Here is a 56,297-nt window from a genome sequence, read left to right on the forward strand (position 1 = left end):
TGATTCCTGATTCTCGCCCTACGTCAAACGGCGGACTTGCTGTTAGCTACTGGCCTCACCCAACCCTGGCACGTAGGGCCAGCGTACATTTCTTAAACCCCGCAGAAACCCTGCATTAACCCCGCAGATTGAAATTCACATGGGGGTCAGAATGTGATCACCGATCCAGTGTTTTACTGGGATCAGTGGCTGTGTTAGGCCCATGTGACCCCGCTGAGCCTGGTTCACGATAATCGTGGTGTCGCGGGTTCAATTCCCGCTCCCGCTACACGGTACTCACTAGATGGCGAGTAGCCCTTGAAGGTAGCGCTAGTCCAGGCACCCGGTGTGTAACCTCGGGACATCGTGAACAGTGGATCTCAGCACATCGTGGACGCTGGGTCTCACGGCTTCGTGTGTCCTGTCTCAACGCATCGTGGACACACGATCTCATGACATCGTGGACACGATGTCTCACAGCATCGGAGACATTTACGGCGTTGATAGTTAGGGAATGACGAATTCTCTTTCACCCCAGACTCGCGCCGCGATTGTGAATTACGACCCGACCCAGCCTCACGCGCTGTCGACTATCGGGTTCTGCCGCTCTTTGAAGATCTCTCGGAGCGTGTTCTACAAGATCCGCGGGCGAGCTGTCCACGAGGCTGCTGCTGCGCTGCACCCGCGCTCCCGCGCCCCGACGGTCCCGGCCCGGCGTTACGGGCAGGTCGTCGTGAACGAGGTGGTCAAGATCCGCAAACAGCTCAAGACTGATGGCTGGGATTATGGTCCCCGCTCGATCTACTACGAAGCGGCCTTGTCCAGCGGGTTTCCCGGAGGGAAGGTCCCGTCGGTGGCGACGATCGCACGTCTTCTGGCCAGCGTCGGGCAGGTGGACGCGTCGCCGAGGAAGCGACCGAAGTCGTCCTACATCCCGTTCGTGCGCGCGACGGCGATGTCGCTGTGGCAACTGGACGCGTTCGAGTATCGGCTGGCGAACGGGCAGGTCGTCACGGTGTATCAACTGCTCGATGACGCAAGCCGATACGACGTGGGCACCGACGCGTATTCGCGTCATGAGAACAGTGCTGATGCCAAGGACATGCTCGAACGGGCAATCGGCGCATGCGGGGCACCGAAGGAAGTTTTATCGGACAACTCCCTGGCGTTCAACCAGCTGCGCGCAGGCAGGATCGGCTCCGTAGAGATCTTTCTGGCATCGAAAGGAACCATGCCCATCAGCGGGCTGCCGGGCAAGCCCACCACACAGGGCAAGAACGAGCGCTCCCACCAGACGTTGATCCGTTTCCTCGACGCCGACCGGCCAGCCACTCTCGAGCATCTCGGTGGCCGGATCCAGCGTTTCCGGGAGCACTACAACAATCGCTGGCCGCATCAAGCCCTCGAACAAGCCACGCCGCGGGCAGCGTGGGACTTGCTTGAGCACACGCCAGCGACCGAGCCGATCCCGCTGTCGGTGCTGGAAGCAAAAGCCTCGGAGTACCGGCGGGCCCGCTCGCGACGACAGTCAGACCTTCACCGGGCGCCGTTAACGATCTCCAAGACCGGGCAGGTCATGCCCGACGACGACGCGCGGCCGCAAACAGCGGATCAGTCACTGGTGGAGATCACCAAAGCCAACCGGCGGGTCTACTTTCAGGGCTACCAGGTCTCCCTGCCGACTACCTACGCCGACCGCACGTTCTACCGGACGATCACCGACGACGCTTTCTTGCTCACCGATCCCGTCACCGCTGAGATCGTGTTCTCATTCCCGCTGCCGATGGTCGCGCTGAACGTCCGAGGCCGATACGTTGCCTCGTACTCCATCCAGGGCGTTGACGTGACCCACCCGACGAAGCCCTGGGAACGCAAAAACGCGGAATACCAAACCCAGTTCGCCCAGCATCAAACTGATCTGCCCGCAGTACTCGGTGAGCCAGGTCGGTAGCTGTGCACGAAGCCGTGAGACCCAGCGTCCACGAAGTGATGAGATCCACTGTTCACGATGTCCCGAGGTTACACACCGGGTGCCTGGACTAGCGCTACCTTCAAGGGCTACTCGCCACTAGAATCGCCCCGGACTTCTGCGGAAGTCCGGGGCGATTTTTTGTCGATTTTGAGCCAACCCCGCGGAAACCTCGCAGATTGAAATCGTGTGTACTCGACTTCTCATCCTGTCAACGGCCCCTTTACGGCTGATTTTTCGCCTTTCTGGCGGCCATCGAGAGGGTGAAATTGGCCCGCGCCGCGGTGTCAGATGTTCACTTCATCGATCCGGCATAGACCCCGCAGATTTAAACCGGTGACAGCAGGGAATTCATCGTTTCAGCCGCACGGATACCGCCTGTGTTCTTGGCCATGTAGACGTCCTGGGTTAGGGATGGGTTTGCGTGCCCGAGGTATTCCGCAACACCGTGCACTTTCAGTGTCTGATTTCGCACCACAGCGACGTGGTGCGTCTGAATGGCGCCACTCAAGAGGCCATAAACGAGGCGAGACACCTCGCTCGCATTAACCCGGCCTTACACGCCCCGTGTGCCGCGCACCCGAAAGCGCGGACCCTGCACGTCGGCCCTCCGCTCGACAACCACCAGCTCCTCTCCAGCGAGGCGGCAGCAATGCGAGGCTCAGGCCTGGCTTGACATGTCTCCTGTGGCCCACGGCACTTCTCGTGGTATTTCCCAGCGGATCGGATCAGTGAAATCTGGTATTCCTGGATCAGCACCGGTCACTTCCTTGAAATCGACGCTGCCGCCGGTGAAGTGGGCACGTCTGAACTCGACGGTCCATGGTGTGAAACCGAACCGACAACATTCAACGGGTCCGTGTCAGGACTCTGTGATGCTCCCCGTCCACGCGCTGAGATTCGTGACGATAGCCGGAATATTTGTGTTCAGCCATTGCATTCCCGTTTCGGGGGTCGCCGCGACGAGGACCGCCTCGATGACAAGCCCATTCGTGTACCAGGCAACCTGCGCGACGGAGTAAGCGTCGCCGCCCTCCGGTGTCACAGTTCTGGTCGTTACGACCGCCTTCCCGTTATGCATGCTTGCGGCGTCAGACATGTCTGGCCATTGAAAGGAACCGTCACGGTTGACGAGGTACGACTCGACGTCGACCTGCCCGTCCGGCACGTAGGCTATGACCCGCATCGCCCCGTCTCGGCATTCGAATGACGGCCAGGTGAGGTCTTTCTTGCCAGTCTTCTGAAATCCGTAAAGGGCGTTCCATTTCAACGACTGGTACGACGTCGTAGTGAGCCCGCCATATAGGTCCGCTGACTCGACAGCAAAGGGGCATGTCGAGATCCCAATGTTGAGCGCGTCGGTGCTCTTCTGAACAGCCGCTGCTGCGCTTGAGGTCACAGTCGCCGCGGCGTCGATGGTTTGCTGATCCAAGGTGGTGACGCCGGTTCCGGTGTTCGGCGGTACACAACCGAGGTTTGGGTTCGACACCCAGAACACGGGACGGTGGCTTGTGGTCCCGTAGGTATAGTCGGTCAGGCAGGGGCTCTTTTCTGCCGGACCGTAAAGCCCGAGGACCCAAGTCGCAGGCCCGTTGGTGAGGTCCGCGACGACTCCGGGCGCCGCATCCTCACCGATGTTGAAGGTGAGGTCAAGGCTGCTAGTGCCTGACACTGGCGTCCCAGATATAAACTCGCCACTGAAGCCGTCGGAGAAGATTGTTGTGATCGTGCAATAGTTCGTTCCTTCGAATGCCCAAACCTTCGGTTTTGTAGGACCAAGGAACCAGTCAGTGTCCAGCTGACAGACTGGGGACTCCTCCGGCCAATACCCTTCAAGCCAGAAGTGGAGAAGCTGCGACTCAGGGGCGTTTCGTGACGGCGTCGTATTCGTCAACACCTTCGTTATCGGGGCTGACCATGTGAGATCGGTCGTCCCCGGCTTCGCGTTAGTCACTGAAGTTGTCGGCGCGGCAGAACCGATACTAATCAGTGCATCGAATGTATAGCCATCTGAAGTGGTGAGCCCTTTTACCTTTCCGGATGGCGACGATGCAGCATCCGCGATCGTAACGGCGCCGGTGTGGACGACCTCAGCAAGTTCTCTGGCTTTGTTTGGCTGAGGCGCAGCCTCACGATCGGCGACACTGCTCGAGCATCCGGCCAGCAACGCAACGATTGCGACTGCCGCCGTCACATGCGTAAGTCTCATCTGTATCCCTCTCGTTTGACCGCCCATCGGCAATCTCCCGCTCAGGCTAGTGGGTGCCCGCATCCAGCAACAAGCCTCCATTACCTTGGGCAGTGTGCCTATGGCCCGATTACGGTCTCCGTTTACAGACGGCCCCATGGGGCGGCTAATCGGCGTACAGTCGGGAATCGCGAGCACTACCGACTGAGCTGCGATCGGACGTTATGTTGACCTTTATTGTTGGCATTTTTTGTCTGTGCGGGTCTTGCGCTATCGACGCGTTCGGGGATCCTCGAGGCGCGAGCCGGAGGCGATCGACAAATTTCGCTATGGAGAAACGATCAAAGTTAGCGACGGCTGCTGGGCGGCCGGCTTGTGCAAGCAGCGGCGGGACTCCTCGTCAGAATTGGGGCCGCCTTGGTTTCCGCTCCCGAGCACGTGCGCAGCAGGTTTCGCGCATTGACGAGCGCGCAACTCATCCCGGCGTTGGAGCATTCCCGTCCAATGGGAAACCTCGCGGACCCTGACACCGCGACGGCCCTCACTGTGAAGAAACTCGCCGCCCGATACCGATTTCTCGAGCGGGAGATTCTTGACACCGATGCAGGGCTGGCAGAGATTCTCCGAGACTGCGCGCCGCTGTTGCGGGACGTCCCCGGCGTTGGAATCGAAGTAGCCAGCCAACTCCTCGTCACCGTAGGCGACAACCCCGAACGCAGCGCCACGGAAGCGCAGTTCGCGGCCCTTGTCGGCGTCGCCCCGATACCCGCGTCATCCGGCAAGACGAGCCGGCACAGGCTCAGCCGCGGCGGCGACAGAGCCGCCAACGCGGCAATCCACCACGTCGTCGTCTCACGCCTCGCCACCGACTCCCGGACGAGAGAATATGCAGCCCGACGAACGGCTCAAGGCAAGACCAAGAAGGAAAACATGCGCTGCCTAAAACGATACGTCGCCCGGGAGCTCTACCGTCAGCTCACCAACCCGCAAGCGGCGCCCTCGATCACCGATCTTCGCACCTCCCGCGAGGAACTCCACATCACCCTCCGAGAGGCGGGAGAACACCTCAACACCTGGCCTGGCACCCTCTCACGAATCGAACGAGGACTCAGCCGAGACGACAACCTCGCTAGCCAACTCCGAGATTGGCTCCACGAGCAAAAGGAAGCCCAAAAAATCCATTGACAACTATAGGAGCATCACGTAGGGAGAGGGGTGGAATGACATGAGTGAGAATAGCGTGCGTACCGAGATGGTTCGGAAAGTTTTGGCGGGGGCCTCGTTGTGCGTACCGGTGTTGGTCGTGATCATCTCGTGGCGGGTCTGGCGTGGCGACCTTCCCACTGAGCTCGCCTCGCACTGGTCAGGTTCAGGGCCGGCCGACGATGCGATGGCTGTGGGAACGCTGCTCGCCCTAAACCTCGGAATGACAGGCGTGCCGGCCGTCGCTGGAGTCGCGATAAGTGTCTGGCCCGGAATGAGCGCGCGCGCCAAGCGAGGCGCTTATTTCTTCCTCGGCGTGTTCGGCGGAATGGGTGCCGCTATATGGCTGCTCTCCGCTGGCCTGACGATGCAGGTCGGCGACCCGTATGAAGTTGTGCTCGGAGCATGGGTCATCGTTTCATTCGTCGCCGCCGGCTATGGGATCATTCCCTTCCTAATCGCACCAAGGCCCCGGCTGGAGGCGACGGATGTCCAGAGGCGAATCGAATTCGCGCCCAGTGCCATTGGTGCTTGGTCCCAAACGATCTCGGGAAACCTGTTCCTGTGGGTGGCGATTGGACTGATCATTCTCGGTTCCGTCATCTATGGGCCAGCGGTCGTCGCCGGGCGGGCCTCGGACCAAATCGTTGGCATCGCCGTGATCGCTGTCACCATTGTGTTAGTTGCCTCGTTCGTTCGGTTGCGCGTGACGGCAGATTGGCGGGGTCTGCGGGTGGTCTCGGCCATATTTCGGATTCCATTGAGGCGCATCCACCTAGAAGCCATTGCTGTCGTCGAGGCCGCCGAACTTCGACCCGCTGAGTGGGGCGGGTGGGGATACCGAATCATGCCCGGACGATCCGCTGTCATTTTGAGGAAGGGGCCCGGGCTGATTGTGACGACAAAAAACGAGAAGCAGTTCGCGATCAGTCTCGACGATCCCGAAACGCCGGCAGCCCTGCTGGCAACGCTTCGAGACGACAATGCTGCAGCCCCGGAGATGCCGAGGGAAAGCAAGCGATGACGGGGATGCCCGGCGCCGGGGCCTCCCTCAGACGGCGCTGGTGAGAGGCTTGAGCTGGTGCAGGTGAATACGTTCGGACCTGTCGACGGTTCGCCGGTACTTCTTTGCGCCGTTCGGATGTCGTGTTGGCTGTCAGGAACGTTGTCGGCCGAATCGATACGGCGTGCCAATAGGATCACTGCGGTGGGGGCGTCGTGGCTGCTCGCCGGCGGAAGGTGCGGGTCTTTTCTCAGCCTGGGCCGAGGGCCTTTGGTATTCTGGATAAATAATGGACCCTGATAAACCCTCGCCCCTTTCATCGCTTTCTCGCACAATGTCCCCGATTTTGAGGGGGCCACATGCTGTTTGAGTGGGCGATGGTGGGGGTAGGCCTGCTCCTGACCGTGGGCACGGGTATCTTCGTGGCGGCCGAGTTCTCCCTCGTCACGTTGAATCGTAACGATCTCGAGGCCCGTCAGGAACGTGGTGAAAAGGGTCTCGGACCGACCATCAAGGCGCTGAAAATCACGTCGACGCACTTGTCGAGCGCGCAACTGGGCATCACCCTGACAACACTGCTGACCGGGTTCACGTTCGAGCCCGCAATTACATCTCTGCTGACCGAGCCATTGGCAGGCGTCGGCGTACCAGACGGCCTGATCCCCGTGCTCGGCTCCATCATCGCGATTTCAGTAGCGACGCTGTTCTCCATGGTGATTGGCGAGCTCGTGCCGAAAAACTTTGCCTTGGCCGTACCGTTGGCCACGGCCAAAATCGTCGTGCCCCCGCAAGCACTGTTCACCGCGATCTTCAAACCGATCATCTTGCTGTTCAACAACACTGCCAACGCCCTGATCCGAATGGTGGGCATCGAGCCCAAGGAAGAACTATCGGGCGCGCGCACCGCGGAAGAACTTAGCTTCCTGGTGCGGCGGTCGGCCCTGGAGGGCGTGCTCGACACCGATCATGCGGCAATGCTGCACCGCACGCTCCGGTTCGCCGATCACACGGTCGCCGACGTCATGACACCTCGGGTGCGGATGGCCTCGGTCCAGGTCGCTGATACAGCCGAGAGCATCGTGCGGCTGTCCACAGCCACCGGCTACTCGCGGTTTCCCGTCATTGATAAGAACTCCGACGACATTGTCGGGGTCCTACACGTTAAGCAGGCTTTCGCAGTCGAACTTGACCGCCGCGACCAGATCACTGCCAACGAACTCAAGGTGGACGCGCTGCGTGTACCCGAGTCGATGGCCGTGGACACTCTCCTCGCTCTGCTGCGTAAGCAGGGCTTCCAGATCGCGGTCGTCGCTGATGAATACGGCGGAACGGCGGGCATAGTCACGCTGGAGGACCTCGTCGAAGAACTCGTGGGCGAGCTGGAAGACGAGCATGATCGGGCGAAAGCTGGCGTCATCCGCTCGGGGCGCTCCCTGGTGTTCGACGCCAGCTGGCGGCCGGACGAACTGCTCGATCGTGCCGGTGTAACCGTTCCCGACGACGGCGACTACGAAACCGTTGCCGGGTTCATCGCCGATCAGCTCGACCGGATTCCCGAGGTGGGCGACGAGGTCCCGGTCGACGGAGGGGTCTTGCGGATCGACAGGGTGGATGGCGTTCAGGTTCAACGCGTGCGCTACACGCCCTCTGACCCGGAACATGACCCGAGTCTGGCTTCCAGACACGACCGAATCGTCAACCAAATTCAGAAGGACCTGACCCATGAGTGAGTACTGGCCGGGCCTGATCTGGCTCGTCGTGCTGTTGATTATCAACGCATTCTTCGTCGGCGCCGAGTTCGCCGTGATCTCGGCCCGCCGGTCGCAGATCGAACCCCTCGCCGAACGCGGCAGTAAGGCAGCGAAGACCACCCTGTGGGCGATGGAGCACGCGACCCTGATGCTGGCCACCAGCCAACTCGGCATCACCGTGTGCTCGCTGCTGATCCTGAACGTTTCCGAGCCGGCCATTCACGGTCTGTTGGAGTACCCACTCGCCGTGACCGGACTTTCCGACGCCGCGATCAGCGTGATCGCTTTTGGTATCGCTTTGGCGCTGGTGACCTTCCTGCACGTCGTGTTTGGCGAAATGATTCCCAAGAATATTTCCTTCTCCGTTCCCGACCGCGCTGCGCTCATCCTGGCGCCGCCGCTCGTGCTCGTCGCCCGCATCTTCCGCCCCGTTATTGGCAGCTTGAACTGGTTGGCGAACGGGGTGCTGCGCCTGTTCAAGGTGCAGCCCAAGAATGAGGCGACCAGCGCGTTCACCCTCGACGAGGTCGCCGGCATCGTGGAAGAGTCCACGCGCGAAGGAATGCTGCAGGATGCCTCGGGCACCCTCTCGGCTGCGTTCGAGTTCACCTCGAAACGCGTCTCCGATGTGGAAGTCCCCATCTCGTCCATGGTTCACCTTCCGGCTTTGGCGTCGCCGTCCGACATTCAACGGGCCGTCGCCCAACACGGATACTCCCGCTACATTCTCACCGACGAGGACGGGCATCCCACCGGATACCTGCACCTCAAGGACGTCATGGACCTCACCGACGCAGACGCGTTCACCCGGCCCGTGCCCGGCAAACGCATCCGTCGCCTGGCGTCCGTCTTCCGGGACAGCGAGCTGGAAGATGCCCTGGCAGCCATGCGTCGCCTGGGAGCGCACGTCGCCACGTCCTTCGACGCGGACGGTGTCGCCACCGGAGTCTTGTTCCTCGAAGACATCATTGAAGAACTCATCGGAGAGATCGAAGACGCCACTAGCATTTAGCTGCGCGTAACCAGTTGCAGCGGATGCGTGCTCCGGCCAGTCACGACGCTAATCGGCTACTGTTTTACGTCGCTCCTGATCTGAACACTGCGGATACCGGCGCTTCCACGTGCTACGAGAGAGAAGGTGCGGCCTTGCTGGGCCGAACGAAGCAGGCGACGGTGACCACGGCGAGAAGCGGCCCTGGGCCCCGATCAGTGACCGAACCACCCCCACCGCCACGACCGAGCACGCCCCTTGCCGTCGCGCTAGACCCAGCGGATCGCTTTCGTCGTCGAGCTGCGGCGCACGGACGAGGGCCCTCTCGAAGCGCATGCTGGGTCTATCCACAAGTGCGCGATCAATGTGGTCAGCGCGCCGAGTACCCGCCATCGACGAGGTGGTAGCTGCCGGTGATGAAACTCGCGTTATCTGACAGCAGGAATATGACCAGGTCGGCGACCTCATCCGCCGTGCCCAACCGGCCGATTGGGTGCAGGCCAACGAGCCCGTCATACGTTTCCTTCGGCAGGGTGCTGAGCAGTGGAGTGTCGATGTAACCGGGGCCAACGGCGTTGATGCGAATGCCTTTGGCCGCATATTCGAGGGCGGCCGCCTTCGTCAGTCCGACGACGGCATGTTTTGCTGCGACGTACGATGAGGCGTTGAGTTCACCGTTGGTGCCGAGGACGGACGACACGTTCACGATAGATCCACCGCCCGATTTTTCGATGGCGGGGATTTCGTAGCGAAGGCTGTAGAGGACGCCGTTCAAGTTGACGTTTATGACCTTGTCCCAATCGGAAAGGTCAAGTTCACCGACGGGGGCCGGGGCCGGGGCGATTCCCGCGTTGTTCACCGCGAGGTGGAGTGCGCCGTAGGTGTCGATCGCGAACTGTACGGCAGTATCCGCTTGCGCCGGAACGGTCGTGTTCTGCTCGACTGCGGCGGCGGAGTGCCCGGCGGCCGTGATGTCCTCGGCTACCTTCAGCGCGGCGTCGAGCTTGAGGTCACTGACCACGACCGATGCGCCTGCTGCGGCCAGCTTTCGTGAAATGGCCGCGCCAATGCCGGAACCGCCGCCCGTAACGAGTGCCACTTTTCCCTGAAAATCAGTCATCGATTTATCTCCCTCGTTGCTTGCCTGAGCCTTCCACTCGCCACCCTACTCGGGGCCAGGTCACCGAGGCTTACCGAAAGGTGCGGTTTAACGAATCGATGCCATAGTGGCGATGCGGTCGGGCCGGCGGCGTTCTTGATCAGCATCGTCCTCTGGTCGTAAGCAAGCTCCCCTGCAGGGTTTGCGAAGGAGAACGGGGTGTCTCAAACCGTCTGCCCACGACGCTGGCATTCAACGGGTTCTCTTGATTTCAGCTGACGAGTCCACTAGTCTCAAGAAAAATTCGAACAGTTCTCACATAGGAACATTGGGGTTCTTTTGCGTAAACTTCGGTCAAGTGCAGCCATGATCATAGTCGCTATCACGCTGGGTATTCTCGGCCCCGCACTCCCCGCAAGCGCCATGACCTATTGGGGGCTACGAACGGATACCTGCGGATACCCGAAAGTCGTTCAGATCAATTGGACAAGCACGGGCGAAGTCCGACTCTGGACATATCAAGGAAATACCACTTGGCAGGGAACTTTGTCCGCAAATCCCACCAAGTCTGGCCGTCACTCCTACAACAGCGGAAAATCGAGTCTGAATTGGCAATTTGGAACAGCGCCGGGAAACGTGTCAAGTTGGTACAAATCGTGCGTTAGCTATTTCTGATTGACTGCGCCGAAGAGTCCCGGCACTTCGGCGATGAATCGAAGGGCTAACCATGAAAATGTCATCCGTGGGCGCACCGGTCGAGCGGCGAACGAGACGACTCCATGGCGTCGAACGCTGCAGGATGACGCTTTGGTCAACCTCAAGGTTTCTGCCACGATAACACCAGGTCACGTTGGTGACTTCTCTACGTCGTCGGCATCGGCCAGTGTGTCCTGCAGGGCGGCCCCAGATGGTTTAGGAGCGAATCTTCGCACGCTTGGAACCAACACTCCGAACGCCACGAGAATGGCACCGATGGCTCCCACGACATACATCGTAGGAACGATGGCGCGCCCATTGACTGGAAAGCGTTTGAAGCAACCTGGATCGCCAACCACTCGTACGAAGAGGATTACAGTCCCAATGCCACCGACGGTTACAGGGAGATCGAATCCGTCACCAAGGACGAAACAGACAAGTAGGCGGTCGTCACATTCAAGGGTGAATTCGCCATTGACTGACCTAACTGACGCTGGCCAGTCCATGCTTGTTGTCGTCCCGCACACCTTCCGGTTGGCGGGACGCCCGTACGTGCTACGAGGTCAGCACCAGCCGCGGTGAGATGCTGGTTCGGTGGAACTAAACAAGAGCAGCGCTATGCAGGCCGTCGCCATCCGTCCCTACGGTCAGGCGGATGCCGCCGACACCTTGGCAATATTCCTTGCTGCGGTGACCGAGACCGCTGCCGCCGACTACTCAGCGGAGCAGATTCAGGCGTGGGCTCGGCCAGAAGAGCGAGATCTGCCCACCTGGAATGCGTCGATGCAGGAGCGGAACAGTTACGTGGCAACCGTGGATGGTGCACCAGCAGGCTTCTCCGATGTGAACTCTGTGGGGTATATCGACATGCTGTTCGTCGCGCCCCGATACCAGCGACGGGGGGTTGCACGACAACTGATCGCCAGAGTGGAGACCCACGCGCGCACAGCGCAGCTGATAGAACTGACAGCCGACGCCAGCGTCACAGCCCGCCCCTTCTTCGAGCGCCGCGGATTCACCGTCGAGGTAGAACAGCACCCGGTGCGGGGCGGTGTGCGGCTGACCAATTACAAGATGAAAAAGAATCTCCTCGACAGCGCGATATGCCTGAGTGGGCACCTTGTTTGTCACACCCAGAACCAGGCGAACTCTGTCCGGGATCATTTACCACTGCACCTTGCTCTGACCCGTGCCGAACCGGGATGCCGTTCGTTCATCGTCAGCGCGACGAGCGATCCGCTGGTGTGGCAGGTCGAGGAGTGCTTCGAGCACGCAGCCGCGTTTGAAACTCATCAGGAACGTGTCGCCAGCAGCGTGTGGGGTCAAGCTACCTCAGGCATTGAACGCCGTTACTCCGAGCGGTGCTGGACGGGATCGGTGCTGGGTGACCGGTCAGTATTCCCTTTGCGGGGCAGCCGCAATACCTTTCCGCGGTAAGCAAATTTGGCAAAGCCTCCACGTTCACCCTGTGAGAAAATCGGTCACCGATCTGCTCGGGGCGAAATTACGCACGTACTGACTGGTTAGCTGCCATGAAACTTCTCGTACTTGGAGGGCGGCCTGGGTTGGCCATACCCTGGCTCATCGGCGGACCGGGCGACCTGAGCGGGCGAAGTGGATACTGGCCGTGGCGATTCGCGCATCCTTCAGACGAAGACGGTGCAGCGCTCGTGCCGGATGCGCCCGAGGTGCCGACAGCCATTATCGACGTCTGAGACCTGGCCGCCTGGCTTGTACAGCGGGCCGAGGGTGGACCCGTCGGGACATTCAACGCGCCGGGGATTCCAATTCCTTTCCTCGAAGACATTGATGCGGCCCGGGCCGCAGCCGTGCATCACGGCCCCATCGTCCGTGCGCCAGAGTCTTGGCTTGCTGACCATGTGTTGGCGAGTGGTCTGGTCCTCGCTCGATGCCTCTCTGGCTAGCGGACCGCTCCTGGCATGGCATGAACGCGCGATCGAACGAGTGCGCCCTCACCGCCGGCCTTACTGACAGTGCCGAAAGCGAACTCCTGACTGCACTGACTTGAGCCAGCGCCATCCCTGGGCGGACGATCCCAAACGGCGGCTGCGCGCAATGTGTGAACCGCAGCGCTATTGGCAGGCAAGCATGGCGCCACAACCGTCGTTGGGGCGATGCCTAACCAAATCACAAAGCCGTCGCTGATGAAAGAGAAGTCGACCGCGCGTCACAAACCTTTGTTTTACTGACACTGTGTAAGTGCAGGCTCACCTTGAATTCAGATTCTGACTATGAGCTCGTGACGAGCCTTAACCGCGGCGACAAAGCCGCTTTCTCTTTGCTCATGACGCGGCACGGAGTTTGAGTCCCGCGCGACCTCTGCCAAAATTTAGCCAGCGTTATTGTGCATTGATGCAGATGGCCTCTGCATGAATCGACGTTGTGTGATGTTGATGGCACGGTAATACTTTTTAACGGTCCACGTGATGCGTTCGTCGTCGCATTCATAGAGCTGGATGCGCTATTCCACGCAGTGTCAGAGCTGACACCGAAGGAGATTCAATTGAGCACGCAAGTTCCCCCAAGCCAGAGTGGTACAGCGGAAAAGCCGACAGGATTGAAGAAAGTGGTGGCGGCCTCAATGGCCGGCACCGTCGTTGAATGGTACGAATTCTTTCTGTACGGGTCGCTGGCGACTCTAGTGTTTGGCCAAGTGTTCTTTCCCAATGCTGGCTCGCAACTTGACGGCATCCTCGCAGCTTTTCTGACCTACGCTGTCGGCTTTCTCGCACGTCCAATTGGTGGAATCGTCTTTGGCCACTTTGGTGACAAGTTTGGACGCAAGCGATTGCTTCAGGTTGCCATTGTTTTGGTCGGCGTATCCTCATTCCTGATGGGATGCTTGCCAACGTTTGATCAGGTTGGCTATTGGGCGCCAGCGCTCCTCGTGTTCTTGCGATTCGCTCAGGGCTTTGCCGTTGGCGGCGAATGGGGTGGCGCCGTATTGCTGGTAGCTGAGCACAGTCCTAACAAATCTCGTGGGTTCTGGGCCAGCTGGCCGCAGGCAGCCGTTCCAGGGGGAAACTTGCTGGCCACCGTTGTTCTCCTCGGGCTTTCTGCGACTCTGCCCGAGGAGGCCTTCCTCAGTTGGGGCTGGCGGGTCGCATTTTGGCTCTCAGCGGTGATCGTCATTGTCGGGTACTACATTCGCACGAAGGTTCAGGATGCTCCGATCTTCGAAGAATCTCGTTTGAACGCTGAAGCTGCACCCACGCCGGGCTACGGCGCCATTGAGGTATTTCGACGCTACCCGCGTGGTGTCTTCACCGCCATGGGACTGCGATTTGCGGAAAACGTGCTGTATTACCTTGTCGTCACCTTCTCGATTACATACCTGGTGGTGGTGGTCAAGATGGACACAGCCAAGATCTTGTTGCTGATGCTCATCGCGCATGCAATCGAGTTTTGTCTTATTCCGCTGGTCGGGAAACTCTCTGACGCGGTTGGCCGGAAACCCGTCTACTTAGCGGGCGCGGTGTTGGGCTCGACCTGGGGATTCTTTGCCTTCCCCATGATGGAGACCGCGGATGAACTGATCATTATGATCGCCGTCACGATCGGCCTCTTGTTCCACGCACTGATGTATGCCGGGCAGCCCTCAATCATGTCGGAGATGTTTCCCACCCGCATGCGGTATTCCGGTGTTTCGCTCGGGTACCAGGTCACGTCGATCGTGGCTGGTTCGCTCGCCCCGATTATCGCCACCGCGCTGCTGAGGGGCACCGGGTCATCGGTGCCGATTGCCGTTTATCTGTTGGTTGCCTGTGTCGTGACGGTTGTCGCTGTGGTGTCGATGAAAGAAACGAGAGGAATCTCACTTCACGATGTCGATGCAGCCGACCTTGAAAAAACGGCGGCACTGCGGGTGCACACCGACGCACGGTAAGGCGTCAGACAGGCGGGCCCGGGTTGCGGACAAACTGATCTGCTGCAATCAGAGCTGTCGAACCAGAGACCGGGCGGGACCGCCGTACCAGTTAGGCCGCCAGCTCGTTCTGGCGCTCGGAGATCTCCTGCCGGATGGCCTCAATTGCTGCCTTCACCGCCATGGATCGAAGAGACTCGGCGCGGGCGGCAGCCCAAATTGGCAGTTCTCGGTGGAAAGAATCTGGTAACACGGGGACGAAACCCGACCGCCCCCACACCATGAAAGATGGAAGCAATCCGATGCCGCTGTGGCGTCGCACCGCTTCGACCTGGCCGAAGATACTGGTGGAGTGGAAGCTCGCGGCTGGATTTGGCAACTGTGACGAGCGATGCCCCAGCTCGGCTACCTGGAGGGATGACTCAACGTAGGACACAAAGTTGTGGTCCTTGATGTCATCAATAGTCTTTGGAGTCCCTTTCGTGGCGAGGTATTCGGGGCTGGCGTACAGTCGGATAAAATAATTTGTCAAAAAGATCGTCTGTGCTCTACTCGCGTCGATTGGACCGACCACGACTTCCAGGTCGACGCCGGAGCGGTTCTGGTTGATCTTTCTTGTCGCGCTGAGCATCTCTACATTCAGCTTGGGATGTTGCTGTTGAAGCTTGACCAGGGCGGGGGTGACAAAAGCTGCGCCGAAGCCGTCGGGCGTGCTGATGCGTACGAGTCCGAAAAGCGGATCCGCGTCATGCGCCAGCGTCGCGGTGAGAGCGCCCAGGCTTTTCTCGATGATCTCAGCTGCACGGACTGCTTGGTTTCCCAGCTCTGTGAGTTCCCATCCGTGCGGGCTTCGCTCGAGGGTACGCCCACCCAGCCGCTTATCCAGCGCCAGAATCCGACGGGAAATGGTGGTGTGGGTGGTTTCCAGCGCCTCGGCCACGGCAGTGAATCGCCCCAGGCGCGCCACGGTGAGCAGGATGAGCAGGTCATCCGGGCTCGGGAACCGCTTGAAATCAACCATCACGCGCCGGCCTTTCAACCAATAAGTGCATCAGTGCATTTGTGCATAAATGCACAGGGCTTCTGTATTTTTTTATCTTGATTGCACCGTAACACGGTGTGATGGTGGTTATAAAGAAAGTATGTTTTCGCTGGAAAAGAGCAAAGGAGCTTGCGAATGGCTGCAATCGGATGGATCGGTCTGGGCAATATGGGTGGCCCGATGACGGCAAACCTGGTGAAGGCTGGGCATGAAGTGCGCGGCTTCGACCTGAACCCGCAGGCGCTCGCGGCCGCGGCGGCCAACGGGCTCACACCGGCAAGCAGCATCGCGGATGCTGTTGCTGGCGCCGAGGTCGTCTTCACCATGCTGCCGAAAGGTGAGCACGCCATTGCCGTGTATCTGGGTGAAGGCGGCGTGCTGGCCTCGGTGAGTCCCGGCACCCTTCTTGTCGATTCCTCCACGATTGACGTCGAATCCGCGCAGAGGCTTCACGATGCGGCAGCCGAGGCTGGATTCCGTTTTGTTGACGCTCCCGTTTCCGGCGGGATCAGCGGTGCTCAGGCCGGAACATTGACGTTCATGATTGGCGGGGAACCCGGCGCCGTCTCTGATGCCAGCACGTTCATCGAGCCGATGTCTGCCAACATCATTCCGACTGGCGGTGCTACCACAGGCCAGGCCGCGAAGATCTGTAACAATCTCATGCTTTTTATCAATCTCGCGGGGGCCGCTGAAGGTGCAGTTCTGGCCGATCGTCTCGGTCTCGACAAGCAGGTGTTCTGGGACATCGCGTCGGTTTCCTCCGGTGACAGTTGGGCCCTGCGCACCTGGTATCCGATTGCCGGAGTCGTGGCATCCTCCGCCGCTAACACTGCTTTCGCACCGACGTTCACGACGGAGTTGGCCAATAAAGATATCGGACTGGCTATCGCCGCCGCGCGGGCAACGAATACACCACTGGGGATTGGGGAGCACGTGCAGCAATTGTTCCAGCGCGTTCTCGATGCTGAACAGGGCGGTAAAGACTGCTCCATAATCGTCAAGCTCGTCGACGGAACCCTGGCTCCCGACCCGGAACCGGAACAGATTCCGGCGCTAGCCCAAGCGCAGGTCAGCTGATGACAACGGTCGTGACCTCAACCACTGACCCGCGTTCCGCAGTTACAGAGAGCACTCCCATGCAGCGAATTCCGCACTACATCAATGGTCGAAAGATCACCGACGCCGAGCGTTTCGCCCCCGTATACAATCCCGCCACCGGAGAGCAAAACAAAGAGGTCGCTTTAGCTTCAACATCCCGGGTCGAGGAAGCTATCGGCGCCGCCAGTGCGGCGCTGCCGGGGTGGCGGGCCACCAGCCTCGCCAAACGCACCAACATCTTTTTCAAGGTTCGAGAGCTCCTCAGCGAGCGCAAGTCGGAGCTGGCGGCCATCCTCACCAGCGAACACGGCAAGGTGCTTTCTGATGCGGAGGGCGAGATTACCCGAGGCCTGGAGAATATCGAGTTCGCCACCGGACTCTCCCACATGCTCAAGGGGGAGCACTCAGAGCAGGTGTCGACCGGCGTCGACGTTCACTCGGTGCGCCAACCGGTTGGCGTAGTGGCCTGCGTTACTCCGTTCAATTTTCCGGCCATGGTGCCGCTATGGATGATTGGCAGTGCGCTGGCCTGCGGCAACACCGTTCTGCTCAAACCCAGCGAGAAAGACCCATCTACGGCCATCTTCATTGCCGAGATTTTCTCCGAGGCCGGGCTCCCCGACGGCGTACTGAACGTTGTCCAAGGCGACAAGGAAGCCGTGGATGCGCTGTTGGACCACCCGCAGGTGAAGGCCATCAGCTTCGTCGGATCCACGCCTGTTGCCAAGTCCATCTATAAGCGGGCCGCCGAAAACGGCAAGCGCGTGCAGGCGCTGGGCGGCGCGAAGAACCACATGGTGGTACTCCCGGATGCCGATCTGAATATGGCTGCAGATGCGGCCGTGTCGGCGGCGTACGGCTCAGCGGGGGAGCGCTGCATGGCGGTCAGTGTGCTCGTCGCCGTTGGCGGTATTGCTGATGAACTCGTCAATGCCATCAAGCAGCGGATGGCCGGACTGACGATCGGCGCGGGAACGGATGCTGCTTCAGAGATGGGCCCGCTGATCACCGCTGCGCACCGCGACAAGGTTGCCTCGTATGTTGCCGGAGCGGCAGATGAAGGTGCCACCGTTGTTGTGGACGGTCGCCAGCACCAGTTTGATTCAAATGGCTTCTTCATCGGCGTCAGCCTGATCGACCACGTGAAGCCAGGCATGAAGGTGTACGACGATGAGATCTTTGGCCCCGTACTGTCCGTCGTCCGCGTGGACACCTTTGAAGAGGCCATTCAGTTGACCAACGAGAACGAGTTTGGCAATGGGGTAGCCATTTTCACGCGCGACGGCGGTGCCGCGCGGCAATTCGAATTTGAGATTGAGGCCGGAATGGTCGGGGTCAACCTGCCCATACCGGTGCCGGTTGGGTCGTTCTCCTTCGGTGGCTGGAAGTCATCACTGTTCGGGGATACCCACATGTATGGGCCGGACAGCATTCGTTTCTACACCCGCAACAAGGTGGTGACCACCCGTTGGCCCGACCCGTCGACGAGTGAGATTAACCTCGGATTCCCGCAGGTCAGCTGATCTCCAGCCCTAGCGGCAAACCATCAAATGCTCCGGGATCGCGGCATCCGTGCCGTGGTCCCGGAGCGTGCGGACCAGATCATTAGCCGTAAACGACGGCGTCGCAGGATGGTGGAACTTGAGAAACTCAGGCCGCTACCGGAGCAAATCTGTGAGGGAGCCGGATGGGAGCAAGATCCAGCCTTCCCGCCGGGCGCGATCAAGCACGGATGGTTCCGGCGGCTCATAGAATCCCAGGGCGGCACTGCGGGCGGCGAGTGCCGCGATCACGGCGTCGAAGGCATCCGCTGAGGTGATCATCTCGGGGGCGTACGGGCCGAGATCGAGCCATCGCGCGGCATCCTGGATGCGTCGCAGAAGCTGCTCCCGAACGGTGGGCTCCGTTCGGTACCCCGTCGTAGAGAACCCCCACAGGCGGAGCGATGCTCCCGGGTAAATTTCTGCGACGACTCCAGAACCTGACCTGTCGATGATGATGCCGGTCTCGGAGATCCTGGCCAGCAGCCCGGCGCATCGCATGGCGGTGAGTCCGAGCCGGTCGGTGGAGACGCTGAGCGGCCAGCGTCCGGTTCTTTTTCGTACTTCACGATCGGTCTCGCGGTAGGCCAGAGTGCGGCGCCAGTCCATTCCGCCGTCGAAACTGGGCTGGCTCGGGTCGCCGCTGGAGTGTGCGACCACAAAATGCACGAACTCGTCCGGCCAGCCGAACGCACAGTCGATGCCGAGTTTCTCAACGGTGCCCGCTGTGCGGGCGATGACGTTGTCGGTGACGCCGAGCTGGAGCTCACACAGTGATGCTCGGCTGTCGGCCCACTCGATGACGGCCAGTGCAGTGCCCTTGGGCTCGGCGGCGAGATCCACTCCGGCAGTGCGCATGCGCTCAGTTTAGGATGTGGTCCGCTAATGGGATAGCTTCGTTTCCACGTGGTGGCACGTGCGGTGAATAACTAGCGACGCCCGCGGATGTCGGGGCGAAGCGCCGCCGTCGAGTGCCCGCGGAGCGCGCCGAGCCAGAGACCTGCTCCGTAGGCGAGGTCGTCGGCTCGGCGTGCGATCCCGAAGCGCACGATGTCGAGTTGCGGTTTGGTGCGTCGGTAGTCGAGGACGACGTCGAGTACGGCGGCGGCGATCGTTGCCCGGCGTACGCGTCGGGAGACGATGCTGCCGAGCACCGCGATCGGCCACCAGTGCCGCGTGAGCAGGGCCATCGTCTGCGAAAGCGACGCGGCAACGCCGGTGGCCGTCAGCTTGATACCGATACGCAGCGGATGCTCGTGGCGGGATAACTTGCGCGAGATGCGCACTGCGGCAACGGCGGAAATTCCGAGGGCGAGGGGAACCGACCAGGCCCGCTGGGCGAGCAGCGCCACGATGACGCCGACGCTCCAGGGCGCGAGGATCGCCGGGGCGATGTTGCCGGGATGTCGGAGTGCCAATGCGTGGCCGCCCGTGCCGTAGAACGCTTTGCGTTTGGCCCAGTCGGACAACGTGACTCGGTGTTCGTGGGCGCTGGTCGCGGCCGGTTCGTAGCGCACCCTCCGCCCCTGTTCGACGAGTGTCCACACGAGGTCGACGTCTTCGCCGACTCGCATACCGTCGTTGAACCCGGCGCCGAGGGCTTCGACACGCGCCACAACGAAAGCCGTTGACACCCACGACACCCGCGCGCGTGGCCGTACGGTGGCGGGAGTTGGTCCGAGGTCAAGCGAAGACCGTGCGTCCTCGTAACGAGAGATCCAGTTGACTCGGGTCGACAGCTGGAGCCCGATCACTCGCGGCGCGACGAGGGCAACCCTCGGATCAACGAAGTGCCGGAGCAATGTTGCCACAGCGCCGTCGGTGACGACCATGTCGTTGTCGACGAACACGACATAGGTCGTGTGCACCAATCGCAGCCCCGCATTGCGGGCGCCGGCTGGACCCAAATTCTTGGGCAAGGCGATAAAACGGGCTCCCGCGGCAGCGGCGATCCGTCTCGTCTCGCTTGGATCGGGCGAGGCATCGTCGACCACGATGACCGATTTGTGTGGCCCAATACTCGCTAGGAGGCGGTCGAGAGATCGCGGCCGGCCGTAGGTTGGAACCACGTAGGTGACGTCGCTCTCATCCGCTGCCGGAAGCGTGTCGAGTACCGGATCGGCCATGCCAATTTCGAGCAGCTTGTCCACGAGGGCGCCCGAGCCTGCACGGTCGACGGCCAGGCGGCGGCCGGCGAACATGCTGGCGGCGGCCCGGGAGAGATAGATTGCGCGGGTCGGGGAGCCTCCGACCAGGGATCGGCCTTGGTCACGGACCGTGACCGTGCGGTTGAGTTCGACCGTGAAACCGGGGGGGAGCAGAGCGGTGGACGGCTTCATGGTCGACCTTCCGTGGCGACGGAGGCCGGTACTGTGCCCCGGGCGGGGTCGCGAAGGCACCCGCGCGGGTCGATGGACTCGCCGAGGATCCGGCGCTGCACACCGTCGCACATCTCAGCCATGAGGGCAGCGCCGATCGTGGCGGTGGCTTTGGTCGGGTCGCCCAGGATCCCGGTCGGCGATACCGCTCGCACGCCCTCCGACTTGAGTCGGCCAAAAAGTGCAGACATCGGTGTCGTCGCGCCAGGGACAATCGATGCCAGGTCGACCAACGTGGCGTCGAGATGCAGCAGAATCGATGTCTCGGTGATTCCGGCATGGGCATCTCCCCGGGTGACCGCGCAGGGAGCCCAGGCGACAGCGTGACCCTCGTCGAGCAGCAGCGAGACGGATGCAGTGAGCGCAGCAAGGTTTCCGCCATGGCCGTTGACGAGCACAATGCGACCAGCCCAGGTCGACAGCGAGCGTACCAGCTCGATAATGACCATCGTGAGCGCTTCGGTGCCGATCGACACGGTTCCCGGAAAATCCTGGTGCTCACCGCTCGCCCCATACGGCAGGGCGGGGGCGACGACAACGGAATGCCCCCGGAGGGTCAGATCAGTGGCGACTCGCTCTGCCACCGCCGAGGCGATTATGGTGTCGGTGGAGAACGGCAGGTGTGGTCCGTGCTGCTCCGTCGAACCGAGGGGAACAAGAACGACGGGGGTAGGCGACAGTGCTGGCCAGGTGCTGTACGCCAATTCACCGTGCACGTGTGCCCTCTCGTTCGACTTCTAGTCTGGTCCCGAAAAGTGCCGGGCACCGCCGCGATGGCGGTGACGTGGTTGATGGTGACGTGATTAGTGCCGGGTCGTAGCTTCGATTGTGCTCCGTGTCGCGCCGAGGGTGCGTGAGAACGTCGGCGGGATGTAGAAGTCCGCTGGAGACAACTCGTGGATCGAATCATGACCCAGGCCGAGTACGGCCGAGTCGAGTCCGCCACGCAGAATATCGAGGACGTTTTCGACTCCAGCCTGGCCGTTCGCGGCGAGGCCCCACAGGTAGGCGCGGCCGATCATGACCGCGCGCGCTCCGAGCGCGAGAGCCTTGGCGACGTCGCTGCCTCGACGGATACCGCCGTCGAGTACGATTTCCACGTCGCCGCCAACGGCCTCGACGACCGAGGCGAGCATGCGGATCGTCGCTGGGGTCCCGTCGAGGTTGTTGCCGCCGTGATTGGACACGGAGATGGCCGTTACGCCAGCATCGACGGCCCGGCGGGCATCGTCGATGCGGGTGACGCCCTTGAGCATGAATGGCCCGCCCCAGGTTTCGCGCATCCAGGCCACGTCTTCCCAGGAGGGTGGCGGCGTCTGCATCCACTCGTAGTAGGCGCCGAAGAATGTCGGTGCGGTGCCGCCGGGGGGAGTGAGATTGGGAGCGGTGAGGTCGGGGATGCGTCCGGACTTCGCGAAGCGCAGGAGCCATTGTGGGTGGGGGAGCACGTTGGGCGCGAAGTTGATCATCGTCTTCAGGCTCATCTTCTCCGGAATCTGCGGGCTGCCCCAGTCGCGGCCGTTGGAGAAAGACCAATCGAGGGTGGCGATGAGTCCCTTGGCGCCGGCGGCGCGCGCCCGGTCCATCCGCTGCACCATCGATTCCCGCGAACCCGACCAGTACATTTGGAAGAACGTGTTCGGGTTGGCAGCAATGACGTCTTCAACGGATTTGCTGGCGAACGAACTCAGCCCCATGATGGTGCCGCGATTAGCGGATGCCCGGGCAACGGCCACTTCACCGTCGGGGTGCACAGCCTGCACGCCTGTGGGGGAGATGATGACCGGCAAAGAAATAGGTATGCCCATCACGGTTGTCGTCAGGTCCCGCACCGCCTGATGCCCGGCGACATGCGGGGAGAAGCCTAGTTCGCCAAACGCTGCCATGTTGTCGTCAATGGTCAGCCCGCGCTCGGAACCCGCAACGAGTGCCCCGTATACGGACGAGGGAAGCGCTTTTTTGGCTCGTCGCTGTGCTTCGGCTACGGTCTCAAACCATGCATTTTTCGCCATTGGAATTCCAGCTTTCTTGTCGTCGTTCAGGTTCTAAAAAGTTGGCCGAGGGCCGGAGCAACGTCGCGGTGGGTACGCACGAAATGAGCGGTACCGTGCCCGGCCGTCGCGAGCTGACGGCCCAGCGCGATGTCTTTCTCACCGCTCACGTCGATGAGCACGTCGAGTCGCCCCAGCCGGGCCGCGTGCTCCCGCGGGTCCGGGCCTGCGTTGTGCACACAGTCGGACAACAAGATCACGCGCGCTTCCCGTGTTGGTACCTGCGCCAGCTGACGCGTGGCGAGTTCGAGGGGGAAGGCGATGTTCGTGAGCCCGCGGGCGGGTATCTGCAGGATGGAGTCGAGCAGGTCCATCGGCTTCACCTCCCGGCCGAGGCCGAGCAGGATGGCCGCGTCCGACCAGAAGGCGATGACGGCGAGGGCGTCGTTCTGGAGTTCGCCGGCGAGGGCCCCGACCGTCGCTGCAGCGGTCTGCACCCGCTCGCCCTTCATTGAGCCGGAGACATCAACGAGGAGCACGACCGACCGGCGGGTGCGAATGCGTTCCCGGACGATGATGTCCTCGTCTTCTGGAATCGGGTGTTCGGCGAGCATCTCGATCGTGCGATCGAGATCGATCTCGTCTGACCCGCCCCGGTAGGGCAGGCTCGCGAGTTTGCCAAACCCGCGGTGGGCCATGGAGTCTGTTTTGGGTCGGGGGATTGCCAACCGCGCGGCGATCTGTCGTGCACGGCTGCGCACAAGGGGATCGATGGCGACCGCGTCGGAGCTGTCGAGCACGAGCTGACCCGTTTCGTCGGTGATGCCCGCTGCAGTATGACCCGGTGGCGACTTGCGTGCGGCATTACGACTAGAAGCCTGCGCCCGCAATACCAGGCCGGAACTGCCCGCGCCAGGCTCAAAAATCACCGGATCCTCCGTGAGCTGCTTCGCCTTGCGACGTAATGCGGCTCTTGCACGCTTCTGGTGGCCTGGTTTGGACATGGGCGAATCCGTTTCGACTTCCCTTCAGCCGGGCTCGGCAATGGCCGGTTCCAGAACAAAATGGTCTTCCCAGATCTGTCGCAACACGCGCTCGGGCGAGCTCTCCGCGGCCTCGTCGAGGTGGATGCGACCGGACAGGGAGACGGTCATGGCATCGTAAACGAGTTCGGGGTACGCATCATCCAGTGGCGACGTGAGGTGTCGAAGCAGTGCGAGTTGCAGCGCGACAAGGACACAGTCAATCGCGCCACGCACGCTGCTTCCCTGGCGTACATCCGGGTGACGCCTCGTTGCCCGGGTGACGGATACCGCATCGATAACGAGGCGATCGGCAAGATCACCGTTGGCCTGGGTGCGAAGCGTGACGATTCCGCGTTCGGCCGGCTCGTCCTGATAGCCGATCGCGAGTCGGTTTAAACGATCGTGCACGCTCGTCGACAACCGCGTCGTGCCGACGTTGTCATAGGGGTTCATCGACGCAACCACTCGGAAGGTCGGCGCCGCGACGATGGTGCCGACCCGAGGCACCGCGATGGCGCGGTCTGCCATCGCGGTGAGCAGGGTGTTGAGGGTATCTTCCGGTGCCCGGTTGAACTCCTCTATATAGAGAAACCCGCCGCGTTGCATCGCTTCGATGAGGGGCCCCGCCACGAAGTTGTCGGCGCTATAGTCCTCCCGCAGCACCCGCGCGGGATTGTGGTGCCCAACGAGTTTGGCCGGGGTGAGGTCGGCATTGCCCTCGACGAAGAGCAACGGGATACCCCATTCTTCGGTGATGGCTTTCAGTATGGTGGTTTTGCTAGTCCCCGGCGGCCCCTCAAGCAAGATGTCGCGGCTGGCTGCGACGGCTGCGAGCGTCAGCTCGAGTTCGCGCTCGCGGCCGACGAGGTGCGCTGCCACTCGTCTCTGAGTGTCGACGATGGTGCTGGGTGCCACGTGTTCTCCTTCGTTCGGCACGGGGTGGTTACTTGATGGCCGCTCCACCGTCGACCGGTATCTGACCTCCGGTAACGTAGTACGACTGGTCAGAGGCGAGCCAGGCGACCGCGTTTGATACGTGAATTGGCTCGATCCAAGCCTTGCCCATGGGGCTCATCCCTGCGAATGCGGGTTCGGCATCCTCGGCCTGAGGATCGTCGAGGTCTGGGCGGAACAGCTTGTAAGTGTTGCTGTTCTTCACCATCTTCGTGTCGATCGAGTTCGGGTGGATCGTGTTGACCCGAATTCCATGAGGACCGAGTTCGTTGGCGAGCACCTTCATCAGGCCGACGACGCCGTGCTTGGTAGCCGTATACGCGGCGACGTTCGCGAGTCCCTTGAATCCGGCCAGCGAGGAGATAATGATGACCGAGCCACCGGCGCCCGATGCGATCAGATGGTCGGCAGCCGCTTTGTAGCTGTGCCAGACCCCGGTCAGGTTAATGTCCATGAGGTCTTTCCAGGACTGCTCGTCGATCTTCTGCGTGTCCGAACCGAAGGTGAAGATTCCGGCGTTGGCGACGATGATGTCGAGCCGCCCCAGTTGTGCGACGCCCTCATCGACGGCCTTGGTCAGCGCGTCGATATCGCGCACATCCGCCTGTTTCGCCACGATGCGTCGGTCGAGAGCTTCGACTTGCCGTACGGTTTCCGCCAGGTCCTCAGCCGTTGCTGGCTCATAGAATGAGGTAACGCTATCGACACCTTCGCAGAGGTCGATCGCGATGATATCGGCGCCGTCTCGTGCCAAGCGAATGGCGTGGCTTCTGCCCTGTCCTCTCGCCGCGCCGGTAATGAAGGCGACTTTGCCGTCGAGGTTTCCCATTGCTGTCTCTTTTCTTCCGTATGTGGCGGGGCGGTGCGCTTCGCGCTGCCCCGCGTCGATTGGTTACTTGACGAGGTTGCCGGCGTCGACGGGGAGGGTGACGCCGGTGATGAATCTTGCTTCGTCGGAGGCCAGGAACAGTACCGCGTTGCTGATGTCGACCGGTTCCACCCACGGGACCGGCAGGGCGTTGAGACTCTTGAAGGCCTCGACTGCCGAATCCTGGGTAGGGTTCGGATTGGACGGATCGAACAACCCCCACACGTCTTCGTTCTGGATCATGATCGTGTTGACCGTTGTTGGATGCACCGAGTTCACTCGAATTGAGTATTGGGCGAACTCGTTGGCAAGCGTTTGCATGATGCCGACGACCCCGTGCTTAGCTGCTGTGTAGTGGACGGTGTTAGGAAGTCCTTTGATCCCGGCAGTCGAACTGGTAAGAATGATCGACCCGCCTCGTCCACCTTCGATGAGATGCGGCAGTGCCGCCTTGCAGGTGTTCCAGACGCCGGTCAGATTAATGTCGATAGTCTCCTGCCATGCGGCGTCCTCAAGCTCGAGCGCCGGGGACATCTGAAAGATCCCTGCGTTGGCTGACACAATATCGAGCCGTCCGAGCTGAGCGACCCCATCGGCCAGGACCGCCTTCAGCGCTGCTGAGTCACGTACATCGGCCTGTGTGGCGATGATGCGGCGATCCAACGCTTCCACCTGACGCACGGTTTCGGCAAGATCCTCCTCGGTGGCCATCGGGTACGCATGCACCGACCCGACCGCACCGACTATGTCGACCGCAATTATATCCGCGCCCTCCTGAGCCAGTCGTAGCGCATGACTGCGCCCCTGACTTCTAGCGGCACCGGTGATGAACGCTACTTTTCCTTCTACACGCCCCATTGCGTGCTCCTTTCGATCCATGGATACGCGGATCACGGGTGGTGATCCGTGGCTCTGATTCGCAAGCTTGCCCAGGTGCGGCGAATTTTGCGAAGGCTGCGTCTTGCGGGCACCGGGCACGAGGCCGCCAATGCTCGGTAACGAGTCGGGCGACCCCGTGACCGGCGTTCCGCGAGGCGGGGGTGGGGTGGTGTTTTCTTAGGCGCCGACGGTGACGGCCTCGCGCAGGGCGGCGGGTGACTCCGTGGCCACGGGCGACAGGAGGATGACGCCCCGAATGTTCTTGCCGTCCCGCATATCTTGGTACGCGTCGTTGATCTGGCCGAGCGTGTACCGGTTGGTGACGAGTTCGTCGAGCTTGAGCTTGCCCTGCTTATACAAATCGAGCAGCGTCGGGATGGCGTAGCGCGGAGACCACGAGCCGTAGAGCGCACCCTGGATGCGCTTCTGGTTCATGACCAGGCTGAACAGGTCCGTCGGGATGCCGACCTCGCCTAGCGGTGACATTGACGTGACGACGACGATTCCACCCTTTCGGATGGCATCCGTCGCTGTGCCGATGATGTCGCCGTGCAGCACGCCCGGAGTGCAGATCGCGGCGTCTGCGCCCTGCCCGTTTGTGATGCTGCGCACAAAGTCGATAGCGGCTTGCGCCTCGGCGAAGACCTCCGTCGCTCCAAACTCGGGTGCTTTCTCCCGTTTGAACGGTGCCGGGTCGACCACAACAATGTGTGAAGCGCCGGCTGCGGCCGCGCCTTGGACGGCATTCATACCGATGCCGCCCACGCCGAAAATAATCACCACATCGCCGTTGTGAATATCAGCCGAGTTCACCGCCGAGCCATACCCGGTCGGCACCCCGCAGGCGACCAGTGCAGCGACATCGAGGGGGATGTCGGGATCGATCTTGACGATGGATGCCTCGTCGAAGACCTGCCACTCGGCGAACGTTCCCAAGGCGGCCATCGTGGCGAGATCTTCACCGTTGGAGTGCATGCGGTAGCCGCCAGAGGGCTGGTTGCCGATCAGGGTATTCGCGCCGAAGTCGCAGAGATTCTGCAGGCCCATCGCGCACCACCGGCACTTTCCGCAGGATGGGATAAATGACGTGACGATGTGATCGCCCACTGCGTAATCCGTAACCTGGCTGCCGATAGCGCGGATGATGCCAGCACCTTCGTGCCCGCCGACAATAGGAAGGTTGATCGGCATGTCTCCGCTTGTGGCATGCTCGTCGCTGTGACACAACCCGGTGGCGACCATTTCGACCAGCACCTCCGTGGGACCCGGATCGTCCAGATCAACCTCTTCGATCTGCCACTGTCCCGGTTGTTCACGAAGTATGGCTGCATGGGTTTTCATCATGTTCTCCCTTTTGTGATGCGTTCGATCCACGTCGTCGTGGACCGTTTTCAACTACAGCTGCACGCGCCTTCGCTGCCGCATGCGCAGCCGGATAGCGAACTCGCGAGCAGATTTATCCCGGCCAGTGGGCTCTTACTCAAGGCCCCTTCCGGTGGCTGTTCGGGCGTAAACCCGACAAGGGGGCTGACTTCGCAGTCGCTGGCGTTTACCGGAGCTATTCCGGCGCGACGGCTGAGCGTGAGCTGTATCGGTCCCATTCCTTCGCGACCGGCTCGGGTCGTGCGGTGGGAGTGATCGACGATTGACGATTTTGGAAGCTCCACCGCTTTGCCCTTGCGGTTCTTCAGCAACTCTTCGCCGTAGCCCTGGACGCATTCCGGGTCGGGGCCGTCGAGCGGAAGTCCGGTGAAGAATTTGGCGGCCATGCAGCCGCCCTTACAGGTGTCGAAGAACGTGCACGAGGTGCACGCTCCACCCGATTGCGGTTCGCGCAGTTTAAGGAAGAGCTCCGAGTGCGTCCAGACCTCCTGGAACCCGCCCTCTGAGCGCACATTACCGGCGAGGAATTCTTCGTGGATGGCGAAGGGGCAGGCGTAGACGTCGCCGATGGGGTCGACGAGGCAGACGACACGGCCGGCACCGCAGAGATTGAGGCCGGGCAGAGCGTCTCCAAAGGCGGAGAGGTGGAAGAATGAGTCTCCGGTAAGCACACCATCTCCGTGTGCGACGAGCCAGTCGTAGAGTTCGCGCTGCTGTGTTTGAGTCGGGTGCAGTTCGTCCCAAACGTCCGCTCCGCGACCAGAGGGGCGCAGGCGGGTGAGCCGCAATTGGGCGTCAAACTTGTCGGCGATCGCCTTGAAGTCGTCGAGCTGGCTGATGTTCTGACTGGTGCAAACGACCGATATCTTGAATCCCTTGAAGCCGGCGTCATACATGTTCTGCATGGCTTTCATAGCCGTGGCATACGAGCCGGGCCCGCGCACATGATCGTTGACTTCTGCCGTTGCGCCGTCGAGCGAAATCTGCACGTCGACATAGTCGCTTCTGACGAGGCGCTGGGCGATCTCCGGGGAGATTTTGACGCCGTTGGTTGAGAATTTGACTCCGACGTGGTGTTCGGAGGCGTAGTCGACGAGTTCCCAGAAATCGGGACGCACGGTTGGTTCGCCGCCGCCGATGTTGACGTAGAAGACCTGCATCCGTTCGAACTCGTCGATGACGGTCTTCGCCTCTGCCGTCGTCAGCTCGCGAGGATCGCGGCGCCCGGAACTCGAGAGGCAGTGCACGCAGGAGAGATTGCAGGCGTACGTTAATTCCCAAGTGAGACAGATGGGGGCATCGAGGCCGTATTCGAAGAGATCGACAAGACGCTCGGTTTTGCGGGGAGTGTCTTTCGCGGCGAGAACGAAGGGGGATGTACGGGGTGCATCGAGAAGAGTCACGAGGCCCTTTCAACGACCATGGAGGATTTCGCGAGAGTGCTGAGTGCGCGCTGGTAACGGGGAAGATCGCTCTCGCCGATGCCCGCGGCCGTGCAGGCCGCGCGGGCAGACGGGGCTTCTGCGAGAGTTCTCACGACGGCGAGAAGCGTCTTGTCCTTCAAGAAGGAGAGCTTGCGGGTGCCGAAATGGTAGAGCAACGCGCCGAATGGCTCCGGGCGAACGGATACCTGGGGATGAAGATCCCATCCCCGGTCAAGATCCAGGCCTGGCATGTCAGCGATTTAGTAGACGCCGCACATGCCGTCGATCGAGATCTCCTCGACCAGAGCGTCGGATTCGAGATCGGATCCCGCGGATTGTTCAGGGCCTACGGGTGCGGACTCGATGTGGCTAATCTTTCTTGCGGAAACCATGTGGTTCTCCTTGCGTTAGAAATCGACATCAGTGGCGAAAATCTCGTGCATGCACCAGACTAGTGGCACTCAGTGCCGAAAGTACAGGGGTGAAAACAAATGAATGAATGCTCTGTGGCACCGCGGATGGGCCGACAGCCGCTGACGACTCGCGCCGCCCTGAGCCACGTAGCACTTCGGCTTTTTCTCGAGCGCGGTTTCGAACGGACGACTGTCGACGACATTGCCAGCGCCGCCGGAATTGGGCGTCGAACCTTGTTTCGCTACTTTCCTTCCAAGAACGATCTGCCCTGGGGGGACTTCGATGCGGAACTCGTACGCATGCGCTCGTTTCTCGCTGCCACGGATACGACCGTGTCCCTCGTCGATGCGCTCGCCCAGGCGGTCGTCGAATTCAATCGATTCCCACCAGAAGAGGCACCCTTTCACCGCGAGCGGATGAACCTGTTGCTAAACGTTCCGGCGCTGGTGGCGCACTCCGCGCTGCGGTATGCCGAGTGGCGCCTTGTAGTGTCGAACTTTGCGGCTGGCCGTTTGAGAGTCGCCGTCGACGCGATCGAACCGACGGTGATCGGTTGGGTATTCCTCGGTGCATCGCTTGCGGCTTACGAGCAGTGGCTCAGAACTGACGACTCGAATCTTATTGAGCTGCTCGAGTCGGCCTTGCTCCTTCTCAAAGAGGGGTTTGCGCCGGGTGAATTAGCAACAGGTGGACCCGGAGGGCGGGCATGAATTCACGGGTACCGATGTCGGACTTGTCGGACGTGATCTACGACGTGATCGTGGTCGGTGCCGGCGCGGCCGGAGCCCCGCTCGCAGCGCGACTGAGTGAAGATCCCGGGAGGCGGGTGCTGCTCCTCGAGGCGGGGCCGGTGCCGCGGTCCGCCGCTGGGTTCCCACCCGAGCTGCTTGATGCTGGAACCGTACAGGGAGCGATGCCGGGGCATCCGCAGAATTGGTCGTTCACCGGTAATCTCACACCAGACCTTGTCTACTCGATCGCGCGCGGCCGGATCCTCGGTGGATCCTCGACGATCAACGGCTCGTACTTCATTCGTGCAAGAAAAGCCGACTTCGATTCCTGGTCAATCGGGTCATCCGAATGGGCCTGGGAAAAGGTCTTGCCGTTTTATCGCCGGATCGAAACCGACCTGCAGTACGGCGAGACCGCCGTGCACGGCGGCGCAGGGCCGATGGCCGTTGGTCGGCCGCCGCAGGACCATCCGGTGACCGTCGCCTTTCGCGCGGCGGCCGCGGAGCTGGGCTTCGCCGACGAACCCGACAAGAACGATCAGGGTCTGCCCGGACACGGACCGTTACCGATGAACGCGCTCGACGATGTGCGCCAGAACACCGGAATCGCCTACCTGAATCCGGTGCGGCACCGCAAAAACCTCACGGTGTGGGGTGACAGCTACGTTCGACGCGTGCTGTTCGAGGGCACGCGAGCGATCGGTGTCGAGGTCATGCGCGGCGGCAGCATAGTTCAGTTACGCGGGCGGGAGATTGTGCTGTCGGCCGGTGCGATTAAGTCGCCGCACCTCTTGTTGGTTTCCGGGGTCGGACCCCGGAAACAGTTGGAACAATTCAACATTCCAGTCGTGCGTGACCTGCCAGGGGTCGGGGCAAATTTCAGCGATCACCCGGACATTGCCGTGCTCTGGCAGCCGCGCCGACAGATCGTTGACTACCGCACGTCCCAGTCGATGGCGGCGTGCCTGAACTTCACGGCGACCGGTTCCACTGCGCCCGGGGATCTGGAGATCCTCCCGATGCTCAAACCCATGGGGTATCTATTGACCGGCAGCGCGAGCGGCATCATGGTCGGGGTGCGGGCCGCAGCGAGGCATCCGCTTCGATCGCTTCGGGCTCTGCGCGGGGTGTCGATGCGGCGCTTCGCGAACCAGATCGCCCACCGGGGGGACCTCGCGCTGCTCGTCGCCGTGCAGTCGGAAACCTCGCGCGGACGTATCAGCCTTCAGTCGGACGACCCCGGCGTGCAACCGCGCATCGACTACAACTATCTTTCGACCGAGAGCGATCTCGAACGCATGCGCGAAGTCGTGCGGGTGGCGGTACGTTTGCTGCGAACGGATGCCTACAAACACCTGTTTAGGCGATTGACCGAACTGACCGACACCGTGCTCGAGAGCGATGATCTGCTCGATGACTGGCTGCGCTCCCACCTCGGCACCGCTATTCACCTGTGCGGCAGTGCACGGTTCGGGCCGGCAGATGATCCTGGGGCCGTCGTCGATCAGTACGGACGCGTGCACGGTGTCGAGGGGTTGCGCGTCGCCGACACCTCGATACTGCCGACCACTCCCATACGCGGACCGGCCGCGACCGCCGTTCTCGTCGGGGAGCGCGTGGCCGACTTTATTCGTCGCGGAATGTAAAGCCGACCTTAATAAGATTTGACGATTTCCATACGCGCATCGAAGTGCGTCTGGACGGGTGGTCGCGCATCGATCTCACCGGCTACTTCTACGGGGCTTCGTGTTTGGCCCATTCGACGGGACCCGGCTCGAGATCTGACTAAATTGGTTTCGCGCCGGAAGACAATCGCTGTCGTGAACGTGAACGTGAACGTGAACGTGTTCGAGAACGGGTTCGGCTTCGCCGTGCTGCGCACGGCTACGGCCTACGAGGGAAGCCTGCGCCGCCATTCGTTGGCAGGCTCCCTCGCTTGCATCGTTATCTGCGGAATACTTTTTGCAGCCAGTCGTTGAGCGGCCGCAGCACTGAAGGCGCATAAGCGTGCTCAAGTGTGATCGCGTGCGCAACGGTGGGCAAAGTAACCTGGTCAACGCTTGCGGCGCCGGTGAAAAGGGACGCTTGATCAGGACCGCCCGGCGCAGGGAATAGCGCGTCGCTTCCTCCGGCGATAATCAGGACAGGAACCTCGATCGAGGGAACATTCACCAGGTCAACCGCCACAGCCGGGGCGAACGATGCGGTGTCGCCACAAGGATCAATGGTCAGTAACTGCAGTGCTGCACTCTGCACGGTTGGCTCAGCGCTATTGAATAGGGCCGCCGCAGCTCCTTCGGGTGCTCCGAAAGGAGCGTATCCGGCTGGGCCGGCACCGCCGACGCGCAGACCGCCGCTCGCGCACACGGTCGCAGCGTACGCCGCATTGTCTCTAAGGAGCTGCGATTGCACACGATCGGCATAGCCGATGACAATTAATCCGTCGATGTCGCCGAACGAGTACGCCGCGACCTGCGCGATCTGACCACCGTAGGAGTGACCGGCGAGGACAATTCGCGAAAACTCCGGAGCCTGCCCCGATGGGTTTACCTGATAGGAGCCTGCGCGCAGTTTGAGCACGATCTGGTGGGCAATATCCGCGCGGGATCCGACGCAAATACTGTTTCCCTCAGGTTTGTCGCTGCTGCCATATCCGAGACGGTCGATGACAACCGACACCTGACCGGCCTTCGCCTGATTGGTGGCGAAGTCGTAATTTTGTGCCTGGTTGAAGTCCCAGAAGAACTCCCCGAAACTCAGGCCGTGCAAGTAGAGAGTCGCGCCGTTTACTGTTTCTCGTCGCAGCTCCTTCGTGGGGCCAACGATGTGGCCGCGGACGGTGTACGTTGCCCCGTCACTAGCGCAGGCCACCTTGGAACGATTGACATTTTCAACCTCGAAGGAGACCGGCAGACTGGTGACGGCATCAGCTTTCATGCTCGAGCCATTCTGGTTTGCAGCCGTAGCGGACGTCGGTGCCGTTGCCGCGTTGACTACGCTCGGCGTTCCAAGAAGCAGCGCCACCACTGCAACGGCCGCCAGTGCTGATCTGCTCGGACGAAGTCGTTTTTTAGGGATGAATCGGATCCTGACACGTTGTTCTCCAAACGAAAGTGACATGGCCCAACGCATCAGACGTAGTGCGTGTGGTGGGGCCATCTAGTGAAAAGGCACGCCTCGACAGCGAGATCAGGTGCGGGGCGCGGAGCCGTTACTTGGGCAAATCGGCGAACTGGTCGTCAGCGTAACCCCAATGGGGAGTGCTTACAAGAGATGCCCGAGGAATCTCCGATGCCGGTTTCAATGCGGTTACTGCGCGACAGGGTTAGGGCTTGGCCGGTCGCCGGGCTTACTGTTCTAGCGTTGCGCTAGGCCTAAGGCCCACACCCGGCAGGCCGCAGGTCTAGAGGTCGATTAGATTTTAAGGTGGGTGTTGTTCTAGCAATGTTTCCAACATGATGTTCGTGGTGGATGCGGCTTTGACGGTGTCGCTGGCCGCGCAGATCGCCGTGCAGGTGCGCTTCGGGGTCGTGAACGGTGAGTTGAAGCCTGGTTCCTGACTGCGTCCAGCACGTGATCTGGCTAGGTCTCTGCGCGGGAATATGCACATGGTCTTGCGTGCATACGCGCAGCTGCGGACGACGAGGTGATTGAGATGCGGCAAGGGCGCGGAGGCCTTCGTACGCCAAGACGCCGACCCTGGACTTATCTGCGTGACCGCACTGGCGGCCGAATTGATGTGCGAGGCGCGAAAGTGGGGGCTGATTCAGCGAGAAATATTGCGGTTGATCCAGAGCGGTGGAACAACATAAGTGACAAGAAAATGGGCGCGCCTTCGACGAGAACTTTGATGCAGGCTATTTTGCTAGGTGCACCAGTACGGTTCGGGGCTGGGGGTGTTGGCCCGGTTAGTCCGGGCGGGGCGCCAGGTTTGGGTGGGGTCCCATAAGACGGGTCCGCGTATTTGGGGTCTGCCGTTGATCATGCGGATGTTCCAGCCGCTGGTGTCGATGGTGTGGTGGTGGAACCAGCAGAGGAGAGTGCCGTTGTCCACGCAACGCTAATGTGACCCCTATGAAGATCATCCGCACGGCAGCGATTTATGCACGGATTTCCTCAGACCAGACCGGGCTGGGGTTGGGAGTGCAGCGCCAGTTGGAGGACTGTCGGAAGCTCGCTGCGGAGCGGGGCTGGACCGTCGCTGAGGAATACATCGACAACGATATCTCAGCGTTCCGCGGCAAGGCGCGGCCTTCCTACGAACGCATGCTCGAGGACATCCGTGCGGGTAGGCGGGACGCGATCGTCGCTTACCATCAGGACCGGTTGACCCGCCGCCCGATGGAGTGGGAGCAGTTCGTGGAACTGTGCGACCAGGCGGGCGTGCAAAATCTGGCGACGGTCACATCGGACATTGACTTCGGCAACGATAACGGGATGCTCGTCGCCCGGATCACGGCTGCTGTCGCCGCGAACGAGTCGGCGCGGAAGTCCGAGCGCATCAAGCGCAAAATTCAACAGAACGTCGAGCAGGGAAAACCCAACGGTGGAGCACAGCGTCCCTTCGGCTATGAGATTGACCGGCTCACGGTGCGCGAGTCGGAGGCCGAAATCATCCGAACGCTTGTGCAGCGTTTTCTGGCTGGCGAGTCGGTGCGTTCTCTGGTGTCGTGGATGACCGCGGAGGACGTCCCGACGACTGCGGCCGCGGAGGGGTGGCGCACGCCGACGCTGCGGCAGATTCTTCTGTCCGGGCGTATCGCAGGCCTGCGGGATCATCACGGCGAAGCAGCGGGGCCGGCGGCATGGCCGGCGATTATTAGCGTGGCCCAACACCACCAGATTCATGCGCTCTTCCAGACGAAGAAGGTGTCAGGACGTCGAGCGCCGCGCAGCTATCTACTGTCGGGAATGCTGCGCTGTGGCAACTGCGGAAATCGGCTCTACAGTTCGATTCGGCGTGATCGCCGCCGCTACGTGTGTATGTCCGGGCCGGATCATCGCGGCTGCGGTCGGCTGACGATTGTCGCTCAGCCGGTGGAAGAGTGGATCGCGGCGGCCGTTCTGATGCGCCTGGACACGCCCGCAATGGACGACGCCCTCGCCGGACGCGCCGACGCCAACGACCGGCAGGCCGCCTTACTGACGGAATTGCAGGCTGCGCAGTCGAAGATGACGGAGCTTGCTGAGATGTGGGCGGCGGATGAGATTTCGCGGTCCGAATGGAAAGACGCCAGAACACCCTTGGAAGCCCGGGTCGATAACGTGCAGAAACAGCTGGACCAGATCGCTGGTTCGAACTCCCTCGACGCCCTCGTGGGCCAAGGAGAACACCTGACCGCTAGTTGGGACACGCTCAACCTGGACCGGCAGGTTGCCATCGTGAGGGCGGTGCTGGACACGGCGACGATTCTCCCGGGCGTTCTAGGTGCCCGGAGCGTGGACTACAACCGGATCGTTCCCAGCTGGCAGCTGTGAGAGGCGGGCGTTGCGGTCGCCGCTCCGCGGCTGTCCCGCAACAGCCCGCCCTATCAGCAGCACGCCAACCCGAGAAACAACCCCGGCATCAGTCACCGCAACCGGAACCCCTTGCACCGCGCAGGTGGCCTCCAACCACGCGCGCAATGCCGCTCTATCGATCACGACTCACCGGCCCCACTGAGCCCAGATGCACGGCGGTCCCGGCCAGTCCTCGACCGAGGACGATGACCACTCCTTTGACGGCTGAGAATCCAGCACCACCGATGCCTGATTGAGCACGTCCTCGGACGAAATACCCGATAGCGCCATCGGGCGCGGCCGAAAATTCTGGGCCACGTCGTACCGGTGCAACCCGAGCACGCGCTCGGACGGATCCGCGAAGGACTTCGCGACATACTTCGACAGGTACCCCGCGGCTATCCGAGCCTCGGAGAGATTACTCGAGCCGACCGGCAGGCCGCCCAGAAGCTTGATATGCACGAACCCGTGCCCCCACGCTGACTCAATGAGGGAGCGCTTGATGAACCGCCCCACGGCAAAGTGCGCGTGCAGGCCGTGGCCAGTCTTGTGCCATTCCGGAACCCACGCGTACGGGAAAGCCGTCCCGCCGAGAGACGACCGCAAGGAGCGGAAGAACTCGCCCAGATGGAGGCGAAGTAATTCGGGATCGTGGCATCCGGACCCGCGGAACGTGAGCGTGCCGAGTCTGTTGAGCCGGTTCGCTGAACAATAGCGCCGCAACGTAGCCGAGGCGCGCTGTCCAGCGGATGCCGCCGAACGCTCCGGATCCTTCGCGAAGCCCCGCGAAACGTAGCTCGGCACACGACGGATGGACGAATGGAACGATCCGCCGCCCTCTCCCGCTTCCGGGTACAACGTGAAGCGCCATCCGGCATCTGGACGTGCGAGGGAATGGAGTGATGGATGTGGTGCTGAAGATGACATGGAGGCCTACCGTGCGAAACCGACAAGGGAATCGCTGAAACCCGGACAACCTCAGTTGTCGACAAGATCCGGAACGGCGCAGGCCTCAGCTACCGGACTCCCACCGGTGCGGCCTCCAAATAGTTATGCGTGAGCGGGGGCACTGGCCTTTATAGCGCCGCTCGACCCCTCCAGATGGGTCCCTCAATCATTTAGTTGGTTTGGGTTCCGAGCCCCTGGAGTGCTGACTCATTGAAACCTCACACTATGTCTAGCAGCCGAATCACATGGCTGTGATTCGTTCACAGGCAACTGCTAGCTGCCGCGGAATCTCTCGCGCTGCGCGCGGTCGATTCCTTGCCCTCGGACGCGCTACCGCGCTCCCGAGTTACGTTGCTTATTCAAGTAAAGAGGGCCGCTGCGCGCCCCATAGGATCGGGATATCAACGTAATGGAGCTGGAATGGCAAAGGATCGTCAGTTAAACGGGAGCCGAAGGGTGATTTCGGACATACCGGGAATCCGGGCATCGCTAACGGAGGTAGTACTTCTGACACTGGCCGTAGCGTTCGGGGTCAATCTCGTTTCTACAGTTCTCTCAAGCTGGATGCCGCAATGGCTGACGTTGACGATAGGAGCAGTCCTCGGATTGGTACCCATAATCTACGTCGCGTGGAATCGGCTGAAGGCAGTCGTTTACGAGACACAGATCGAGGGCTTTCTCGTTTTGGACAAGGAAGCCAACGAGCTGCTTGAAGTGCCAGAATATGACCTCGCAGACGATGCCGTTCGCTATTTGTCAGCGGCATTTGCGGAGAATCCGGCGCTGCGTCGGCAGTGGGACGAAGAGCCCCTGATGAACAATTGGCACAAATCCGCCAATCGAGGGGGCCTGGGCGATCGTTTGGTGAATGAGCTGGTTGAGTACATCGTGCTAGACCGGCTCAGTATGACCCTCAGCGCTCATTTCAATTCGACCGGGTTCTCTGAAGATAAGCTCCGAACGTATCGTCGAGCTGATTTGCCAGACATCCTTCTGAAAAATCGTTTCCTGGAGCTGTTCTCGCGAGACATTGCGGATCGAGATGGCTTCGAGCACGCCGGTGAACCTTCGGGTGAGGGTTGGACACTGGTCGCTACAAGCAGCTCAGCCGGAGCGTACTACCAACGGTTCGAACTAATTCTCCCGTCTGACAGCACGATCAAGCGGACAGAAGACAATGATCTGCTGATCGAAGGCCCCACATTGACCGCGAGAATTTCGGCAAGTGTTCCGGGCTATGGCGGAAAGGCACCGAGTGCACTGCGTCGGCTCTATCTTGGACATTCGGGTTGGGATTCTCACGACCTCAGCGTACAAATCGACGTGCAGGTAAAAATCAAACGACAACTTTTCCTCAGACGCGAAGCATTGCGATACAGCGTGTGGATAGAGGACGTACTTGAGGACCTCGCTGAGTCGTTTTCTGGCGACCGCTTCGTCTCACGCATTCAATGGCCGCTGCTCGAAGCAGCGGTGCAGGTATTCGACCGCGATGCGCGCGGTCACCACATTCGTTCGACCGCGAAGTCTCCGAAGACTGAGTCTTCCAAATAAAGGCTTCTGCGCCTGCGTAGAGAGCCCAAACTTGCACCGCCAGATTAGGGGGCGTATTTATAATTGACGCCGTTGTCGATGTTGGTCGGTCCGCCCTGGTGGTGGGGGATCACGTGGTGGATTTCGGTCCAGCGGGCGGGGATGATGCAGCCTCCGTCGCGGGCGGCGATCGCGGCTCGTTGTTTGGCGGTGAAGCAGCGCACCTTCTCGCCGAGGTAGAGCACGGCACCGTGGTCGCCGAAGATGACGGTTTGGGCGCCGCCGGCGCAGATGGTTTCTGTGACTCGGCGCATCGAGATGGGCGCTTCGATGCCGTCGATCCAGCCGACGCCGCGGCCCTGGTCGAGGTCGATGGCATTGACGTGGATCATGACGGTGGGGGCGGCGCCGCCCATGGTGGGGGTCTTCGGGTCGCGGGCGGCCGCTTCGAACACCGAGCGGAGGATGTCAGCGCGTTTCTCGCCGGCGGTGCGGCGATCGCCGTCGTAGCGGATGTCGCCGCTGAAGGGGTCGGCGCTGAAGCGTTCACCGTCCGTGCGCGAGTCGCCGACATTAAGGCCGTCCAACTCAGTGCCAACGCCTGTGCCGTCGCCGGGTTCGGTGGGTTCAAACCGGGGCGTGCGGGACCGGGCCGACAGGTGGGTGTCGAAGAGGGTGTCCATGATGCCGCGTAGTTCGGGGGTGACGTCGGCGCGCAGCGGGTAGAGCCCGTTGCGGAGCAGTCCGAACGTCAGAGAGCTTGTCGCTTCGACGAGGTCGTCGGTGGGGGCGGTGCCGTCGGGGTCGAGCCGGCCCTGCCATTCCAGGGCTTGCGCCCGCAGCAGGTCGGGCGCGAAGCGAATACCGGCCCCGGGCAGCCCGGCGGTTTCCGGGGTGATCGCGCCGGTGGCGGTGGCGACCAGGGCGCGTTCGACGTGGTCGAGGTCGTCCTGCAGGACTTTGCCGTGCAGTGCGGTGAGGGTGGTGGCGATGATTTCCGCCGACTCCACCCCGAGCTCACCGCTGCTGAGTCCGTCGGCGATGACCGGGTATCGGGCTGGCACGGGCAGGCCCATCGGGGTGCGTTCCACGACGGTCTCGCCCAGTTTCAGGCGGCGTTTGGCTTCGCGGCCGGAGATGCCGGCGAGTTGGGTGATGAACTCGACCCGGTTGCGGCATCCGTTTTTGTAGGCGAGCGAGCCGTTGCCGAGGTCGGTTTCGGCGCGCACACCAATGTCGGTGGTGGCCCGTAGCCTGACACCATCAATCTTGCGGCCCAGGCCCTCAAGCGCTGCCAACACCGCGACAGCTTCGCTGTCATCGAGCTGACCAAACCGCACGCCGTCGAACGCCAGAGCCAGAATCGCAGCACCCTGACCAATGACCGCAACCCGAGAACCCTCGGGTTCCGGCATCGAGCCGGTGGCGGCGGGCGGGGCGGTGAGGGTCATGGCGTCGGTGCCTCCTTCACCAACAATTATAGCCTGAAACGCTCACAAACACGAGACTATCTCAGCAAAATGGTGACGTGTGTTCAGAAATATCTTCTTGCCGCCATAGGGTGCTGGCCAGCCGATTGCCGTGACGTGGTCCGACTTCACGAAGGATGCCTAACGGTCCGGCAAGTGATTCACTTGCCAGTATGGAATCTGAAAGCCCCCAAGCGGATACAGCCTCCTCGGCACGCGCCGCGCTCGTCGCGATAGCAACGGACCGGCAGCGGCTTGGACGACGGCTGCAAGCGCAGACCTGGTGGACAGCCCCCGCACAAGCAATCGCCATTGCGGCGGTAATCGCCTCGCCGGCCGCGGGGATTGCATTCGGAATGATGATGGTGTCGGCGATCGCCACTTTGGCGCTGGTCGGCATCGATCATCTCGTTCGCAAGCGGATGCAGCTCGTGACGCTTCCCGGACCAACCGGGCCGATGAGCCTGACGATCCTCATCATTGTCTGCGTTGCAATCATCGGAGCGTTTGCCCTATCGATCTACTTCGAGATTAATAACCTGCACGCGGAGATCGTAGTAACCGCGGTCGCTGGATTCGTCGCGGCCCTCATCGGATCGGTCCTCTATGATCTGGCCAATGCGCGGAAACTGCTCCGTGTCGGTTAAGCCACGCTTCGATGACGCGATCCATGCTCCAACCCGTTTGAGGGTGTGCGCGCTGCTGCGGGTAACTGGTGTTGCGGAATTCAACACGATTGCGACCACCCTGGAGCTAAGCGAAGCGGCGCTGTCCAAGACCATTCGCAATCTGGCCGAGCTCGGCTACGTGCTGACCGTGAAGCAAGCATCGCCCGCACGAGCGGATGCCCGCCGCACGACAAGCGTCGCTCTCACCCTGCGCGGTCGGGCGGCAATAGACGGCCACCTGGCCGCGCTCCGTGAGCTGTCGCAGTGAAGTCCCCATAACATTCCTCCCGGATCGGTCGACCAACGGTTGCGCCGGCGCTCGAGCAGGGCGAGCCAGTGCATTCGAGCCACTGTGGAGCCAATAACAGCGGTTGCGCGCTGAATGCGCGCGCGCATATAGGCTTGTCCGTGACACGGGGTGCCGCACATAGTGTGCGTGCTGAGATCAATACCCGTTGAACCTGTCTAGTTAGTACTAGCGAAGGAATGTCACGGATGACTGATCGAACCTCCCAGCTCGCGCTTCGGCAAACGCCTCGAATTCTTAGTATCGCCGGAACCGATCCGACCGGCGGCGCCGGAATTCAGGCCGACCTGAAGAGTATTGCGGCCAACGGCGGCTACGGCATGGCCGTGGTGAGTGCCCTGGTCGCGCAGAATACGCGCGGAGTGCGCTCGGTGCACACGCCGCCATCCGCCTTTCTGCGTCAACAATTGAACGCCGTGAGCGACGATGTGACCATCGATGCCGTCAAGATCGGCATGCTCTCGCAACTCGACGTGATCGCCGAGGTGCGTTCCTGGCTTTCCGCGTGTCGACCGCCCCTGGTGGTGCTCGACCCGGTGATGGTAGCAACGAGCGGGGACCGGCTGCTCGAACCGTCAGCCGAGCAGGCGCTGCGTGACCTGATTCCTCAGGTCGATCTCGTCACGCCCAACGTTTTCGAGTTGGCCGTTCTCTTGGAGGAACACCCGGCGGCCACCTGGGCAAAGGTTCTCGAACAGGGCAAAAGATTGTCTGCCCGCACCGGTGTCACCGTGCTGGTCAAGGGCGGCCATCTCAACGAAACCAGCTGCCCGGATGCCCTGGTCAACAGCCAGGGGCTGCTGCCGCAGAGCGTGGTCGAGGTCGCGTTGCCACGTATCCGCACCAGGAACACGCACGGCACCGGATGCTCGCTCTCCTCGGCCATGGCCACGGTGCAGGCGAGAACCGGTGACTGGGCACAGTCCCTGGTCGAGGTCAAAGAGTGGCTCCAAGACGCCCTGGCCCACGCCGATGACCTCGAGGTCGGCCAGGGAAACGGCCCGATCCACCACTTCCATCGGCTGTTCGCCCGCGCGACAGCGGCATCCGCTCTGACCGCGGGCGTGCGATGAACGCGGTGCGGTCGGCGGGATTAGGGGAGCGGCGGGAGGCTAGCGAGAAGCCGCTCGGCGGCGTCCGTCGGGTCGTCGGCGTCGGTGATCGCGCGCACCACCACTACCCGGGTTGCGCCGGCATCGACCACCTGGTCGATGGTGCCCAGGTCGATACCGCCAATGGCAAACCAGGGGCGCAGGCTGCCAGCGGATGCGCACCGTGCGGCCGCATAGCGCAGCAGGTCGGTTCCGACCGCTGCACGACCGGGCTTCGTTGGCGTCGCCCAGACCGGACCAACGCAGAAGTAGTCGAGGTTGTCTGCGGTGACGGCGGCGTCCACTTGCTCAGTGGTGTGGGTGGACAGGCCGATCCGCGCCGCCGCGCCGAGCAGTCCGCGGGCGGCGGGCAGCGGCAGATCGGTCTGGCCGACATGGAAAACCGGCGCGCCGGCGAGGACGGCGATATCCGCCCGGTCGTTGACCGCCCAGAGCCGGCCATGACGGTCGGCGACCGTGCGGAGAACCTCGAGGTAGTGAAGCTCCTCGGCCGCGTCGATATTCTTGTCGCGCAGCTGGATGATGTCGACCCCGCCGGCGAAGGCGGCATCCACAAAGTCGGCGAAATCTCCGCGATCCCTTCTGGCATCGGTGCAGAGATACAGCCGGGCGGTGATGGGGTCCATGCGACCAACCCTAGGGGGCGCTGCCGTGGCATCGGTGCACACCATGAGTGAGCGGCCAGCGCAGCGAACGGTTGATGTTGCCGTTATTGGCGGCGGCGTGATCGGGCTCGGCATTGCTTGGGCGCTGGCGCATTCCGGTCGGACCGTGGTCGTCATCGATCCCGACCCGGCCGGCGGCGCCACCTTCGCTGCAGCCGGAATGCTCGCCGCGGTGAGCGAACTGCACTACCGGGAAGAGGCATTGCTTGATCTCATGCTCGCGTCCTCGAAGTTGTATCCCGACTTCATTGACTCGCTCGGAACCGATAGTGACACTACCGGATACCAGCGAACCACGACCCTGAACGTGGGCGTGGACGCGGCTGACCGGCAAGCGCTCGCCGACCTGCGTGCTGTGCAGGTGGCCAATGGACTGGGGGTCGAGCCCCTCACTGTGCGAGAAGCGCGGGTGCTTGAACCGATGCTGAGCCCGCAGGTTTCCGGCGCCTTTTTGGTGGAACAAGATCACCAGGTCGACCCGCGACGACTCACCGCGCGCATCCAGTTCGCGCTCGCTGCCCTCGCGCCAAACGGTCAGGACGCCCTGGTTCGGGTGCATGCCAGCGGGTTAATGCATGCAGATGCAGCGGATACCTCCTCGCGTTTCACTGGTGTCACCCTGGCGGATGGTCGCACGATCCACGCCGCCGAAGTGGTCGTGGCCAATGGGCTAGGGGCAGCCGATTTGGGCGGGCTTCCCGAGCACCTGCGGCTGCCGCTTCGCCCGGTCTACGGGGACGTACTTCGATTGCGAGTGCCCGAGCATCTTCGGCCGCTGCTCACCTCGACGGTGCGCGGGTTGGTGCATGGGGTGCCGGTCTATCTGGTTCCGCGCACCGACGGAACGCTCGTGATCGGCGCCACCCAGCGCGACGACGGCTCGGGCGCCGTGTCGGCCGGTGGCGTGTATCAGCTGTTGCGCGATGCACAGGTTCTGGTGCCGGCGGTCAGCGAACTGGAGCTGATCGAAACGACCGCTCGGGCTCGTCCGGGAACGCCGGACAATGCACCGTTCCTCGGCCGCGTCGGGTGTTCAAGCGGCGACATCGCCGGCCTCATCATTGCCACCGGATTCTTTCGTCACGGTGTATTGCTCACCCCGGTCGCAGCCCAGTATTGTCTGCAACTCATCGAAGGAATCGCAGACGATCGGTGGCGAAACTTTCGGCCCGATCGATTCTCGGCGAGCCGAGAGCCCGCATCCGCTGCACTGAAAGGAGGCCAATCGTGACCGTAATCATCGCCGTCAATGGCCAGAGACGAACCGTACTGCCCGGCGGCAGCGTGACCGACCTCGTAGCCGAGATTACCGGGCGACCCATCACAACAGGCGGACAGGCAGTCGACGGGAGCCGCCTCGGCGTAGCCGTGGCGCGAAACGCCGCCGTCGTTCCCCGCAGCCTGTGGTGGACTACCGAGCTGACCGCGGGCGATGAGATTGAGATTGTGACCGCGGTGCAGGGAGGATGACGGTGCCCGTGACCACTGACAGCCTGGTGATTGACGGTGTGGAGCTGACCTCCCGCCTGATCATGGGCACCGGGGGAGCGCCGAGTCTCGATGGTCTCGGTGAAGCACTGCGAGCCTCGGGAACCGAACTCACCACGGTCGCGATGCGGCGGCACAGCGCAGCGGCCACCGGTTCACTCTTCGAGCTGCTGGTCGAGAATTCCATCCGGGTGCTGCCGAATACCGCCGGCTGTTTCACCGCGCGCGACGCGGTTTTGACCGCCGAGTTGGCCCGGGAAGCCCTCGAAACGCACTGGATCAAGCTCGAGGTTATCGCCGACGAGCAAACCCTGCTGCCGGATGCGGTCGAACTGGTGGAGGCCACCGAACTGCTCGTTGCTCGGGGCTTCAAGGTGTTCGCGTACACCAATGACGACCCGGTGCTCGCGCTTCGGCTCGAACACCTGGGCGCTGTGGCCGTGATGCCGCTCGGGGCGCCGATCGGCACCGGGCTCGGCATTCTCAACCCGCACAATATCGAGCTGATCGTGGCCCGCGCCGGCATTCCCGTGGTGCTCGACGCCGGAATCGGTACCGCCTCTGACGCTGCGCTGGCGATGGAACTGGGCTGCGATGCAGTGCTGCTGGCCACCGCAGTGACACGTGCGCAGAACCCGGTTCTCATGGCCGATGCCTTCAAACACGCCGTGCTGGCAGGCCGGAAGGCCGCCCAGGCCGGCCGCATTCCGCGCCGGCAGCACGCGCTGGCGTCATCGACGATGGCCGGGCGGCCCGACCTGTGAAGCGGATACTCGCGCCGCTCGTCGAACCCGGCGAAGAGCTCACCGCCGCCGAGCGCGAGCGGTATTCGCGCCACATTCTTATTCCCGAAATCGGAATGCTCAGCCAGCGGCGGCTGAAGAATGCGCGCGTTCTCGTAATCGGTGCGGGCGGACTCGGCTCGCCGGTGCTGCTCTACCTCGCGGCAGCCGGGGTCGGCACGCTCGGCATCGTCGATCACGACACTGTGGACCTCAGCAACCTGCAGCGCCAGATCATCCACGGTACCTCAGGCCTCGGCCGCTCGAAACTGGAATCGGCGGCGGCTGCGGTCGCTGAGCTCAATCCGCTGGTCACGGTGTACCAGCACGACGTCTGGCTGACCGCGGCGAACGCTCTGGAGCTGTTCGCCCAGTATGACCTGATCGTCGATGGCGCCGACACCTTCGCCACACGCTACCTGGTCAGCGACGCGGCCGCTATGCTCGGCAAGCCCTGCGTCTGGGGATCCATCCTGCGCTTCGACGGGCAGGTGAGCGTGTTCTGGAACCGGCACGGCCCGACCTACCGCGACCTATATCCGGAAGCACCGCCGGCCGGATCGGTGCCCAGTTGCAGCGAGGGCGGAGTGTTTGGAATGCTGTGCGGAACGATCGGCTCGACGATGGTCGCCGAAGCCGTGAAGTTGATCACCGGGGTCGGGCGCACGTTGCTCGGCCGGGTCGTGCTGTTCAATGCGCTCGAGGCAAGCTGGCGCGAAATCAGCATTGCGCGCGACCCCGCGACCGAAGCGATCACCACGCTGATCGACTACGACTTGTTCTGCGGAAGATCGACCAAGGATGCGATTTCGGTGCAGCAACTCGCCGCCCTACTGGATCGACGCGCTCGAGGCGAGATCGACTTCGACCTCATCGACGTTCGGGAACCAGACGAGTACGAGATCGTGCACATTGCCGGGGCACTGCTCGTGCCGCAGGGCATCATCCTTTCTGGACAAGCCCAGCTCGCCCGCGACCGCGACATCGTGGTGCACTGCAAGGCGGGCCCGCGCTCGACTGTCGTGCTCGACGAGCTGCAGCGCCAGGGTTACGCGCATGTGCGACAGGTTGAGGGCGGCATTCTGGCCTGGGTGAAAGAGATTGAGCCCACACTGTCGACGTACTAAATAGTGCGGAGGCGACACGAAAGCAGATGCCGCACGCGCCATCTGCTCACGGCCCCCGTAAGGGGGGTATTATCACTGCAATCGGGATCTTCCCGCGCATGAAATGAAAGGTCGAACTATGAACCCGTTACTCATCATTGTGGCCGTCGTTGCGGTGGTGTTGCTCCTTACCGGAGGCCTGGTGGAGTCGCTTCAATTTCTGCTCTGGGTCGGTATCGTACTGGCGATCATCGCAGTGATCATGTTCCTGATGCGGTCGATGTCAGGACGCAAGAGCGCCTAACGCGACATAGTGCCAGCGCAGCCGGTAGAAGGAGAATAAACTCCCTCTACCGGCTTTTCTGCGCCTAAACAAGCTCTTGCCGAGTTGATACAGATCACAACGGATGCAGCCCTGACAACGACGGCGATGCTTTTCCTAGACCGCACTTATTGTAGTGTCGAGGCACTTGATCGAGTTGGAGATCAATCGTTGCGTCGTGCCCCCCGGCCGACTATGCGGCAGGTCGCCGCGCTCGCCGGTGTCACCCCTACATCGTGCCGACCGAGCTCATCGCTCGCGGCTTTGGAGAAATTGGACCCCATGCCTGAATTCACCACCACCTCCCGTGTCGTCGTCGTCGGTGACGCCCTGATCGATGTGCTGCGTGACTCCGAGGCGAGTCGGGAATTTGCCGGGGGCGCAGCCCTGAACGTGGCGGTGGGGCTGGCCGTACTGGGGGTGCCGACGACCCTGATCGCGATGGTCGGTGACGACGCCGACGGCGTGGTTCTTCGGTCCTTCCTCGACCAGTACGGTGTGCAGCTGATCGCAACACCGGGCCCGCTCGGGTCTTCCCGGGCCGTGTCGGATCGCACCGACGGCGAACCCCGCTACTTTTTTAACGACGCCGCCAAAGCGCGCCGAATCGAGTTCGGCGCGGCCGAGCGGGACGCGCTGGGCGCCGCCACCGTCATCGTTGTGAGCTGTTTTCCCTTTGACGACACCGCGCAGACCGAGGCGTTCGCTGCCTGTGTCACCGACCCGGAGCGCCGTCTCGTGATCGACCCGAACCCGCGGGCCGGCATGCTGCACGACGGACCGCGGTTCGCGCGCAACTTTGAGGCGCTCGCCGCTCGCAGCCTGCTCGTAAAGGTTGGCGACGAGGACGCCGACCTTCTCTACGACAGCACGCTCGACGAGCTGCAGGAACGCCTCGTCGAGGTGGGCGCACACACGGTGCTGGCGACCGCCGGGCGGCTCGGTGCCTCAGTCTCGTTTGGGAACAATGGGCTGGTCAGTGTCCCAATCGCCGAGCTTGATGGACCGGTCATTGACACGATGGGCGCGGGGGACGCGACGCTGGCGGCATCCGTTCGCACCATCGTGAACGATGGGGTGCCGCAGGATTCCACGGCCTGGAAGGCGCTGCTGGCCGACGCCATGCTCACCGCCGCGGCGACCTGTCGGCACGAGGGAGCACTGCTCCGGCGCCCCTAGACAGCGGATGCCCGGGCCGGGTTGGTCCTAGGCCCCAGGCTCGGGCTCGGGCTCGGGCTCGGTCAGCTTCAACCGGCCGCGAATGGCGTCGCGAGCCTGCTGGGCGGCACGGCGCACCTCTTTGTCGGAGTCGCGCAGGCGCACCTCGATCGTGGCAATATTGTCGGCGGTGCCCTGGGCGGCGAGGGCGTGCAGCGCGGCGGAACGAACGCGCGGGTTCTCGTCGGTCGTGAGACGCACGAGCTTGGGTACGACCTGCAGGCCGCGCAGCAGCACAACCTTGGCGCACATTTCGCGCACACGCCATGCCTGATTGTTCAGGCCGACGACGATGTACGGCGCGGCCTGCTCGCCCCAGACGTGCAGCAGCGCGCGGGCGCCCCACAGCTCGGGCCAGTACAGCGCTGGTGCACCCTCGAGGATGCCGAGCGCGTGGCGACCACCGGCGTAGAGCAGAAAGTCTTTTCCAGCGTTTTTGGCACGCAACAGGGCCACGGCGTTGTCGATGACGACGTTCTCGCCGTAGTGCGCGACGGCGGCGCGAATGCGCTCGTCGGTCGGCAGGTCGATCGGAAGGTCGGGGTGCGGAATCAATTTGTTTTGCATAGCCCCCTAACGCTACCTCCCCTCCGCGGTTTCCGGGCTCTTAGGAGAGCAGCAGCTCGAAACCGGAGGCGTGCTCGTAGATGCCGTAGTTGCCGATGTCAGTGAAACCGAGGCTGCGATAGAGAGCGAGGGCTTCTGGCTGGGCGTAGCCGGTTTCCAGGCGCATCCGCTCGTAGCCGAGATCTCGGGCAAGCTTCTCGAGTTCGCGCAGAATCGTCTTCGCGTGGCCCTGGCGGCGGTAATCGGGGTTGGTCCACATGCGCTTGACCTCGGCGGTGGTCGCGTCGTACTGGCGCAGGCCGCCGCCTGCGACGGTGGTGTCACCGTCGACGAGAACGAGAAAGCCGCCGCTAGGCGGATCAAACTCTGCCCCGTCGACGTCGTGCACGGAATCGCCGTCCCCGTAGCGGGTTTCGTATTCACGGTGCAGGTCAAGCAGGAGAGGGGCCACCTCGGGGTCACCGAGGCGTACGGATACACATTTCACGTCTAATAGTCTGCGCCTTGTCGCGGCGTGCTCGTGACCGGCCACGGGAGCGCGCTGGGTAGACTCGATGGGTGTCAGTGAACCCAGAGTTGCAGGGGCGGGTCTTTCCGCCGGTCGCCCCGTACCTAGTCGGCCGAGAAAAGGTGCGCGAATTCTCCCGCGCCGTGTTCGCGTCGAACCCGATCAATCTCGATCCCGAAGCGGCCCGCGCAGCCGGTCACGCGGACGTCGTCGCCCCGCCCACCTTCGCCGTGGTCGTGCAGGAGGCCACCCTGGCCCAACTTCTGGCCGAACCGGATGGCGGCATCGACTTCACCCGCGTCGTGCACGGCGACCAGCGCTTTAGCTACAGCCGGCCGATCGTTGCCGGTGACGAACTCACGGCGACCCTCGCGGTGACGAGTATCAAGAGCCTCGGCGGACACTCAATGGTGACCGCCGAGTCCACCATCATCGACGCCGCGGGCGCCCACGTCGTGACCGCCATCTCCACCCTCGTCGTCAGGGGAGACGAATGACCCCCGTGCTAACCGAGCTCACGGTCGGCGACATCGTCGCCGAGGCGAGTTTCGCCCTGACGCGTGATTCCCTTGTGCGCTATGCCGGGGCATCCGGTGATTTCAATTCCATTCACTACCGCGACGATGTGGCGCAGTCCGTGGGATTGTCGGGCGTGCTCGCCCACGGCATGCTCACCATGGGCCTGGCCGTGCAGCCCGTCGTCGACTGGGCCGGTGACCCGGCCCGGGTTCTCGACTACCAGGTGCGATTCACCCGCCCGGTATTCGTCGACGCCACTGATGGCGCGACCGTGGCTGTCGTCGCCAGGGTCGGCGCCGTCGACCTTGAAGCCCTTATCGCCCGCATCGACCTAACCGTGACGTTCAACGGCGCGACCGTTCTCGGCAAGGCGCAGGCGCGCGTCAACCTGGCCTAGAACATGATTGAACCCGTTCTGCTCAGTACCCTCACCACCTTTCGGGTGGGCGGGCCGTCAGCTGCCCGGGTGGCGCCGGTCACCGAACAGGACCTCATCAACGAGACCCTCGTGGTCTGGGGCATGGATGAGAACTGGTTGTTGCTCGGCGGCGGCTCCAATACCATCGTCGCCGACGAAGGCTTCGACGGCATCGTCATCCACGTGGTGACTCGCGGTATCGAGGTGCTCGGCAGGACAACCACGAGCGAAGCGGATGCCGTTGCCGGGCCGACCGATCACGTGCGACTCCGCGTGCAGGCCGGCGAACCGTGGGACGACCTCGTCGCCTACACGGTGGATAACGGCTGGGCCGGCATCGAAGCGCTGTCGGGCATCCCCGGATCGTGCGGCGCTGCCCCGGTGCAGAACATTGGTGCTTACGGTCAGGAAATCTCCGACAGCCTCGTGGCCATCGACTTTCTCTCCTATGAAACCGGCGAGGTCGAGCGTCTGCAGCGTGCCGACCTGGGCCTTGGCTATCGCACCTCTGCGCTCAAACAGGGGCTGCGCGGTGTGGTGCTCGCGATCGAGCTGGAGCTGCACGACACCGCGGCCGAGGCATCCGTTTTGGGCAGCACCCTCGGCCAGCCGTTGAAGTATGCCCAGCTTGCCGGGGCGCTCGGTGTTCAACTCGGCGACCGGGTGCCGCTTTCGATCGTGCGCGCTACCGTGCTCGGCCTGCGGGCGGGTAAGGGAATGGTGCTAGACCCAAGCGACCCCGACACGTTCAGCGCCGGATCGTTCTTCACCAATCCGATCGTGACCGAGGCGTTTGCGCGCTCCCTGCCGACGGATGCCCCGCGCTGGCCGCTCGAGGCGGAGCCGGCTGATCGAGTTATTCCGCTCGAGGAATATATGGGAGTCGGACCTGTTCCCGGTGAGGAACCCGTGCGGCTGGTCAAGCTCAGCGCCGCCTGGTTGATCGAACGCTCCGGGGTCAGCCGGGGTTTTCGCCTGCCGGGATCAAGAGCGGCTGTGTCGAGTAAACACACCCTGGCCTTGACGAATACCGGCGGGGCCACCGCCGAGGAAGTCGCCGAACTGGCGCGGTACGTGCTCGGGCGGGTGCAGGCCGAGTTTGGGGTGAACCTGCAGCCCGAGCCGGTGCTGGTGGGATTCACGCTGTAGCTTCACCGATTCACCCGGGTGGCACCGGTCAGTCGGCGCGACGCGCGGCAGCGGCGATACCGGCCACGACCAGGCCGAGCCCGACCGCGATCACGCCGCCGAGCAGCCAGAGGGTCGGATCCGGCGGTGCCGGCAGCAGAGTGAAGACCACCATGTAGGTGGCGAAGGCGAGCAGCAGGATGCCCCAGAGGATCGTGCCGAAGCGCGGACGGAGTCGGGGTGTGGCAGCGGTCGGCATATCGGTGTTCGGGTTGAAGAAGCTCGGCGTCGAGTCGTGCTCCGGCGAAGGACGCCCCGATTCCGGGTAGGGGACAGTTGGATCGTCTGACAGATTCGCGGTTGCCGACGCGTCGGCAGCCGCGTTCACGGAGAAATCTTCGGTGGGGGCGTTCGCGCCGGTGCGATCGTGGTTGGGGCCCGCAGGGGAAAGTGGAGTGGTCATGGTGGGGTCCTAGTCGTTGGAGGAATCGAGCGTCACGACGCCGGCGAGGGTCCAGATGCGCACGAGCGGGCCATCGCTGCGGCTGCTCGCGTTGAAGGTGCGCTGGTCGAAGGCGAACACGCCGGTCTGCTCGCCGTTTTCGGAGGCGACAGCACGTCCGGAATACTCGACGCCGCCGGCCAGCGCGCGCGATTCAACGCGCACCGGGGCATCCGCTGGTAGTTGGATATCGGTGGCGCCCGCGAGGAGCCAGACATCGATGATGGCGTCGTCGTCGAGACCGGGGTTGTCGAAATCGCGCAGGTCGAGCGTGGACTGCCCGACGATCATGGCGTAGCTCGTGGTCGGGGCAGTGGCGACGGAGTTCGCGCTGAGCGACCAGACGTTGTCGCCGATCGCAAAGAATTGGGTTCCCTGCGGAAAGATGCCGAGCACGACGAGGGTGGCTGCGGCCAGAAAGGCGAAACCGCCCATGGCGCCGTCGGTGCGACCGCGAATTCCGGCGATCACGATGCCGAGGGCCAGCACCCCCAGCGCGAAGGCGAGGCCGAGAATGACCGCGTCCTGCGACCAGACGCCCCTCGAATTCACCCAGGCTGCAACTGCGCCCGTGGCCAAAGCCAGGCCGAGCACGATGGCGCTATAGCCGGCACCGGGGCGACGGGCACGCACTCGGGCGCGGTGCGCTTGCTGGCGGGCACGGTTCTGTTCCTGCCAGGCGCGATTCTGATCAGAGCGGATGCTCCGGGCTGGGTCCGGTACGTACGGATTGGTCGGGGGATAGGTCGTACCAGCGGTCGGCGAGGTGCTCGGGGCCGTGCTCGCGGCCGCGAAAGCCAGGTTCGGGGTGGTTGCGATGTCGGATTCGATAAGGCTGGTGCTCGCGGTGGGCGTGCTCGTCGTGGTGGAATCTGACGACGGGGCCGGGGGGGTCGGGCGCGGTTTCTGGGAACGGCGCACCAGGTACACGACCAGCCAGACGATGCCGGCCGTGATAGCCAACCCCCAGCCGAGCGAGAAGATGCTCTCGAGCCAGTCGGGAAGCGCCCACAGGCCGGTCGGACCGTTCCACCAGAAACCGCGAAACAACGGCACGACGGTGAACAGGAGCAGCGCGCCGATGGCGATCATGGCTGGCTCGAAGCGGCCGCGGATGGCGGTTTCGGCGTAAATGCGGCCGGCGCCGCGCGGTAGTAGCGCCCAGCCGACGGCGTAGGCGAAGACGACGGGGCCGCCGAGGATGGCGATCACGACGGCGATGCCGCGCACGATCAGCGGGTCGAGCCCGGTGCGGGCGGCAATGCCGCCGCAGACGCCGGCGATCCAGCGGTCGCCGTCACGGTTCAGTCCGCTGCCGCGGATCCAGTCGAAGAACCGGGTGATTTGGTCGGGATGAGGTGTCTGGGCCCTCGGTGTGTCGGTCATGCTTCGAGTCTGGCAGCGCGCTGAGACCGCTGCCATGGGGGATGACCCTGAGTGAACCCTGATTGATGCCAGCGAAATCTCCACTGGAGGCGGAGCATGCTTGGATGAACACGTGAGTACCGCACGGATGATCAGGCCCCGGCTTCGCCTCGTCGGCGGAGTGTGTGCCGGTTTCGCCGAGCACACCGGCGTTCCACTCCCAACGGTGCGCCTGGTCACGGTGCTGCTCAGCTTCTGCGGCGGCTTCGGCGCGTTGCTCTACGCCTGGCTGTGGGTGACGATTCCTTCGGGCGCTGCGGCAGTTGATCCCCTGCCCAAGTCGAGCCTCGCCCGGTCGAGAGCCGCGTTTCTCCCCGCTGCCCCGATTCAGGCCGTTCCCGCAGCAATGGCGGGTTCCGTCGCCACGATCGGCCGGAGTTCATCGACAGTGTTCTCCCGAGCGGATACCGACTCCGCGCGAGCCGCGCCCGTCACCGAAATCCTGCTCGGCCTGGCCCTGCTCGCTGCCGGTGGCGCCCTGGTGGCGAGCCGCCTCGGCGCTGACATCCCTCTCGCCGTGGTGGTGCCCGCCATCGTCGTACTGGCCGGAACCGCGCTGGCCTGGCGCCAGTTCGCCGACATTCGCAGCGGCGCAGCCCAGCAATCGTCGGCGTTGCTGGTGCGCATTCTGGGGGCGCTGGTGCTGGTCGCCGTGGGCATTCTGCTTTTTTTCGTGACGGGAACCAGTCCGAGCGCGTGGACGGTTATTCTGGCGGCGGCATCCGTTCTGCTCGGTGTTGCCGTCGTGACAGCGCCGTGGCTGCTGCGGCTGTGGAGCGACCTCGCCGATGAGCGTGCCGCGCGGGCCCGTGAAGCGGAACGGGCCGATATCGCCGCGCACCTGCACGATTCGGTGCTGCAGACCCTCGCGCTCATCCAGCAGAAAGCCGGACCGCACAGCGATGCCGCCCGGCTCGCCCGCGCGCAGGAACGCGAACTGCGCGTATGGTTGTTCACCGGAAGCCGATCTGCTGGTGCCGAACCGGCGACCGACCTGGCTGCCGCGCTGCGCCGCATCGCCGGGGAGATTGAAGAAGACTTCGCGGTGCACTTCGAGGTCGTGACGGTCGGTGCCGGGGTTCGTGTGCGCTCTGCGGCGAGTCCCGACACAAACTCGGGCAGCACCGATGCCCCGGAATCGCTCGTCGCCGCTGCCCGCGAGGCCATGCTCAACGCGGCCAGGCATGCCGGCGGAGCAGTGTCGGTCTACCTCGAGACAAGTGCACGCGGCATCGAACTGAGTGTCACTGACCGGGGCCCGGGCTTTCGGCTCGACCTGATTCCTAAAGACCGCCTCGGCGTGCGCGAATCCATTCTCGGACGCATGCATCGAGCCGGGGGCACCGCCGCCGTGCGCCTAGGTCCGGGCGGCGCCGGCACCGAGATTCTGCTGACCCTGCCAACGCAGACCGTACCGGTCACCGATGACCACCACACCGAAACGAGCGTGCGATGACCGACCACAAGGCGAGCGACCGGGCAGCCACCGAGTCGAGCGCGGCATCCGCTGGCCTCTGCGTACTTATCGTCGACGACCACTCCATCTTTCGTTCGGGGCTGCGCGCCGAACTCGACGCCGACATCACCGTGCTTGGCGAGGCGGCCACGGTCGACGCGGCGATCGCGCGCGTGATCGACCTGCAGCCGCGCGTCGTGCTGCTCGACGTGCATTTGCCGGGCGGGCACGGCGGGGGCGGCGCGGAGGTCATTCGTGAGGCGGCGCCGCGCGCACCGCACACCCTGTTCCTGGCGCTCAGTGTCTCCGACGCCGCCGACGACGTGGTGAGCGTCATTCGGGCCGGTGCACGCGGTTACATCACCAAGAGCGCCTCCGGAGCCGAGGTCTCCGAGGCGGCCCGCCGCGTGGCCGACGGTGACGCCGTGTTCTCGCCGCGCCTGGCCGGATTCGTCCTCGACGCCTTCGGTGCTGTTGCCGGCGAGACCGCCGAAACGACCGAAGAGCTCGACCGGCTCTCCGCCCGGGAAACCGAGGTGATGCGCCTCATTGCCCGTGGCTACAGCTACAAGGAGGTCGCCAGCACCCTGTTCATCGCGGCCAAGACCGTTGAAACGCACGTCTCGTCCGTGCTGCGCAAGCTGCAGCTGTCGAGTCGTCACGAACTGACCGCCTGGGCACTCGAGCGCAAACTGCTGTAGCGCCCGGGCTTCAGGCCAGGCTCACGCGTCGCGTCGAATCCAACGAAACGTCACCCGGCTCAGCACGAGACCCAGCACCAGCCAGATGCCGAGGGCGCCGGCCACCCAGGGTAAATCCCAGGAAGCGCTCTGCTCGGCAGCTGCGAAGCTTTCCGGAAGAAAGACCGAACGCATGCCCTGAGCCATCCATTTGAGCGGAAAGATGCTCGCCAAATTCTGCATCCACTCGGGCAGCGTCGTGAACTGCAGATAGACGCCCGAGATGAATTGCAGCACGAGCACCACGGGAGCCACCACGGCCGTGGCGCTGCGCCCCGACCGCGGCACCGCCGACAGGGCTATGCCGAGAAACGCGCTCGTGATCACGCCGAACACAAACACCCAGGCGAAGGTCGCCCACTTCTCCGGTTCGCTCGGCAGCGCGATATCGAGCACAAGCCGTGCCACGAGAAGCAGGAGGCCGGCCTGCAGAATCGCGGTCACGAAGACCTGCCCGATCTTGCCGAGAAAATAGCTCAGTGGGGATAGCGGGGTGCCGCCCAGGCGTTTGAGGGTGCCGTCGCTCTTCTCGCCGGCGATATCGACGGCGAGGTTCTGCACACCGGAGAGAAGCATGCCGGCGGCGAGCATGCCGGGCAGGTAGTAGGCGCCCACGCTGACGCCGCCGGTGCCGTCGGGATTCGCACCGATATTGCCGGAGGAGCTGAACGCGGCGGTGAAAATGCCCAGCATGATGAAGGGAAAAAAGAACGTGAACAACAGGGTATCGGGGGAGCGAAAGTACAGGCGCGTTTCATAGCCGATGCGGGACAGGCCGAGGGCGAGCGTGCCCGGAACCTTGTTCTGCGGGCGGGCGACCAAAACCGTGGCGCTCATGCTCGTACGTCCTTATAGGTGCGTCGGCTCGGATCCGGCCGACCCTCATTGGTGGATGCTGCAGCCCCGTTCGCAGCCGGCATAGCCTCGTGACCACGCACGAGCGAAAGGTACACGTCTTCGAGACTTGGCCGGATTACCTCGAGATCCGCGGGCTCGGCACCGTTCGAGCTGCGGACGAGTTCGGCCACGACCTGCGCCGGGCGGCTCGTGCGCTCTTCGCGTACCAATCCGTTGCCGTCACGCCAGCGCACGACCGGAACACGGGCATCTGCTCCGCCGATTTTGTCGAGCGAACCGATGTCGATGAGCTGGCCACCGGCGATGATTCCGGCTCGGTCGCCGAGTTGCGCGGCCTCGTCGAGGTAGTGGGTCGTCAGCAGAATGGTGGTGCCCTCCGCCTTCAGCCCCCGAATGAGGTCCCAGAACTGATGCCGGGCCTCGGGGTCGAAGCCGGTGGTCGGTTCGTCGAGGAACAACAACTCGGGGCGTCCGATGATACCGAGGGCGACATCCACTCGGCGACGCTGCCCGCCGGAAAGTTTGCCGATGCGGGTTTTCGCCTTCTCGCGCAGGCCCGCCGC

Annotated in this window: 53 protein-coding genes, 1 pseudogene and 1 riboswitch (1 of these 55 running past the window's edge); of the genes and pseudogenes, 29 read left to right on the plus strand and 25 right to left on the minus strand. The window is 62.7% G+C overall.

The features are described 5' to 3' along the window. The first annotated feature begins 493 nt into the window (after positions 1-493). Complete coding sequence (locus CXY70_RS10960; RefSeq protein WP_104192412.1) at positions 494-1,930, plus strand: integrase core domain-containing protein; 1,437 nt, start codon at positions 494-496, stop codon at positions 1,928-1,930. 880 nt (positions 1,931-2,810) lie between these two features. Here the strand turns inward: CXY70_RS10960 and CXY70_RS17575 are convergent. Beyond that, positions 2,811-4,142 carry a hypothetical protein gene (locus CXY70_RS17575; protein WP_146066115.1) on the minus strand — a complete coding sequence of 444 codons (1,332 nt, stop codon included), beginning with the start codon at positions 4,140-4,142 and terminating at the stop codon, positions 2,811-2,813. Between the two features lie 498 nt (positions 4,143-4,640). On the opposite strand from CXY70_RS17575, the gene CXY70_RS10975 reads away from it, so the two are divergent. The 4 genes from CXY70_RS10975 (at position 4,641) to CXY70_RS10990 (ending at position 9,105) form a co-directional block, all read left to right on the plus strand. Further along, positions 4,641-5,321, plus strand: a complete 681-nt coding sequence (locus CXY70_RS10975; RefSeq protein WP_104192415.1) for a transposase — start codon at positions 4,641-4,643, stop codon at positions 5,319-5,321. Between the two features lie 40 nt (positions 5,322-5,361). Next, positions 5,362-6,363: a hypothetical protein gene (locus tag CXY70_RS10980; protein WP_146066116.1), complete on the plus strand. Its 1,002-nt coding sequence runs from the start codon at positions 5,362-5,364 to the stop codon at positions 6,361-6,363. 341 nt (positions 6,364-6,704) lie between these two features. Beyond that, the gene (locus CXY70_RS10985; RefSeq protein WP_104192610.1) at positions 6,705-8,072 is read left to right on the plus strand and encodes a hemolysin family protein; all 1,368 of its coding nucleotides are present in this window, start codon (positions 6,705-6,707) and stop codon (positions 8,070-8,072) included. Continuing rightward, positions 8,065-9,105, plus strand: coding sequence for a hemolysin family protein (locus CXY70_RS10990; RefSeq protein ID WP_104192417.1), 1,041 nt, complete (start codon positions 8,065-8,067; stop codon positions 9,103-9,105). The genes CXY70_RS10985 and CXY70_RS10990 overlap by 8 nt, the downstream gene beginning before the upstream one ends. Positions 9,106-9,454: 349 nt before the next feature. On the opposite strand, the gene CXY70_RS10995 is transcribed toward CXY70_RS10990, so the two are convergent. Beyond that, positions 9,455-10,204, minus strand: coding sequence for an SDR family NAD(P)-dependent oxidoreductase (locus CXY70_RS10995; RefSeq protein ID WP_104192418.1), 750 nt, complete (start codon positions 10,202-10,204; stop codon positions 9,455-9,457). Between the two features lie 1,293 nt (positions 10,205-11,497). Between CXY70_RS10995 and CXY70_RS11000 the strand changes: the two genes are divergently transcribed. From CXY70_RS11000 to CXY70_RS11005, 3 genes are all read left to right on the plus strand, one after another. Beyond that, complete coding sequence (locus CXY70_RS11000; protein ID WP_104192419.1) at positions 11,498-12,316, plus strand: GNAT family N-acetyltransferase; 819 nt, start codon at positions 11,498-11,500, stop codon at positions 12,314-12,316. A gap of 95 nt (positions 12,317-12,411) precedes the next feature. Beyond that, complete coding sequence (locus CXY70_RS17580) at positions 12,412-12,594, plus strand: hypothetical protein (RefSeq protein WP_146066117.1); 183 nt, start codon at positions 12,412-12,414, stop codon at positions 12,592-12,594. An 887-nt stretch (positions 12,595-13,481) separates the two neighbouring features. Next, entirely contained in the window at positions 13,482-14,786 is a 1,305-nt protein-coding gene (locus CXY70_RS11005; RefSeq protein ID WP_104192420.1) for an MFS transporter, read from the plus strand. 91 nt (positions 14,787-14,877) lie between these two features. Here the strand turns inward: CXY70_RS11005 and CXY70_RS11010 are convergent, their stop codons facing one another. Continuing rightward, a complete protein-coding gene (locus CXY70_RS11010) occupies positions 14,878-15,786 on the minus strand; it encodes a LysR family transcriptional regulator (RefSeq protein WP_104192421.1) in 909 nt (302 codons plus the stop codon). Between the two features lie 156 nt (positions 15,787-15,942). Between CXY70_RS11010 and mmsB the strand changes: the two genes are divergently transcribed. Continuing rightward, positions 15,943-16,887, plus strand: coding sequence for a 3-hydroxyisobutyrate dehydrogenase (gene mmsB / locus CXY70_RS11015; protein ID WP_104192422.1), 945 nt, complete (start codon positions 15,943-15,945; stop codon positions 16,885-16,887). 59 nt (positions 16,888-16,946) lie between these two features. Continuing rightward, a complete protein-coding gene (locus CXY70_RS11020; RefSeq protein WP_104192611.1) occupies positions 16,947-18,431 on the plus strand; it encodes a CoA-acylating methylmalonate-semialdehyde dehydrogenase in 1,485 nt (494 codons plus the stop codon). Between the two features lie 135 nt (positions 18,432-18,566). Here the strand turns inward: CXY70_RS11020 and CXY70_RS11025 are convergent, their stop codons facing one another. The 12 genes from CXY70_RS11025 to mftA all read right to left on the minus strand — a co-directional run bounded on the left by CXY70_RS11025 (position 18,567) and on the right by mftA (position 29,743). Beyond that, positions 18,567-19,307: a DUF429 domain-containing protein gene (locus tag CXY70_RS11025; RefSeq protein WP_104192423.1), complete on the minus strand. Its 741-nt coding sequence runs from the start codon at positions 19,305-19,307 to the stop codon at positions 18,567-18,569. 71 nt (positions 19,308-19,378) lie between these two features. Further along, entirely contained in the window at positions 19,379-20,788 is a 1,410-nt protein-coding gene (gene mftF, locus CXY70_RS11030) for a mycofactocin biosynthesis glycosyltransferase MftF (protein WP_104192424.1), read from the minus strand. Next, entirely contained in the window at positions 20,785-21,543 is a 759-nt protein-coding gene (mftE, locus tag CXY70_RS11035; protein WP_104192425.1) for a mycofactocin biosynthesis peptidyl-dipeptidase MftE, read from the minus strand. Before mftE ends, mftF begins: the two co-directional genes overlap by 4 nt. An 87-nt stretch (positions 21,544-21,630) precedes the next feature. Further along, positions 21,631-22,839: a pre-mycofactocin synthase MftD gene (mftD, locus tag CXY70_RS11040; protein WP_104192426.1), complete on the minus strand. Its 1,209-nt coding sequence runs from the start codon at positions 22,837-22,839 to the stop codon at positions 21,631-21,633. A 26-nt stretch (positions 22,840-22,865) separates the two neighbouring features. Next, the gene (locus CXY70_RS11045; protein WP_104192427.1) at positions 22,866-23,822 is read right to left on the minus strand and encodes a VWA domain-containing protein; all 957 of its coding nucleotides are present in this window, start codon (positions 23,820-23,822) and stop codon (positions 22,866-22,868) included. A gap of 24 nt (positions 23,823-23,846) precedes the next feature. Beyond that, positions 23,847-24,758 (minus strand): MoxR family ATPase, encoded by a 912-nt coding sequence (locus CXY70_RS11050; RefSeq protein WP_104192612.1) that lies wholly within the window; start codon positions 24,756-24,758, stop codon positions 23,847-23,849. Between the two features lie 28 nt (positions 24,759-24,786). After that, positions 24,787-25,626 carry a mycofactocin-coupled SDR family oxidoreductase gene (locus CXY70_RS11055; RefSeq protein WP_104192428.1) on the minus strand — a complete coding sequence of 280 codons (840 nt, stop codon included), beginning with the start codon at positions 25,624-25,626 and terminating at the stop codon, positions 24,787-24,789. A gap of 63 nt (positions 25,627-25,689) precedes the next feature. Further along, positions 25,690-26,559 (minus strand): mycofactocin-coupled SDR family oxidoreductase, encoded by an 870-nt coding sequence (locus CXY70_RS11060; RefSeq protein WP_304481724.1) that lies wholly within the window; start codon positions 26,557-26,559, stop codon positions 25,690-25,692. Positions 26,560-26,721: 162 nt separating this feature from the next. Beyond that, positions 26,722-27,888, minus strand: a complete 1,167-nt coding sequence (locus CXY70_RS11065) for an NDMA-dependent alcohol dehydrogenase (protein WP_233205893.1) — start codon at positions 27,886-27,888, stop codon at positions 26,722-26,724. Positions 27,889-27,935: 47 nt separating this feature from the next. After that, positions 27,936-29,330 (minus strand): mycofactocin radical SAM maturase, encoded by a 1,395-nt coding sequence (gene mftC / locus CXY70_RS11070; protein ID WP_104192430.1) that lies wholly within the window; start codon positions 29,328-29,330, stop codon positions 27,936-27,938. Then, a complete protein-coding gene (mftB, locus tag CXY70_RS11075) occupies positions 29,327-29,602 on the minus strand; it encodes a mycofactocin biosynthesis chaperone MftB (protein WP_104192431.1) in 276 nt (91 codons plus the stop codon). Before mftB ends, mftC begins: the two co-directional genes overlap by 4 nt. A gap of 9 nt (positions 29,603-29,611) precedes the next feature. Beyond that, a complete protein-coding gene (gene mftA / locus CXY70_RS11080; RefSeq protein ID WP_104192432.1) occupies positions 29,612-29,743 on the minus strand; it encodes a mycofactocin precursor MftA in 132 nt (43 codons plus the stop codon). Positions 29,744-29,869: 126 nt separating this feature from the next. On the opposite strand from mftA, the gene mftR reads away from it, so the two are divergent. From mftR to CXY70_RS17815, 3 genes are all read left to right on the plus strand, one after another. After that, positions 29,870-30,475 (plus strand): mycofactocin system transcriptional regulator, encoded by a 606-nt coding sequence (mftR, locus tag CXY70_RS11085; RefSeq protein WP_199183420.1) that lies wholly within the window; start codon positions 29,870-29,872, stop codon positions 30,473-30,475. Next, positions 30,472-32,142, plus strand: a complete 1,671-nt coding sequence (locus CXY70_RS11090; protein WP_199183421.1) for a GMC family oxidoreductase N-terminal domain-containing protein — start codon at positions 30,472-30,474, stop codon at positions 32,140-32,142. The genes mftR and CXY70_RS11090 overlap by 4 nt, the downstream gene beginning before the upstream one ends. A gap of 174 nt (positions 32,143-32,316) precedes the next feature. After that, positions 32,317-32,475: a hypothetical protein gene (locus CXY70_RS17815; RefSeq protein ID WP_158250960.1), complete on the plus strand. Its 159-nt coding sequence runs from the start codon at positions 32,317-32,319 to the stop codon at positions 32,473-32,475. On the opposite strand, the gene CXY70_RS11095 is transcribed toward CXY70_RS17815, so the two are convergent. Continuing rightward, on the minus strand, positions 32,441-33,616 hold the full coding sequence (locus tag CXY70_RS11095) for an alpha/beta fold hydrolase (RefSeq protein WP_158250961.1): 1,176 nt from the start codon (positions 33,614-33,616) through the stop codon (positions 32,441-32,443). The genes CXY70_RS17815 and CXY70_RS11095 overlap by 35 nt on opposite strands. Positions 33,617-34,570: 954 nt before the next feature. On the opposite strand from CXY70_RS11095, the gene CXY70_RS11110 reads away from it, so the two are divergent. Continuing rightward, a complete protein-coding gene (locus CXY70_RS11110) occupies positions 34,571-35,974 on the plus strand; it encodes a recombinase family protein (protein WP_104192437.1) in 1,404 nt (467 codons plus the stop codon). Positions 35,975-36,142: 168 nt separating this feature from the next. On the opposite strand, the gene CXY70_RS11120 is transcribed toward CXY70_RS11110, so the two are convergent. Next, positions 36,143-36,922: a hypothetical protein gene (locus CXY70_RS11120; protein ID WP_104192439.1), complete on the minus strand. Its 780-nt coding sequence runs from the start codon at positions 36,920-36,922 to the stop codon at positions 36,143-36,145. Between the two features lie 441 nt (positions 36,923-37,363). Here CXY70_RS11120 and CXY70_RS11125 point away from each other — a divergent pair, with 441 nt between their 5' ends. Then, positions 37,364-38,497 carry a hypothetical protein gene (locus tag CXY70_RS11125; RefSeq protein ID WP_146066118.1) on the plus strand — a complete coding sequence of 378 codons (1,134 nt, stop codon included), beginning with the start codon at positions 37,364-37,366 and terminating at the stop codon, positions 38,495-38,497. 44 nt (positions 38,498-38,541) lie between these two features. Here CXY70_RS11125 and CXY70_RS11130 read toward each other — a convergent pair whose 3' ends face one another. Then, positions 38,542-39,927: an HNH endonuclease signature motif containing protein gene (locus tag CXY70_RS11130; RefSeq protein WP_104192441.1), complete on the minus strand. Its 1,386-nt coding sequence runs from the start codon at positions 39,925-39,927 to the stop codon at positions 38,542-38,544. A gap of 191 nt (positions 39,928-40,118) precedes the next feature. Between CXY70_RS11130 and CXY70_RS11135 the strand changes: the two genes are divergently transcribed. The 3 genes and pseudogenes from CXY70_RS11135 to thiD all read left to right on the plus strand — a co-directional run. Beyond that, positions 40,119-40,592: a hypothetical protein gene (locus tag CXY70_RS11135; RefSeq protein WP_104192442.1), complete on the plus strand. Its 474-nt coding sequence runs from the start codon at positions 40,119-40,121 to the stop codon at positions 40,590-40,592. Further along, a complete protein-coding gene (locus CXY70_RS11140; protein WP_104192443.1) occupies positions 40,582-40,881 on the plus strand; it encodes a transcriptional regulator in 300 nt (99 codons plus the stop codon). Before CXY70_RS11135 ends, CXY70_RS11140 begins: the two co-directional genes overlap by 11 nt. A 136-nt stretch (positions 40,882-41,017) precedes the next feature. Continuing rightward, a riboswitch (TPP riboswitch) is annotated at positions 41,018-41,117 on the plus strand. Then, positions 41,100-41,945, plus strand: a pseudogene (gene thiD / locus CXY70_RS11145) (bifunctional hydroxymethylpyrimidine kinase/phosphomethylpyrimidine kinase); the annotation flags it as partial. (Overlaps the previous riboswitch by 18 nt.) A gap of 68 nt (positions 41,946-42,013) precedes the next feature. On the opposite strand, the gene thiE reads toward thiD, so the two are convergent. Next, complete coding sequence (thiE, locus tag CXY70_RS11150; RefSeq protein WP_233205894.1) at positions 42,014-42,658, minus strand: thiamine phosphate synthase; 645 nt, start codon at positions 42,656-42,658, stop codon at positions 42,014-42,016. Positions 42,659-42,701: 43 nt separating this feature from the next. Between thiE and thiO the strand changes: the two genes are divergently transcribed. The 6 genes from thiO (at position 42,702) to CXY70_RS11175 (ending at position 47,574) form a co-directional block, all read left to right on the plus strand. Continuing rightward, positions 42,702-43,928 carry a glycine oxidase ThiO gene (gene thiO, locus CXY70_RS11155; RefSeq protein WP_104192446.1) on the plus strand — a complete coding sequence of 409 codons (1,227 nt, stop codon included), beginning with the start codon at positions 42,702-42,704 and terminating at the stop codon, positions 43,926-43,928. Continuing rightward, positions 43,925-44,167, plus strand: coding sequence for a sulfur carrier protein ThiS (thiS, locus tag CXY70_RS11160; RefSeq protein ID WP_104192447.1), 243 nt, complete (start codon positions 43,925-43,927; stop codon positions 44,165-44,167). Before thiO ends, thiS begins: the two co-directional genes overlap by 4 nt. Next, positions 44,164-44,949, plus strand: coding sequence for a thiazole synthase (locus CXY70_RS11165; RefSeq protein ID WP_104192448.1), 786 nt, complete (start codon positions 44,164-44,166; stop codon positions 44,947-44,949). Before thiS ends, CXY70_RS11165 begins: the two co-directional genes overlap by 4 nt. Beyond that, the gene (moeB, locus tag CXY70_RS11170) at positions 44,946-46,094 is read left to right on the plus strand and encodes a molybdopterin-synthase adenylyltransferase MoeB (RefSeq protein WP_233205895.1); all 1,149 of its coding nucleotides are present in this window, start codon (positions 44,946-44,948) and stop codon (positions 46,092-46,094) included. The genes CXY70_RS11165 and moeB overlap by 4 nt, the downstream gene beginning before the upstream one ends. Before the next feature lie 118 nt (positions 46,095-46,212). Further along, the gene (locus CXY70_RS18035; protein ID WP_166806461.1) at positions 46,213-46,377 is read left to right on the plus strand and encodes a hypothetical protein; all 165 of its coding nucleotides are present in this window, start codon (positions 46,213-46,215) and stop codon (positions 46,375-46,377) included. A 300-nt stretch (positions 46,378-46,677) separates the two neighbouring features. Continuing rightward, a complete protein-coding gene (locus tag CXY70_RS11175) occupies positions 46,678-47,574 on the plus strand; it encodes a PfkB family carbohydrate kinase (protein ID WP_104192450.1) in 897 nt (298 codons plus the stop codon). 27 nt (positions 47,575-47,601) lie between these two features. Here CXY70_RS11175 and CXY70_RS11180 read toward each other — a convergent pair whose 3' ends face one another. Both CXY70_RS11180 and CXY70_RS11185 read right to left on the minus strand, forming a co-directional pair. After that, entirely contained in the window at positions 47,602-48,180 is a 579-nt protein-coding gene (locus CXY70_RS11180) for a HEAT repeat domain-containing protein (protein WP_104192451.1), read from the minus strand. Between the two features lie 40 nt (positions 48,181-48,220). Then, positions 48,221-48,667, minus strand: a complete 447-nt coding sequence (locus CXY70_RS11185; protein WP_158250963.1) for a GNAT family N-acetyltransferase — start codon at positions 48,665-48,667, stop codon at positions 48,221-48,223. Positions 48,668-48,738: 71 nt separating this feature from the next. On the opposite strand from CXY70_RS11185, the gene CXY70_RS11190 reads away from it, so the two are divergent. The 3 genes from CXY70_RS11190 to CXY70_RS11200 are packed head-to-tail and all read left to right on the plus strand — an operon-like array spanning position 48,739 to position 50,774. After that, positions 48,739-49,185: a MaoC family dehydratase N-terminal domain-containing protein gene (locus CXY70_RS11190; RefSeq protein WP_104192453.1), complete on the plus strand. Its 447-nt coding sequence runs from the start codon at positions 48,739-48,741 to the stop codon at positions 49,183-49,185. Next, the gene (locus CXY70_RS11195; protein WP_104192454.1) at positions 49,182-49,604 is read left to right on the plus strand and encodes a MaoC/PaaZ C-terminal domain-containing protein; all 423 of its coding nucleotides are present in this window, start codon (positions 49,182-49,184) and stop codon (positions 49,602-49,604) included. The genes CXY70_RS11190 and CXY70_RS11195 overlap by 4 nt, the downstream gene beginning before the upstream one ends. A 3-nt stretch (positions 49,605-49,607) precedes the next feature. Continuing rightward, positions 49,608-50,774 (plus strand): UDP-N-acetylmuramate dehydrogenase, encoded by a 1,167-nt coding sequence (locus CXY70_RS11200; protein ID WP_104192455.1) that lies wholly within the window; start codon positions 49,608-49,610, stop codon positions 50,772-50,774. Positions 50,775-50,802: 28 nt separating this feature from the next. Here the strand turns inward: CXY70_RS11200 and CXY70_RS11205 are convergent, their stop codons facing one another. Together CXY70_RS11205 and CXY70_RS11210 are read right to left on the minus strand one after the other, a co-directional pair. Further along, on the minus strand, positions 50,803-51,216 hold the full coding sequence (locus CXY70_RS11205) for a hypothetical protein (RefSeq protein WP_104192456.1): 414 nt from the start codon (positions 51,214-51,216) through the stop codon (positions 50,803-50,805). Between the two features lie 9 nt (positions 51,217-51,225). Continuing rightward, positions 51,226-52,641 (minus strand): PspC domain-containing protein, encoded by a 1,416-nt coding sequence (locus tag CXY70_RS11210; protein ID WP_158250964.1) that lies wholly within the window; start codon positions 52,639-52,641, stop codon positions 51,226-51,228. A gap of 112 nt (positions 52,642-52,753) precedes the next feature. On the opposite strand from CXY70_RS11210, the gene CXY70_RS11215 reads away from it, so the two are divergent. Next, a complete protein-coding gene (locus tag CXY70_RS11215; protein ID WP_104192458.1) occupies positions 52,754-54,136 on the plus strand; it encodes an ATP-binding protein in 1,383 nt (460 codons plus the stop codon). Further along, positions 54,133-54,837, plus strand: coding sequence for a response regulator transcription factor (locus CXY70_RS11220; protein ID WP_104192459.1), 705 nt, complete (start codon positions 54,133-54,135; stop codon positions 54,835-54,837). Before CXY70_RS11215 ends, CXY70_RS11220 begins: the two co-directional genes overlap by 4 nt. A gap of 21 nt (positions 54,838-54,858) precedes the next feature. On the opposite strand, the gene CXY70_RS11225 is transcribed toward CXY70_RS11220, so the two are convergent. Further along, on the minus strand, positions 54,859-55,713 hold the full coding sequence (locus tag CXY70_RS11225) for an ABC transporter permease (protein WP_104192460.1): 855 nt from the start codon (positions 55,711-55,713) through the stop codon (positions 54,859-54,861). Further along, positions 55,710-56,297 carry the 3' portion of an ABC transporter ATP-binding protein gene (locus tag CXY70_RS11230; RefSeq protein WP_104192461.1) on the minus strand. The gene runs 357 nt beyond the window's last position, so only the last 588 of its 945 coding nucleotides appear in the window; its start codon lies off the right edge, out of view; it ends in the stop codon at positions 55,710-55,712. The genes CXY70_RS11225 and CXY70_RS11230 overlap by 4 nt, the downstream gene beginning before the upstream one ends.

The organism is Cryobacterium sp. Y82 (genome assembly GCF_002929495.1).
Taxonomy (GTDB): domain Bacteria; phylum Actinomycetota; class Actinomycetes; order Actinomycetales; family Microbacteriaceae; genus Cryobacterium; species Cryobacterium serini.

What these genes read in the sequence shown, in the direction of transcription:
- CXY70_RS11175 (WP_104192450.1), top strand. Translation starts at nt 46,678, where the DNA reads ATGCCTGAATTCACCACCACCTCCCGTGTCGTCGTCGTCGGTGACGCC.
- CXY70_RS11125 (WP_146066118.1), top strand. Translation starts at nt 37,364, where the DNA reads ATGGCAAAGGATCGTCAGTTAAACGGGAGCCGAAGGGTGATTTCGGAC.
- CXY70_RS11000 (WP_104192419.1), top strand. Translation starts at nt 11,498, where the DNA reads ATGCAGGCCGTCGCCATCCGTCCCTACGGTCAGGCGGATGCCGCCGAC.
- CXY70_RS11200 (WP_104192455.1), top strand. Translation starts at nt 49,608, where the DNA reads ATGATTGAACCCGTTCTGCTCAGTACCCTCACCACCTTTCGGGTGGGC.
- CXY70_RS11225 (WP_104192460.1), bottom strand. Translation starts at nt 55,713, where the DNA reads ATGAGCGCCACGGTTTTGGTCGCCCGCCCGCAGAACAAGGTTCCGGGC.
- CXY70_RS11165 (WP_104192448.1), top strand. Translation starts at nt 44,164, where the DNA reads ATGACGGTGCCCGTGACCACTGACAGCCTGGTGATTGACGGTGTGGAG.
- CXY70_RS11055 (WP_104192428.1), bottom strand. Translation starts at nt 25,626, where the DNA reads ATGGGAAACCTCGACGGCAAAGTCGCCTTCATTACCGGCGCGGCGAGA.
- CXY70_RS11020 (WP_104192611.1), top strand. Translation starts at nt 16,947, where the DNA reads ATGCAGCGAATTCCGCACTACATCAATGGTCGAAAGATCACCGACGCC.
- CXY70_RS11205 (WP_104192456.1), bottom strand. Translation starts at nt 51,216, where the DNA reads ATGACCACTCCACTTTCCCCTGCGGGCCCCAACCACGATCGCACCGGC.
- mftA (WP_104192432.1), bottom strand. Translation starts at nt 29,743, where the DNA reads ATGGTTTCCGCAAGAAAGATTAGCCACATCGAGTCCGCACCCGTAGGC.
- CXY70_RS11180 (WP_104192451.1), bottom strand. Translation starts at nt 48,180, where the DNA reads ATGCAAAACAAATTGATTCCGCACCCCGACCTTCCGATCGACCTGCCG.
- CXY70_RS11195 (WP_104192454.1), top strand. Translation starts at nt 49,182, where the DNA reads ATGACCCCCGTGCTAACCGAGCTCACGGTCGGCGACATCGTCGCCGAG.
- CXY70_RS17580 (WP_146066117.1), top strand. Translation starts at nt 12,412, where the DNA reads ATGAAACTTCTCGTACTTGGAGGGCGGCCTGGGTTGGCCATACCCTGG.
- CXY70_RS10980 (WP_146066116.1), top strand. Translation starts at nt 5,362, where the DNA reads ATGAGTGAGAATAGCGTGCGTACCGAGATGGTTCGGAAAGTTTTGGCG.
- thiO (WP_104192446.1), top strand. Translation starts at nt 42,702, where the DNA reads ATGAGTGAGCGGCCAGCGCAGCGAACGGTTGATGTTGCCGTTATTGGC.
- CXY70_RS11135 (WP_104192442.1), top strand. Translation starts at nt 40,119, where the DNA reads ATGGAATCTGAAAGCCCCCAAGCGGATACAGCCTCCTCGGCACGCGCC.
- CXY70_RS11045 (WP_104192427.1), bottom strand. Translation starts at nt 23,822, where the DNA reads ATGTCCAAACCAGGCCACCAGAAGCGTGCAAGAGCCGCATTACGTCGC.
- CXY70_RS11120 (WP_104192439.1), bottom strand. Translation starts at nt 36,922, where the DNA reads ATGTCATCTTCAGCACCACATCCATCACTCCATTCCCTCGCACGTCCA.
- CXY70_RS18035 (WP_166806461.1), top strand. Translation starts at nt 46,213, where the DNA reads ATGAACCCGTTACTCATCATTGTGGCCGTCGTTGCGGTGGTGTTGCTC.
- CXY70_RS11090 (WP_199183421.1), top strand. Translation starts at nt 30,472, where the DNA reads ATGAATTCACGGGTACCGATGTCGGACTTGTCGGACGTGATCTACGAC.
- thiE (WP_233205894.1), bottom strand. Translation starts at nt 42,658, where the DNA reads ATGGACCCCATCACCGCCCGGCTGTATCTCTGCACCGATGCCAGAAGG.
- mftR (WP_199183420.1), top strand. Translation starts at nt 29,870, where the DNA reads ATGGGCCGACAGCCGCTGACGACTCGCGCCGCCCTGAGCCACGTAGCA.
- CXY70_RS10995 (WP_104192418.1), bottom strand. Translation starts at nt 10,204, where the DNA reads ATGACTGATTTTCAGGGAAAAGTGGCACTCGTTACGGGCGGCGGTTCC.
- mftB (WP_104192431.1), bottom strand. Translation starts at nt 29,602, where the DNA reads ATGCCAGGCCTGGATCTTGACCGGGGATGGGATCTTCATCCCCAGGTA.
- mftF (WP_104192424.1), bottom strand. Translation starts at nt 20,788, where the DNA reads ATGAAGCCGTCCACCGCTCTGCTCCCCCCCGGTTTCACGGTCGAACTC.
- CXY70_RS11065 (WP_233205893.1), bottom strand. Translation starts at nt 27,888, where the DNA reads ATGATGAAAACCCATGCAGCCATACTTCGTGAACAACCGGGACAGTGG.
- CXY70_RS11005 (WP_104192420.1), top strand. Translation starts at nt 13,482, where the DNA reads ATGGCCGGCACCGTCGTTGAATGGTACGAATTCTTTCTGTACGGGTCG.
- CXY70_RS11025 (WP_104192423.1), bottom strand. Translation starts at nt 19,307, where the DNA reads ATGCGCACTGCCGGAGTGGATCTCGCCGCCGAGCCCAAGGGCACTGCA.
- CXY70_RS11210 (WP_158250964.1), bottom strand. Translation starts at nt 52,641, where the DNA reads ATGACCGACACACCGAGGGCCCAGACACCTCATCCCGACCAAATCACC.
- CXY70_RS11220 (WP_104192459.1), top strand. Translation starts at nt 54,133, where the DNA reads ATGACCGACCACAAGGCGAGCGACCGGGCAGCCACCGAGTCGAGCGCG.
- CXY70_RS11110 (WP_104192437.1), top strand. Translation starts at nt 34,571, where the DNA reads ATGAAGATCATCCGCACGGCAGCGATTTATGCACGGATTTCCTCAGAC.
- CXY70_RS11095 (WP_158250961.1), bottom strand. Translation starts at nt 33,616, where the DNA reads ATGTCACTTTCGTTTGGAGAACAACGTGTCAGGATCCGATTCATCCCT.
- mftD (WP_104192426.1), bottom strand. Translation starts at nt 22,839, where the DNA reads ATGGCGAAAAATGCATGGTTTGAGACCGTAGCCGAAGCACAGCGACGA.
- CXY70_RS11010 (WP_104192421.1), bottom strand. Translation starts at nt 15,786, where the DNA reads ATGGTTGATTTCAAGCGGTTCCCGAGCCCGGATGACCTGCTCATCCTG.
- CXY70_RS10975 (WP_104192415.1), top strand. Translation starts at nt 4,641, where the DNA reads ATGGGAAACCTCGCGGACCCTGACACCGCGACGGCCCTCACTGTGAAG.
- mmsB (WP_104192422.1), top strand. Translation starts at nt 15,943, where the DNA reads ATGGCTGCAATCGGATGGATCGGTCTGGGCAATATGGGTGGCCCGATG.
- CXY70_RS10990 (WP_104192417.1), top strand. Translation starts at nt 8,065, where the DNA reads ATGAGTGAGTACTGGCCGGGCCTGATCTGGCTCGTCGTGCTGTTGATT.
- CXY70_RS11130 (WP_104192441.1), bottom strand. Translation starts at nt 39,927, where the DNA reads ATGACCCTCACCGCCCCGCCCGCCGCCACCGGCTCGATGCCGGAACCC.
- CXY70_RS10960 (WP_104192412.1), top strand. Translation starts at nt 494, where the DNA reads ATGACGAATTCTCTTTCACCCCAGACTCGCGCCGCGATTGTGAATTAC.